The following is a 56,521-nucleotide window of genomic DNA, read 5'->3' as shown; positions in this document are numbered from 1 at the left end:
TGATCTCGATATCAGGTCCCCCCGATCCCGACTTCGCCAGGGAAAACGGCTTCGGCTGGCTGCTGCAGCAGGTCATGCGCTTCTTGAGCTTCGGCATCAGGCGGAAATCGAAACGCCTGGGGATAGGCTATTCCTTCCTCTTCATGACGGCAAACGGCGCGCAACTCGGCAAGATCACCGCGCTGATCGAGGCGGGCGCCATCCGCCCCGTCATCGACCGGGCCTTCCCGTTCGAGAAGACCAACCAGGCGCTGGACTATGGGGAAACGGGACGCGCGAAGGGTAAGGTCGTCATCGCGGTGAAGTGAGGTCTTTAGCCGAGGGGCTTTTGCAGGACGTCAAGCGCGGATTGGCTGCGGAAAAGACAAGTGCGGTCGAGCGAAGGACTTCACTGTCGTTGCCGGTAGGCAGAGGGTGTGACGCCTGTGCCCAACTTGAATGCCCGTGTCATGTGGCTCTGGCTGCTGAAACCGCAGGCCGAAGCGATCTGCGCGATCGGGTCCATGCCGCACAACATCGATTTGGCGCGCTCGACACGCCGATGGGCCACCCAGCCATGCGGGGACACACCATAGCTTGCCCGGAACATCCGCTGAAAATGAAAGGCGCTGAGCTGCCCGATCGTCGCCAGATCCTGTAGGCGGATCGTCTCACTGAGATGGGCCTCGATATACTCGAGAATACGGCGTCGCACATGTGGAGCGAGCCCGCCGCTGATCGCGCAGGGACGCATCCCGCCAAAACGCGGATCAACGAAAAGATCGTTGATCGTCTGCGTCATTGCTTCTTCAGCCAACAGATGACCGCCCGCCAAAATCGCTTTCGTCATCTGCCGCAGCGTGTGCGCCAAGGCGGGTGCCTCTGCGAAGGTCACTTCGGGAAGAGCCATGAGCCGCGCATCGCGGTCAAACGTCTCGGAAAACATCCGGCGCATTTGATCGTCGGGAACATACAGATGCACGAATTCGAAGAAGTCGGTGATTTCCCATTCGGACGAGTGCCCCTGTGGCATGATGCACAGGACCCCTGGACGGCCGCGCACGGGGCTGCCGTCCAGACGACGCGTTCCGGCGCCGCCTCTGAGATAAAGACTGAACGTATGACCGTTCGGCCGCTCATAGCTCATCCTGTCGTGTGCATTGTTCCAGATGGCCGCTGATCGCCCGAAACCCAAATCGATGGATTGTGACATCCGCGCATTGGGAGATGCGGACAAAAACCTGAAAACCGAGAGACGGCTATCTTTCACCAATACTTCCCCATGCCTGGCCACGCCTTGCGAACAATACTGGTCGACGACCCGCATGGCGAGCAGGAAGTCCGGGCAAATCGATTTCATAGCAAGAATGTGCAAGAGCCCTGCGCGCGGTTCGCCTATTGGTCGCGAAAACGAGGATCACTCCATGGCAAATGCCGCTCTCTTCATCGCGACCGTCCTCATATGGGGGACGACCTGGATCGCCATTGCGATGCAGGTCGGTCCCGTGCCGGTCCTGGTCTCGGTCTTTTACAGATTTGCAGTCGCAGCAGTGATACTCGTCGCCATCCTGGCTGTCATGCGGCGGCTCAAGCTCCCTGCCTTGCGCGATCAACCTTTCATCCTTGCGCAAGCGCTCTGCCTGTTCAGCCTCAATTTCATCTGTTTCTACAGCGCCGCCGCCTCCATCCCGTCCGGGCTGATCTCCGTGATCTTTTCGCTCGCAACGATCTACAACGCCGTCAATGCGCGCCTGTTCTTCGGCGACCGCATTACGGGCCGCACGCTTCTCGCAGCGGCGCTCGGAGCAACCGGGCTCCTCCTGCTTTTCGGCGAGGAGGTTGTCGTCGATTTCGATACGGGCACGTTGAAAGGGATCGGGCTCGCAGCGCTTGGCACGCTGTTCTTCTCGCTGGGCAATATGGCATCGCGTCGAAACAGCGCGGTCGGAATCTCACCGCTGACCGCCAATGCATGGGGCATGGCCTATGGCGCGATCATCCTCCTCTTCCTGATTGCCGTGACGCAAACGCCGATCGTGGCGCCGCCCAACATCACTTATATTGCCGCCCTGTTCTATCTCGCGGCAATCGGATCGGTGATCGGTTTCACCACCTACCTGATGCTGGTGTCCCGCATCGGTTCCTCACGCGCTGCCTATGCCACCGTCCTGTTCCCGATCGTTGCCCTGTCATTGTCGACGGTCTTTGAAGGCTACCACTGGAGCGGTCTGGGCCTGATCGGCCTGGCGCTGACGCTTCTCGGGAACGTGGTCATCTTTGCGCGACCTCTCGCCCGTCGCCAGCCCCAGTCAGATGTGAGTTTGTCGGCGCGAGGCTCTATGACGAGTCCGGAGAGATGAGCCAAGCATGTCGCTGAAGTCAGACTAGGCAACCAATTTGGGCACCGCGCCGACGGTATCGGATATCGTTCTCAAGTTCATCCGCGACTTCATCATGGACGGCACGCTCGACGAGGGCGAGCCGATCCGCCAGGACGATGTCGCGCGGATGTTCAACCGAACATCGGCAAATTCTCGATTTGTGCCGGAAGCGCGACGCGGAACGCGCGGCCAAGCTCGTTGATGAGCACATCGTGGGTGCATGCGAGTCGCTGAAGACGCATCTGCCGAAGGGCGCTGCGTGCCCACCTGATGCTGTTCCTGGAAGAATCTAGGAGTGGCCCGCGGCGGCTTGCGGAAGATCCAATTGCGCGGCGCTCCATGCGCAGGGAAATTATTTCAGTTGATTTTCTCGTATAACGTGTTTTCTTAACAAGAAATTAAGAGGAACCAATGCGAAGTTTATCAGCAATTCTCATTTTATGTATTCTTGCGGGATGCAGCAGTTTACCGGACGCCGATAATATTACTGGCTTTGGGTCGGCGGTTGAGCAAAGTAGCCAATCTTTGGAAACTATCGCAGCTGAGAACATTCGCGTTGCACTCCTTTCCGATCAGGAAAAGGAGGCGGTTAAATACATCAGGGGTGCGCCTGATTACAACGTCATATCGAGGCCGGTCTATCGCATAGCGGAGAGCGAATTCGCGTTTCGTCGAACCCAGCTCAGAGCACTTGCCAGTTATGGTGCAGCGCTCAAGCAGGCGGCCGATCCAAAGAAATTGCAAGAGATCGAAGCTGCATCGTCGAAGCTGGCTGCCGCGGTTGGTGGGTTTGTTGGAACCTTCGCGCCGGCGGCGACAGTTGCCACGCCGATCATCAACGCGGCGGGAAAGGGTGCGAGCATGGCGATTTCCAATCGCTATGCCCATCGAATAAATACGCTCATCGTCGAGACAGATCCCTACGTGCAGGCCGCGGTCAGAAATCTCAAGAGCGATTTCAAGACAATCAACACGAACTCTCGCCGGCGGCTAGACGCTTACCAGAAGAACAGTTGGGCCGCACTCTCCGAGGTACGTTCGAAACAGGTTGAGACCAAGTCTCCTGACGGCCAGGTGACTGCGGCGCTCCAATCAAGAGATCCCGATCACCTCGCTCCGCTCTACAGCCAGTTTATTGACGCCAACCAAAGAATTGTCGAAGCAACGGTTGCCGTGGAGGCTGCGGAGAAGGCCGAAGAAGCTCTCGATAAGATCGCGGCCGCGCATTCCGCTTTGAAAGAGAACACCGCAACGTCCGCTCCCTCGATCGAGGACCTGCTTTCGTTTTCAGACAATCTAACAGCGCTCGTTTCGGCGGCAAAGGGGAAGTAAATGTCCGACAAACCTGCGAAATGGCTGGTACGGAGTATCGCACAGAAAAAGGCGCTTAAGAAAAGCGGGATCTGGCGCAAGCAAGCGCGATCAAAAATCTCCGCTCTGGTCGCCGATGTGACCCCGGAAATAATGAACGCCGATGCTCTGCTGGGAGTAGACGCGGAGTGGGATGCACTCGATATCCTGTTTGACCAAAGCACCGACGAGCTTGCAAAGCGAAAAATGGTTGAAAGGATCAATATCCTGGAGCGGGAGCACACGATTCTCTCTGAAAAAAAACTTCACCAAGCCTGGGACCTGTATAAACAGTCGGCTCAGATCGGCAAAGCCGCCGAGCAACTCCGTGAAGCCGCGGCCGAGATCGAGGAGAGCGCCAAGACCATCACGAAGCTCGCATCGCTTCTAGGCGCGATCACCAAGTTTGTCGGTGCTCTCAAGCAGACCTGAGCAGCCAAGTCATTGTGGTTGGCCACAGCGGCGAACCTAATCCTAGCCTGCATATACCCACAAATATTAATGAGAATTTCGGCTGGCGCCACGCTCTGATTGCCGATGATTGCTGGGGGCACATGACATGGATAGAAGAGAGTTCCTACGGTTCGGTGCCGTCGCCGCAACCGGAATCGTGACTGGATGCGGTCGGGATGGGTTGCCGCTTCCTCCGCCAACCGGTGGGGTGAAGAGCGAGCTTATTGATGCCCATTGTCATTTGTTCAATGGCGCCGACCTTCCGATGGTACGCTTTGTTTCGCAGGTCGTACTGAAGGCCTATCCGGAGCAGTCTCGGCCGCGCATTACCGACGTTGAGAATCCGTCCCTCCTTGATCATTTTGTGGAGCTCTTCCTCCGCGTTGCCGGTAGCGGATCAGCGCCGACGGCTCGACAGGAAATCGACTATCTCGACGGGAAGACGCCCGGAACGAACTTCCCTCGTTCTGAGGACGCGGCCAAGGCGCGCGGCAGGCGGGCCACGGAGACCTATCTGAATGAACTCGTCCAGAGGGTCGGTGGTCCGGTCCTTATGGGTGCGGCGCCGGAGCAGCTGCGGCGGCAAAACATCGACCGCGCCTTCCTGACCGAACTAATGAAATCTTCACGCGTAGTCTTTCCCGCCGACACCATGCCGTCGCCCCGGCAAACCAGGCAGGTCTCCTTTGACCTGTTTTCGGGGCTTTCTAAGACCGCACGATATCTCAATTGGTTCAGCCTGTTCCGCCTTTATAGACATGTGCTTGCCGACATGCTTGACAGGGACACTCAGGCGCAAGGATTTAAGCCGGTATTGTTTACCCCGGCGATCATCGACTACGACCGCTGGCTCGGGGAAAATGTCGTTCGTTCGCCGCTTCAGGACCAGATGCAGGTGATGGACCGAGTGTCCCGCCGGAAAACCGGGCCCGCTGTTCATGGCTACTTCGGTTACGACCCGTTGCGCGAGGTCTATTTCCGGCGAGGAAAGAAGCCGGAAAACGCGCTTGGAATGGCACGCAAAGCTCTGCTCGATCACGGGTTCATCGGGATCAAGCTCTATCCCCCGATGGGCTTCCGGCCGCTGAAAAACGAGCGCCCCTATCATCAACGAAACCTTGATGACCTGAAGATATCAGAGGCGCAGCTGAGTGCCGAGTTGGATAGCGCATTGATTGCGATCTATGACCTTTGTGTCGAGCTCGACGCACCAATTCTGGCTCATGCAGCAGCGTCAAACGCATCAGGCAGCAACGAGTTTGCAAGGCGGGCCGACCCCTATTATTGGCTACCCGTTTTCGAGCGCTACAGGGAACGGAACCTTCGTGTCTGCCTAGCCCATTTCGGCGGGTTCGAAACCCTGTCGGCGGCCGCGACGTCAACGAGAATGCCCCAGGCGAGCTGGGAATGGGTATTGGGACCACAGTTCAAGGAACATCCGGACCAGCCGGTGTTTGCCGACCTTAGCTATTTCTCCGAGATAGTGAACGGAAAGTCCGATGCGAAGGATAGAATCGCGCCAGCGTTCAAGGAATTCGTCGAGACCTTCGATCCGCAGGTGAAGCACCTTGTGTTTGGAACGGACTGGATAATGCTCGGGCAAGAGCCCGGCTATAAGACCTACGTCAGTCAAGTCGATAGATTCCTGCGAGACGAGTGCAGGCTCGACGAAGAAGAACGACATCGTTTTTTCATTGGAAATGCATCTCGCTTTCTACCGCTATCGCCCGGCACGATCGGCCGTGATCGGTTACTATCGTTCTACAAGCGTCACAACCTCGACAGCAAAAGACTGCCATTGCCGCCGGCAGAAAACGCACTGGCGAGATGGTTGCGCACGTAGCGGCTTTCTCCAGCTGTTCGACCTGTCAGGCTATCTTGTGGGCTTTTTTGATCGCGACGAGGAATTCAAACGGCCGGCCGGGGCAGTGAATTCGCCACGAGCGATGGGACCATCGACGGGATAAACCACAGCCGGTTGCAGCTCCATATTCGTTCGTGACCTCCATATCGACACCCTGGCGGCGAAGGCGCGGAATTTTCACTAAAATTCTGGGACTACTAGCGGGTCGTCGGTTCGCATCCGTTCAAGGGCGTGCGAGTGGTTTCGTCAAAGGGAGGTGTTCTGCGAAATCGCCAGCGAAAAATTGCCTCGGATCTTTCCGCTAAACCGAATTCAGCCGAGCGGCTTTTGCAGGACGTCGAAGCGCGGATTGGTTTCGGAAAAAATCGGCAGGGCGGCGGCGCCGAGGATGGCCGTATCCTTGCCGGTCATGCCGATCATGACGCGTGGCGCGGTGCGCTTCTGGCTGGGATCGATCGGGGTGTACAGCGGCTCCAGCCGCTCTGCCAGCCGAAGCATCAGCGATGTCGATATGCTGCCGCCGAGCACGATGGTCTGCGGATCGAAGGCCAGTTCCAGAAAATCGACAGTCTGCCGCAGCGGCTGGACGGCCTGATCGAGCCAGGCATCGAGACCCTCACCGCCCCTGGCGATCAGTGCGTCGAGATCGTCAGGCGAAAGCTCCTCGGCATTGGCAATGCCCATGAATTCGTAGGCAACGGTCGGCGAGATGTAGCGATCCAGACAACCGCGCTTGCCGCAGCTGCAGAGCTTGCCATGCGGTTCGACGATGATATGCCCGATCTCGCCGGCATTGTTGCGGCTGCCCTTGTAGAGGTGGCCGTCGAGGAACATTCCCGCACCGATGCCGCCGCCGCCGGCGAGGAAGAGATAGACGAAGCTGCCCAAACCGCGGGCGACGCCGTGAAGACGCTCGCCGATCGCCGCTGCCGTCGCATCGTTCTCGACGAGCACCGGCACCTTCACCCGCTGTTCCAGCTCATGCCCGACAGGAAAGTCCTGCCAGCCGGGCAGGCTCTGCGGGCTGAGAGAGGTTGTGCCGCCATCGGCATAACGGCCGGGCAGGGCCATGCCGACGCCGAGCAGCCGGTTCCGGTCGAATGCGAAGGCCTGCTGAAGATCCTCGACGATTGTCTGGAGAGCCGGCATGGCCCTTTGCGGATCGGGGTGTTCGACATGGCGCTCGATGCGTGCGCAGACGGCGCCGGACAGATCCGTCAGAACGCCGCTTGCGCGCTGGCGGCCGAGTTCGAGGCCAATCGAATAGGCACCGCGTGGATTGATGGTGTAGGGGATGATCGGCTGGCCGCGCGCCAGCTTCTGCGCCTCGGACGGGACGAGAAGGTGCGATCTCTCCAGTTCCTCGACGATATTCGAGACGGTCTGGGCGGTCAGCGCCGTCATCCGGGCGATCGCCGCGCGCGACAAGGGGCCGTGCGTGCGGACAGCCTCGATCACCACACGCCGGTTGTGAGACTTGGCCTGCTCGAGATTCGTACCGGAGATCGCCTTCATGTCGCCTTCAAAGGAAATGGTGCGTCACCCTTGTCACAAGACGAACAGCGATGAAAGCTCCATTCTTCGCAACGTCTTATTTGCTCAACGGGCTCTGCGTCCTTGCAGGAAGCCGAGGAGCGCTATGCCGGATAATCCGGTGACGGCGCTCAGGATGGCGGTTCCCGAATAGCCTGTCATGAATGTGCCGGCGGCAAAGACCAGCGCGCCGATCCCGGCGCTGGCAAAGATGTTGACGGAGATCAGTGCGCTGCCGAGCCCCGGCCGGTCGGCGATGAGATCCTGCAGATAGGTGATCGGAAAGCTGATGATCGCGGCCGCTCCAATGCCTGCGAGCAAGGTGAGCCCATAGAGGTGCCACGGCTCAGAGGCAAAGCCGAGAAGGCTGAGGAATACGGCATAGATGACGGTGCCGGCGGCAAGCGCCGTCATCTGCCCGGTCTTCCGGGCAATCCGCGACCAGATGATGATGAAGACGACCTCCAGCAATGCGACGATGCCGACAAGAATGCCGACGTCGCTGAGCTTGCCATGCGCAGCACCGGTGGCGATCAACGGCAGAAGGGCGTCATTGAGATGCAGCGTGCTGGTAATCAGCGCCACCCCGCAAATATGCGCGGAGATGCGCGGCGAAACCACCTGGCGCAGCGCGCCGAGATAGCTGAGATGATGGACCGCGGCCATCTCCGTTGCCGACCGCTTGGGCAGGGCGAAGATGATGATCGCCTGGCAGAGCAGACATGAGATGGCGGCAAAGAGATAGGCCGGCAGCATGCTCGATGCGCCGGACAGCATGAGGCCTGTTATCCCCGGGATCAGCACCCAGGACAGCGAGATCATGGCGCGCACACCGGAGTTGGCCGTCACCATGTCGCTTCGGTTCATGCCGTGCATCGCCGCGCGTGCATTGGCAAACAGCAGCGAGTTCAGCGCCCCGTAAATCGGCAGCGGCAGCAAGCCGCTGATGACGAAGACGGCGGCTGTGGGAAAAGCGTAGACCATGCCGTAGCCGGCGATGCCGAACAGGCAGGCGCCGATCATCGTCGACCTGTACTCGCCCAGCCGATCGGCGAGATTGCCGAGCAGGATGCTGATGACGACGTTCACCGCCGCCGAGACGAAACTCAGGAAGGAATAGAGGCCGTCGCTCAAGCCCAATTCGCGGATACCGACGATCGAACGGTAGGGTGCAGTCATCGCCCCCGCCATCCCGAAGGTAAAAATGGCGATCATGCTGGCGCGGATCGCCGGATTGCGGAAGACATCGGGAAAAAGGCGGCTCATGCGGTCATCGATCCGAAGTAAGCCGGCTTCACAACCTGCTCCTCTCGTATTCCTCTAGAGCAATTCCAGGAAAAGTACGAAGCGGTTTTTCGTCCGGAATTGCGTAAAAACAAAAAGTTAGAGCGGTTCGGCGCTTCCATGAAAAGATGAACCGCTCTGGATTTCAATAATGTTCCGATTGCGAGAAGGTCCGCGCCAGTTCGGCTTGGCCGGCCGTGAGGCCGCAATCGACTGGCAGGCAGACGCCTGTGATCGCTGCGGCAAGAGGACCGGCAAGGAAGGCCACGGCATTGGCGACGTCTTTCGGATCGACGACGCGCTGCAGCGGATACCAGCGGCGAGCTTCCTCGAAAACGTTTGGATTGGCGCTTGCGCGTGCTTCCCAGGCCTGCGTCTTCACCGTGCCGGGTGCGACGGCATTGGAGCGGATGCCGAACTTGCCGTATTCCACGGCAACCAACCGGGTAAAATGCAGAAGGCCTGCCTTGGCGGCGCTATAGGCAGGGTGTCCGAAGACATGCAGGCCGTTGACCGAGGCGATGTTGACGACGGAGCCCTTCGAGGCCTTCAGCATCGGCTCGCATGCGCGGAAACATAAGAATGCCGCTTCGAGATTGAGCGCAACGTCCGCCCGCCAGATCTCCGGCGTCGTCTCGTGCAGGTTGGTGGCGCGGGCCGCACCGGCATTGTTGACGAGGGTCCGAACCACACCGATCTCCGCCGCACGCCTTGCCAATTCGGCAATGCTCGTCTCGTTGGTCACGTCGCATCCGACGGCCACGAAACGATTGCCCGGCCCGAGTTTTGACGCCACGGCAGCCGCAGCGGCAGCATCGATGTCGGCGAGCAGCACGACGTCGTGGTCATCGGCGAGCCGTGCGGCGATCGCCGCGCCGATATCGCCTGCAGCGCCGGTCACGATGGCTATCGACTGCGTCATTTCCTGTCGCTCCCGTTCATGAACCTCAATCTCCAAGCAATTGCCGGTCGTCGCCGTCGCGGTGAATGACCAGCTGCTGCTTGATGCGCCGAAGCGTGGTCGTCGCCTTTGGCTGAACGGCGTAGGCGACCAGGCTCGACAGAATATCGACCGTCGCGATGTAGGCGATGCGCGTGGAGGTCGGGCGATAGATATTGCTGCCTTCGGGAAGGTCGATCGGCACGACGATCTCGGCAGCCTTGGCAACCGGGCTTGCCGTCTGGGTCAGAGCGATCGTCTTCACCTTGGCCTGGCGGGCAAGCTCGAAGGCCCGCACCAGCTCCGTATTGCGTCCCGAGAAGGAGGAGCCGATCAACACGTCGCCGGGCCTTGCCGCGGCAGCCATCATCAGCTGCATGCTGTGGTCGGAACTTGCCGTGATGCGCAACCCGAGACGGAAGAGGCGATTCTGGAGTTCGTCCGCGATCATCGACGAATTGCCGCCCGAGCCGAAGGCGTAAATCATATCGGCCTTGGCGATATGCGAAACGGCGGCTTCGATCGCGGCGAGATCAAGCGACCGGTGCAGGAGAAACAACGCGTTCTGGGCCTTGGTGATGATATCCTGGGCCACATCGGCCGGGTCGGTGCTTTTCGATTCCGGTTTCAGATAACGCACGCCGATATGGGCGGTTCGGGCGAGCTGCACCTTGAAGTCGGAGAAACTTTCGCAACCCAGCCTACGGCAAAAACGGGTGACGGTCGGCGGCGATACCTCGGCCCGTTCCGCCAGCTCGATGATCGAGGCGTTCACGGCAAACTCGAAGTCGTTGACGATGATTTCCGCGATGCGGCTCTCGGAGGGGGAGAGCCGGCTCTTGTCTTCCTGCAATGTCGAAAAGATATCCAAACCCGTCCCCCCGATGGCGCGCTATCCATCCTTCTTCTTATAGGCCACGCAGTCGATCTCAACCTTGCAATCGACCATCATCGACGATTGCACACAGGCGCGTGCCGGCGGATGTTCGCCGAAATACTCCTGATAGATTTTATTGAAGGTCCAGAAGTCGCGCGGATCGTCGAGCCAGACGCCGACGCGCACGACGTCCTCGACGCCGTACCCGGCCTCATCGAGGATCGCCAGCACATTGGCGATCGTCTTGTGGGTCTGGGCAATGATGTTACCGTCGATGATTTCGCCATCTTCCATCGCAACCTGCCCGGAAACATACAGCCATCCGTCGGCTTCGACCGCACGTGCGAAAGGCAGCGCCTTGCCGCCGGCGCCGGTTTGAACAGTGCCATAGCGCTTGATGGGCATGCTGAAGTCCTTGCAAATTATTTTCTTGATAAGTTGACAAATGACCATAGAAAGCGGAATTTGACCAGTGAAAAACGCGATTTATGAAAAGAATTTCAATCCGGGGCAAACATGCGCGATCCTTTCCTAAATCCTTTCCCGTCCGACAGCGCCCGGTCTGCGATCTGGGAAATGCTCGTTCCGCGCGATATCGATGCCTTTCTGGCCGCCGACTGGTCGATGGTCGAGCATGACTTCGTCGAAGAGGGCTTCATCGGCATCGACGGTCAGAAGGCCGTCAGCCCCGACAAGTGGCGCCTCGCATTTCCGACGCTGTCGGCCTATCGCGAGGAATGGCTGAGGCAGGCCAGGGATTTCGCCGCACAGAGTTTCGCGGAAGATGCGCGCACGGCGATCTTCACCACGACGACGCTTGAGGATATCGAGATCGAAGGCGACATGGCGCTTGTCCGCAAGAAATTCGACGGCGGCATTTCCAAGCCTGACGGCACCCGCGATATCATGCAATGGCAGACGCTTTATTATTGCAGGCTTCACCAAGGACGCTGGAAAATCTCAGGTTTCACCGGCTACCTGCCGAACCCGATGGGTTGACGCGGGGACGACAACACGAAGGCCACTTTCTTGCGCATTTTCACCGCAGCACTGGCGACCGAGACCAACACCTTTTCCCCGATCTGCGTGGATCGCCGCGCATTCGAAGCCTCGCTTTATGCCCCGCCCGGCCAACATCCGGAAACGCCGACGCTCTGCACCGCGCCGATCACCGTCGGAAGGCGCGTCGCCCGAGAAAAAGGTTGGGAGCTGATCGAGGGAACCGCCACCTGGGCCGATCCCGCCGGTCTCGTCAACCGGGCGACCTACGAAGAATTGCGTGACGAAATCCTCGATCAACTCCGCGCGGCAATGCCGGTCGACGCTGTCGTCATGGGCCTGCATGGCGCCATGGTGGCCGCCGGATACGAGGACACGGAAGGCGATCTTCTCGCGCGCATGCGCGAGATGGTCGGGCCCGACGTGCTAATCTGCGCCGAACTCGATCCGCACAGCCATCTCACGGCAAAACGCGTCGCGGCACTCGATTTCGCCGTCTATTTCAAGGAATTTCCGCATACGGATTTCGTCGATCGCGCCGAGGATCTCTGGCGCATCGCCGTGGAAACACTGGAAGGCCGGGTCAAGCCTGATATGTCGGTATTCGACTGCAAGATGATCGACGTCTTCCCGACATCGCGCGAGCCGATGCGCTCCTTCGTCGACAAGATCATGCGGATCGAGAAGGATGATCCGGACATCCTGTCGATCTCGGTGATCCACGGTTTCATGGTGGGCGACGTTCCCGAAATGGGAACGAAGCTGCTTGTCGTCACCGACGACAAGCCGGAAACGGGCGCGGCTCTGGCGCGCGAACTCGGCCTGGAGCTGTTTTCCAAGCGCGGCACCTTCATGGTCCCGCAGATCGACGAGAAGGAAGCCGTGTCGCGGGCGATGGCCGCCACCGCATGGCCCGTCGTCATTGCCGACGTCTGGGACAATCCGGGCGGCGGCACGGCAGGGGATGCGACCGTCGTCCTCGGCGAACTCCTGGCCCGCGGCGTCACCAGCGCCGCGATCGGCACGATCTGGGATCCGGTCGCCGTGCAGATTTGTTTTGCGGCGGGCGAGGGGGCGGAGATTCCGCTGCGCTTCGGCGCCAAGTCGGCGCCCGGCACCGGCAACCCCATCGACGGCACCGTGAAGATCGTCAAGCTCTTGAAGAACGCCGAGATGCAGTTCGGCGAGAGCCTCGCGCCCTTCGGCGATGCCGCCCATATCGTGCTCGACGGCATCGACATCATCCTCAATTCCACCCGCGCCCAAAGCTTCGATCCGAGCCTTTTTTCGGTGATGGGCATCGATCCCACCAGGCAGAAGATCCTGGTGATCAAATCCACCAACCACTTCTTCGCGTCCTTCTCGAAGATCGCAGCGGAAATCCTTTACTGCTCCGCCGGAACGCCCTATCCCAATAATCCGGCAACGACGCCGTACCAGCGGGCACCGAAGACCATCTGGCCGATCGTCGCCGATCCACATGGGATAGAACGCGGAGCCGCCTAGATGCCTGACAACAGCTTCGCCGTCGTCGCCAAGGCAGGCGACAGGATCGCCGATCTCTCGACGCCGCGTCCCGTGATTGACGAAGACAGGCTGGCGGCAAACATCGCCCGCGTTCAATCCTATATGGATCAGCACGGGCTGAACTTCCGGCCGCATATCAAGACGCACAAGATCCCGGCCCTGGCCGTCGCGCAGACTGCCGCGGGCGCCAAGGGCATCAATTGCCAGAAGGTGACGGAAGCCGAAGTCTTCGCCGCGGCCGGCTTCGAGGACATCCTCATCACCTTCAATATCCTCGGACCGCAGAAAATCGAGCGGCTGGCCAGGCTGAACGACAGGATTTCGGCGCTCAAGGTCGTCGCCGACAGCGAAGTGACGGTCGATGGGCTGGCAGCACATTTCTCCGGCCACAAGCCGCTGAACGTACTGGTCGAATGCGATACCGGCGCTGGCCGCTGCGGCGTACAGACGCCGGGGGAGGCGGCCTCGCTCGCCAAGCGCATCGCCGCCGCCGACGGCCTGACCTTCGGCGGCATCGTGACCTATCCGAAGCCGCAATCGGCGGCCGCCGTGGAAGCCTTCATCGCTGAAACGCTGGCACAGCTGAAAGCCGAAGGCATTGCCTGCCCGATCGTCAGCAATGGCGGCACACCCAGCCTCTTCGAGGCCCATCTCGTCAAATCGGCCACCGAACACCGCGCCGGCACCTACATCTACAACGACCGCCAGATGGTGCGCATGGGCCATTGCACCGAGGACGATTGCGCCATGCATGTTCTGGTGACCGTGGTGTCACGCCCAAATGTCGACCGCGCCGTCATCGATGCCGGCTCAAAGGCGCTGACCTCGGATCTTCAGGGCTTCAGCGATTACGGCCTGATCGTCGGTTATCCCCAAGCGCGGATCAGCAGCCTCTCGGAAGAACACGGCGTCATCGACCTCGCGAATTGCACCGGCCCCCGGCCGCAGATCGGCGAGAAACTCTTCATCATCCCGAACCATACCTGCGTGGTATCAAACCTGTTCGATACGATGGTCTTCCATCGCAGCGGCATCGTCACCCGCGTCGAGGAAGTCGCGGCCCGCGGCCTCGTCTGGTAGGGGAGGAACGTCGCTCGGCGGGGCTCAGTGCGTCACTTGGGCATATCGTGAAGGTATGTTTCAAACTTTGACCAGAACTGGTGGTCAAATACAGTTTCTTTGTCGAGCTTTAGCTGCCGTGCCATGCCGATGCATTCACTGGCGTTTAGTTTGATCGTTTTTCGAGATTTGATAAGCTCTAAAAACAGACCCTCGAAAGCCATTTCATATTCTCGATTGTCCAGATAAAGCCCAATGGCCTCAACGGATTCAGCATCGAGATCTGCGCGTGACATCACGCTTCGCACAAACTGATCGATCGGCTCAAAATCATCGCTTGTTTGCCCGCGCGGCATGTATCCGTCCTAGGCGGCCGTCGGATTGATGAGGTTCATATCGATTTCGGTCAGTTCCACGCGCCGCTCTAAGGCAATGCCCGCCTCGTCGAAGAGGTGGCAGTCCGCGGCATTGATGCCGGTTGCGACAGGCGCATCCGCGCGGATGCCGACGCTGCCGGGCAGCATGGCGCAGAAATTCTCGGCCTCGCCGTTGAGCGAGGCGTAAGCGACCGTATTTGCCCCGAGGCGCTCGATGACCGTCGGCGTCACGGTAAAGACGATATCGCCGCCGCCGAGCTGGATATGCTCCGGCCGGATGCCGAGCGTCAAAGCCTTGCCGACCATGCCGTCGCGCGGCGTCACGGGCAGCACGGCTGTCTGGCCCTGATAATCCACCTCGATTCCATTGGCGCTGACGCCCTTGCAGGTCACCGGCAGGAAATTCATTTTCGGATTGCCGATGAAGCCGGCGACAAACTGGTTTGCCGGCTTGTGATAAAGCTCCAGCGGCGCCCCGGTCTGCGAGATATCGCCGGAATCGAGCACCACGATACGATCGGCCATGGTCATCGCCTCGACCTGATCGTGCGTCACATAGATCATCGTCGCCTTCAACTGCCTGTGCAGCTTGGCAAGCTCGATGCGCATGTCGGCGCGCAGTGCTGCGTCGAGGTTGGAAAGCGGCTCGTCGAACAGGAAGATCTTCGGTTCGCGCACGATGGCGCGGCCGATCGCGACGCGCTGGCGCTGGCCACCGGACAGCATGCCGGGTTTCTGCTGCAACCGCTGTTCGAGGTGAAGGATGCGGGCGGCATTTTCCACCTTGGCCTTGAGCTTTTCCTCTTCCATCCTTTCGACGCGAAGCGGGAAGGCAATGTTTTCGAAAACTGTCATGTGCGGATAGAGCGCGTAGGACTGGAACACCATGGCGATGCCGCGCTTGACCGGCGGCAGGTCATTGACCCTGATACCATCGATAACGATATCGCCCGCGCTCGTCGCATCGAGACCGGCAATCATGCGCAGCAGGGTGGATTTGCCGCAGCCTGACGGGCCGACGAAGACGACGAACTCGCCGTTCCTCACCTCGAGCTGCACGCCCTTCAGAACTTCGTAGTCGCCATAGAACTTCTGAACTTTGTTGAGAAGGAGCTGTCCCAAAAATCTGTCTCCACCGGCGGCCTTGTCGCACATTCGATCGGGAAGGGATCGCGGGCTGTGCACCCGCGATCCCAAAGAGTCCAAAGCGTTTTACTTGAACGCTTCGATTTCGCCGGCAGCCTTCTTCAGCGCGGCTTCCGGTTCGGCCTTGCCCGTCACCACCGACTGAATCATCTCGATGATCGAGTTCTGGAAGCCCTTGTAGTCGGTGAAGAGCGGTTCGGGACCACCATAGTTGATACCCTCGATGAGCGGCTTCCAGTAAGGATCCTTGGCGACGAACTCGTCGACCTTTGCCGACGGGCGCAGCGGGGTCAGGCCGGCACCGCCCTGCAGCTCGTATTCCGACTGGACGTCGGGCGAGGTGATGAACTTGGCGAATTCCGTCGCCTTCTCCTCGACCCCCGAACCCTTGAAGATCGCCAGGCTGTCGGTGATCAGCAGCGTGCCGGGCCCCTTGGCGTCGGGACCGAGCGGCAGCGTCGCAATGCCCCAGGCAATCTTCGTCTCCTTCAGCCTGGAGGCGGCGCCCGATCCTGCCTGGATCATGGCGACCTTGCCGTCGAGGAAGATGGCGCGGACTTCGTTCTGCTCATAGGCCGTCGGGCCTTCCTCGGAATAGGGGACGATATCCTTGTAGGCCTTCAGTGCGGCGAGAATCTGCGGGCTGTCGAGCGTGACCTTGCCTTCGGCATCCGTCACCGCGCCGTTGTTGGTGTAAACCCAATGCATGAACTGGTGCATCGTGTTGTCGAAGGTCTTGGCGGAGAGACCGAAGCCCGGAATGCCGGTCTTTTCCTTGATGGTCTTGGCCATCTCGATTTCTTCAGCCCAGGTCTTCGGCGGCTTTTCGGGATCGAGGCCGGCCTGCTTGAAGAGGTCCTTGTTCCAGTAAAGCGCCTTGGTGGAGAAAGCGATCGGGACGCCCCACTGGGTATCCTCGAAGGTCACCGTGTCGACGATGTGCGGATAGTAGCTCTTCTTTTCGTCATCGGTCATCGGCACCGGGACGATCAAGTCGTTCTGCGCGAATTCCTTCAGCGTGCGCGAGCCGACATAGGCCATGGCAACGGGCGTGCCGGCGGCGGCGAGCGTCGTTGCCTTGTCCTGGCACTGCGCCCAGCCGACAACTTCGGGCGTGACCTTCCAACCTGCGTTCTTTTCTTCCCACTGCTTGATGTATTTGGTGTGGACCGGGTCGATCGTGTCGCCGCAATAGATCCAGCTGATTTCCTTGTCGGCCGCCTGGGCAGTGACTGCGGTCAATGCCGTCGAACCGAGCAAGGCGAGGGCCATCAGGCCTGTCTTGATGGTAATGCTCACGTCGTGACTCCCATTCTTGTGTTAGCTGTTCACTCGTTTTTTGGTCTTATTGTTTCACCGCACCGGCGGTCAGCCCGCCGACAAGGTAGCGCTGAAGGAAGAAGATGACGACCATCGCCGGCGCGATACCGACGAAGGAAGCCGCCATCAGTTCGTTCCAGATGACCTCCTGCTTGCCGAAGTAAGCAAAGAGCCCCACCGGCAAGGGCATGTATTCGCTCTTCGAGTTGAACGTCAGCGCGAAGATGAATTGCTGGGCGTAAGCGCCGATGAAGGTGGTTATGGCGACGACGATAATCCCCGGCATCGCAATGGGCAGGATGACACGGCGCAGCGTGTAGAAATGGCTGGCGCCATCCATGTAGGCCGCTTCGTTGAGCTCCTGTGGAATGCGGATCATATAGGTGCGCAACAGCCAGATCGCCGACGGGATCAGGAAGGCGACGCCCGGCACGATCATGGCGAGATAGGTGTTGAGCACGCCCATGCTGCGCATCAGCCGGAAGAGCGGGATCAACAGCACGGCGCCGGAGAACATGTTCACCGTCAGGAACGCGCCGAGCAGGATCCCCATGCCCTTGAATTCGAACTTCGCGAAGGCGTAAGCCGCCGGAATGACGAGGCAGAGCACGATCAGCGTGACGATGATCGAGATGAAGAACGAGTTGAAGATATAGCGCCCGAAGCCCGGCACGCTGATCCACATTGTCCGGTAGGCTTCGAACGAGCCGTTCTCCGGCCAGAAGCGGTAGGGCGAGGAAAAGAGCTGGGCGAGCGGCTTCAGCGACACCAGGAAGCCCTCGACGAAGGGCGACAGCACGAAGAACAGAAACATTGCGATGCCGCAATAGATCAGGATGATTTCCCACCAGCGGTAACGGTCGATCATGGCGGCACTGCTCATGCGCGCTTCTCCGGATTGAGACGGCGGGTGACGCGGAAATAGGCGAAGCAGAAGAGCGACAGGAAGATGCAGATCAACACGGCGCGCGCTGCACCTTCACCATATTTCTTCGAACCGATCGCCGTCTGATAGGTATCGATGATCATCGTCGTCGTCTCGCCGCTCGGTCCGCCCTGCGTCAGGATCCAAATGATGTCGAACGAGTTGAAGGTGGCGATCAGCGACAGCATCGACATGGTGATGATCGCCGGAACCATCAGCGGCAGGGTGATGCGGCGGAAGCGGTACCAGCGGCCGGCGCCGTCGGTCCAGGCAGCCTCATAGAGATCCTTCGGAATGGATTGGATCGCCGCCAGGAAGTAGATCGTCACCAGCGGCACGCCGATCCACACATCGGTGATGATCGTTGCCCAGAAGGCGGTGCTGCCATAGGCGAGGAAGGCGACCGGGCCGTCGACGAGACCGAAGCGCTGCAACAGGCCTGATATCATTCCGAACTGGCCGTTATACATCCAGCCCCACATGAAGATGCCAATGGCCATCGGCACGATCCATGGCGGCATGGTCAAAAGCCGGAACAAGGAGCGGCCTGGTACGGCGGCATTCAGCATGCATGCGCCGAAGGTGCCGATCACCATTTTCAGGGCGACCGAGAAGAACGTCCAGATGAAGGTCCGGAAGATGACTTCCGCAAACCGCTCATTGAAGATCTTCTCGTAGTTGATCCAGCCCACCCAATTGGTGGTCTTCCTCAGCGATGCATCGGTGAAGGAGAGAATGAACGTATCGACCAGCGGATAGGCGACGATCGCCAGAACATAGAGGACAGCCGGGAGAAGAAGGATCCAGGCGAAGATGACCGTGCTTCTTTGAACACTCATCTTGCCGCTCTCCTCAAGCCGCTCTTGCGTGAAGGGCTTCGTCGAAACGGTCCCAGATCGGCCTGAGATCGACGACCGTTTTCTTCATCCTCGCCTCGTCCATCGCCAGAGCCAGAATGCCGGCTTCGAGCGCATTCAGCGTGGAAACAGGAAGTTCGAGCCCGGTGCGCACGCTTTCAAGCAGGTCGCTCGCCATCTGTTCATCGGCGCCGTAATGCTGGGAGAGCTCGGTGGCGGCATATTTGTTTTCGACCACCTTGTTGCCGGTCAGCTGTTCGTGAACGTCGAGATAGCCGCGCACGAAATCGCCTTCAGCCATGCCGCGCGACCCCATGATGGCGAAACGGCGGAACTGGTCGGGCACGTTGAGATTGGTGTGAAAGTTCATGCCGACGCCATTGGCATATTCGACGATCGCCACCTGGTAGTCGATGATATCGGCATCGCTGTCGAAGACCTTGTCCGAGCCCATCCATCCGCTCGGCTTGCGGTGGAAGAGTTCGAGGTCGTTGATGCCCTCGCGCGCCGGATCGTTGGCCGGAATGAAGCTCTTGCGGCCGCCGAAACTGGCGACGCGTTCCGGTCGTGCGCCGACGACGCCATTGTAAAGATCGAGGTCATGGCAGCATTTCTCCAGCATGAAGCTGCCGGAGTAACGCTCGTAGCGGCGCCAGTCGCGCATGAAGAAGGCGCCGTGATAAGGCTCGATATGTTCGGAGGCCTCGATCGACACGATCTGACCGAGCTTGCCCTCGGCCTGGATGGCGCGGAGATCCTTATAAAGAGGGGAATAACGCAGCACGAGACCGACCATCAGCCGCTCGTGGCCGAATTTTGCCATCAGATGGGCAAGCTCGATGCTTTCTGCGATGGTCGTGACGATCGGCTTTTCACAGAAGACCTTGAGACCGGCCTGAAGGCCGAGCCTGATATGGTCGAGATGGAGGTGATTGGGGGAGCCGATCATCAGCAGATCGAGCTTTTCGGAAGCGAGGAGTTCTTCCGGCGAACCATAGGCCTTGCCGACTGAAATGCCCTTTTCCGTCAATCCGGGAAGTCCGGCGGGTTCCGGATCCACATAGCCGACAATGTCGAAGCTGCTATCGATTGCCTTGAAAACATAGCCGAGATAGCCGAGCCGGAATCCTAGCCCAATGATTCCCACTTTCATGCCGATCAAGTTCCCATTTAGTAATTTATTTTCTTTAAGTTGGGACAAAAATCGAGAGGCGTCAATAGAAAACGGGCATCAAAGCGCGAGTATGAAATTAATTTTCATAGATCGATAGCCGGCGGCCCATTACCTGCAACAACTGGGTGGACGCGGTTCGCCGGATGGACGCAGCGCACATGCTCCCGAAGCCAAGGCAGTCATTCAGCGCCGGTTGCCCCAGCCGACAAGCTCACGCGAAACTCGCGAAATGTTGAAAAGAGTCGCGAGCTTACCTGTGTAGGATGGTGCGAGAACAAGGAGGCAGGAGGAGCCATCATGACGCGCATGACAGCCAAGGATTTCCCTCAGGAACTTCTCGAACTCTACGATTATTACGCCCACGGGAGAATTACCAAGCGTGAGTTTCTCGACCGGGCCGGCAAATTCGCCGTCGGCGGCGTGACAGCCGCCGCCATTCTTGCGTCGCTGAGCCCTGACTATGCGCTGGCGACCCAGGTCGAGTTCACCGATCCCGATATATCAGCCGAATACATCACCTATCCCTCGCCAAAGGGAAATGGAGATGTGCGCGCCTATCTCGTCCGCCCGAAAAACGTGACCGGCAAAGTCGCGGCCGTGGTGGTCGTTCACGAGAACAGGGGCCTGAACCCCTATATCGAGGATGTGGCGCGCCGCGTGGCAAAGGCGGGTTTCGTAGCACTTGCCCCGGATGGCCTGACGTCGGTCGGAGGCTACCCCGGCAATGACGAAAAGGGGCGGGAGCTTCAGCAGAAGGTCGACCCGGAAAAGCTGATGAACGACTTCTTCGCGGCGGTCGAATTTTTGATGCATAACGATCTCACCACCGGCAAGGTCGGCATCACCGGCTTCTGCTATGGCGGCGGCGTCGCCAACGCCGCGGCGGTGGCCTATCCGGAACTTGCCGCAGCCGTGCCCTTTTACGGCAGGCAGCCGCGCACCGAGGACGTGCCGAAGATCAAGGCGCCCTTGCTTCTCCATTATGCCGGGCTGGACAAGGGGATCAATGAAGGCTGGCCGGCCTATGAAGCTGCGCTGAAGGCATCGGGAAAAACATTCGAGGCCTACATCTATCCCGACGTCAATCACGGCTTTCACAATGATTCCACGCCCCGCTACGACGAGGCGGCAGCCAAGCTCGCCTGGCAGCGAACGGTCGACTGGTTTACGAAATATCTCGCCTGAGAAGGCCGGATTTGAACGAGCTGCGGCGGGGAGCCTTTCCCCGCTGCTATCCGTCCCGTGGCCTGTCAAGGCGACTGACGGCCTGTGATCAGGTTCCAGAAGGGATCGTCGCCGGACAGGTTTTCAAAATCGGCAAGCCCGAGAAGCTGCAGGAAAGAGGCCTCGGACACATTCCGATTTCCCCAGCGCAAGCAGTCCATGAACTTGACTTCGCGTTCCTGCACACTCATCGGCGCTTCGAGCGATCCCTTTGCGTGCAAGCGAGACTTGCTCAAGATGCGCCCATCGCGCGTCGTGACGGTGACGACGTGCGGGAGGCGCTCCACACCTTTTTCCTCTTCAGTCGAATAGGACTGCATTTCGATGCATGGCATGAATTCCCGGATTTCCGGCCGTTCGATCTCCTGCCACGTAAAGTCCGAAAGGCTAAGAGATCCCTTGAGGAAGGCTGTCGCCAGGCAATATTGCATCGAGAAGCGGGCCTGCATCTCGTCGGCGGGGTTGGCATAAGCCAGGTTGCGGGCAGCGGATATGCCGACTTTCGTCTCGATCCTGGCAATGTCGCCCTCCAGAAGCCCATGCTCCTGCTTCAGATCCAGAAGCGCGTCGATGGCGCGATGGGTCGAGGCGCAACAGGGATGGCGCTTGGTCACCACGCCTCGGCTTTCGATGACATGTTCCTCCTCGAAGGTCAGTCCCTGCCAGCCCTTGGCATCATCGCCCCCGAAGAGATCGAGGAAGCCTTGCGGCCGCTCGAGGATATCCGGCCGCCCGCTCATGCCCGCCATTGCCATGCGCGCCGCATCCACGGCATGGCGCGCGGCAATGCCGGCGTGAAGCGGTTTGGCGGTCGTGCCGAATTGCCCTTTCGGGCCGCAGGCGAAGCTCGTCGCCAGGCTCATCGCCGCGACGAGTCTCTCTTCGTCGGCGCCGAGAAGCCGTGCCACGCCAGCCGCGGCCCCGATGCTGCCGACCGTCGCCGTTGCGTGCCAGCCCCTGTTGTAGTGAGAGGGATTGACGCCAAAGCCGACCGCCGCCTGCGCTTCCAGCCCGGCTAAATAGGCCTCGAGAAACCGTCTTCCGCTCGTCACCTTGCCGCTGGTCAGAACCGCCAGCAGTGCGGGCACCAGCACCGCGGAAGCATGCGCCCTCGCCGGATGGAAATTGTCATCGAAATCCAGCGCATGCGCCGCGGTTGCGTTGATGAGCGCGGCGAGCGAGGGCGAGGCGGAGCCGCCGGTGACGAGCCGCGCTTCGCCGTCTTGGGAGATTTCCCCGTCGAAGGCGCGGATGAGTGCGGCAACGCTTTGATCGCTGCTGCCTGCAATCATGCAGCCGATGGTGTCCACCACAGCATCTCTTGCCCGGTCCATCGCGCGGTTTGAGAACGCCGTTCGCGACAGGAGCTGTTCCGCGATCTTCCGGAGAATGGTGGCCATTGACGAAAGTCTTTCCGTGAGTTTGGTTCTCCGCGGAAAATGTTCAACTTTCCGCAGCTCCGCAATCTTATGCGGATCGCGGGTAGGGCTATCGACATTGGAGATAGAATGGCGCGAGACACGAGTGCGGCGATCAGCCTGAAGCATATCGAGGCCTATGACGCCATCGCCGCGACGGGCTCGACGATCGCCGCTTCCGTCGAGCTCGGGATCTCGCAATCGAACGCCAGCCGCTTGCTGCAGCAACTGGAAGACTATCTCGGCGTCCGGCTTTTCGAACGGGAAAAGAACCGGCTTCAACCGACCCGCGAGGGGCTGCAGCTCGGCCCGGAAATCCGGGCCATTTCCGACCGGCTGCGCGCCTTGAAAACCGCGGCGATGGAGCTCGAGAGCGGTCGGTCGCGCGAGATCATGCTGCGGCTCGCCTTTCCCTCCAGCCTTTCCTCGACGCGCATTCCGAAGCTGGTGAAGAATTTTCTCGCCGCCAATGGTCCGATGCGCGTCGAAGTCGCGTCCGGCAGCTATCTGGCAATCGAACGGATGGTGGCCGACGGCGAAGCCGATCTCGGTTTCGCGCGGCTGCCACTGATGAGCCCGGGGTTGAAACAGGAGAAGATCCTGTCGTCGCGGATTGTTTGCGTCCTGCATAATGATCATCCCAAGGCCGGCAGCCGCCTATTGTCGGTCGGCGAGCTGAAGGGGCAGGATCTGATCATGCTGAACAGGGAGCGGCCGGTTCGCCATGAGCTGGAGGCGTTGTTCTACAAGGCCGGCATCCGCCAACGCCCCCTGCTCGAGGCGCATTCGGTGGCGAGTGCCTGCGCTCTGGCCGCCCAAGGGCTCGGCATTGCGCTGGTCGGTGAGATCATCGCCCGCGAATATGCGACGCTGCCGCTGCAGTTCATCCCGCTCGAACCGGAACTGCCGGTTGCATACGCGCTGATCAGCGGCGAGAAATTTCCGATGCCCAAGGCCGCCAGCCTCTTCCTTCAAAGCATTTCGGACTGGGCATGATGACGGTGCTTGGACTGTCCCGGGGGATCGCAAACGCATGAATATCAAGCAACTGGAAGTCCTGCGCACGCTTCTGGCGACGGGGTCGACGATTGCCACGGCAAAGACGATGGGTCTCAGCCAGTCCGGTGTCAGCCGCCTCCTCCAGCAGCTCGAGGCGGATCTTTCGATGTCGCTTTTTGTGCGCGACAAAGGCCGTCTCATTCCCACGCCCGAGGCCCTGCTTCTTGCCCGCGATGCCGAGAACATCTTGCTGGCGGTCGATCGGATGTCGGGTCATGCGGAGGACCTAAGAAGCGGCGCCGCCGGTCCGGAGATCGTCCGCATCGGCCTGCCGAGCAGCATGTGGGAGCATTTCGCGCCGGCCATGCTGGTCGATTATATCAGGGATTTCCCCGGTGTGCGGATCGAGACCTTCTTCGAGACGACGACTGCGATCAACAAGCTTGTCGAGCAGAGGGTGATCGATTTCGGCTTTCTGCGCATGGAGGGCGAGAGCGGACCGGGCATCGAGGTCGAGCGCGTCGCCACCGGCGAAAGCGTCTGCGTCGTTCCGAAGGATCATCCTCTTGCGAAACTGGAGGAAATCACGGTCAAGAATTTGCGCGACGTTCCTCTCATTCTGATCGGGCGCCAACGGCCGAACCGCATGGCGCTCGACCAGACCTTCCGGCGAGCCGGCATCAAGCAGATCGTCAAGATCGAGACACATACCAACAGTTCCGCCTGTTCCTATGTCGCGCATGGCCTTGGGGTCACGATCATCAGCAGCTTTTATGCCAATCTCTATCGCCACCTGCCGGTGGTTCACCGTCCTTTCGTGCCACGCGCGACCCAGGAATTCGGATTGGCGAGGGCGGTCGGGACGCCACTCTCGATTGCTGCCCACGCTCTGAGCGACGCCTTGAAGCGACAGATCCGGCTTTCGCAAAAAGACGTTTGAAATTAAGCTATTAGCCTGAAGCCTTGCGCGAACGCAGTCGCTTTGGTTGCGGTCGTATTCCGCATAGACTTATGACGGAATCGCATAATATTGCGGATATTTCTTCATTCGATCATAGTCTGCGGCAACGAAACCGATGGCGCCGGGCACAGTCCGTCGCCCATCGCGGGGAACAAAAATGCTGAAATTCGTTCTAAACCGCCTGCTGATGGCATTGCCGACGATCGTCCTCGTTTCGGTGACTGTCTTCACCCTGATCCGCTTCATACCCGGCGATCCGGCGGCACTGATGCTGGGGGATATGGCTGAGCCGGATCAGATCGCGGCAATGCGCTCGGAACTCGGCCTCGACAAATCGCTGCCTGAGCAGTTCCTGATCTGGACCGCCAATGTCGTGCAGGGTGACTTCGGCCGCTCGATCGTCAATGACGAGGCGGTGCTGCCGCTCGTCGCTTCACGTTTTCTGGTCAGCGCCGAAGTCGTCGTCGTCGCCGTGCTTCTGGCAAGCCTCATCGCCGTGCCGGCCGGCGTCATCGCCGCCTGGCGGCAAAACAGTCTGACGGACCTTGCGCTGGTCGGCACGGCCACGATCCTGCTGTCGATCCCGACATTCTGGCTCGGCCTCCTGCTTCTGCTTTTCTTCGGCTTGAAACTCAGCTGGCTGCCGGTGCTCGGCTATGTCTCGATCGGCAGCAACCTCACCGGCGGCCTGCTCTATCTCGTGCTGCCGATCATGACTCTGGTCATTCACGAGATGGGTGTGTTGATCCGCATGGCACGCGCCTCGACGCTGGAAGTGCTGCGTCTCGACTATATCACCCACGCCCGGGCCAAGGGGCTTTCCGAAAGCGCCGTCCTCTGGCGGCACGCCTTCAAGAATGCCTTCGGCCCGACCTGGACAGTCATCGGTCTGATCCTCGGCAATCTGCTCGGCGGCATTGCCGTCATCGAGACGGTCTTCACCATTCCGGGACTCGGGCGACTGATGGTCGACAGTATTTTTGCCCGCGATTACCCGGTGATCCAGGGGTGTCTGCTGTTCGTCTCGCTTTCCTATGTGCTGGTCAATTTGGTCGTCGACCTGCTCTATCCCTTGTTCGATCCGCGGGTAGTCGCCGAATGAAAAACGTCACGTTCAACGGCTTCATCGGCAGCATTCTGATTGCCGCATTGCTCATCTCCGCTGCGATAGGCCTTTTCTGGACCCCCTATGATCCGATGAAGCTCGGCTTCACCGCGCGGCTGGCGGCGCCAAGCAGCGCCCACTGGCTCGGAACCGACGAATTCGGCCGCGACGTACTCAGCCGCCTGATCGTCGGCGCCCGGGCGAGCGTCTGGATCGGCACCTTGACGGTCACATTCGCGACGGTCTGCGGCACGCTGATCGGTCTCGTCAGCGGTTACGCCCGCGGTTGGATCGATGCAGTCATCATGGCCGTCAACAATGCGCTTCTCGCCTTTCCGGGCATTTTGCTGGCGCTCGGTTTGCTCGCCGTCTTCGGCGCCAACCAATATGGCATCATCTTCGCGCTGGGCATTGCCTATTCGCCCTCGATGGCCCGGGTTGTCCGGGGTGCCGTTCTGTCGCTGCGCGAGCGGGAGTTCATCGAGGCTTCCAAGGTGATGGGCAATGGCGAGCTCTACACCATGTTCCGCCATATCCTCCCCAATTGCATCGCCCCGATCACCGTGCTTGCGACCTCGATGTTCGGCTGGGCGATCCTTTCGGAAAGCGCGCTCAGCTTTCTCGGCCTCGGCGTGCCGCCACCGGCGCCCACCTGGGGCAACATGCTGGCCGCCGGCCGGCCATTCATCGAGCAGGCGGTCTGGCTGGGTCTCTTCCCGGGCCTGGCGATCGCCCTGACGCTCCTCGGCATCAATCTTCTGGGCGACGCTCTTCGAGACAAGCTTGATCCGCGGATGAGGGGACTGAAATGACCAAGGAAACGCTTTTGAATGTCCGCAACCTGTCGCTTCAGGTCGCCGGCACCGGTGTGCAGGTCGTCAAGAACGTGAGCTTCGACATAGCGCCAGGCGAGATCTTCGGCATCGTCGGGGAAAGCGGATCGGGCAAGACGCTGGCAACACGCGCCCTGATCTCGCTGCTGCCGGCGCCGATCAAGGTGATCGGCGGCTCCGTTGCCTATAAGGGACGCGACGTGCTTGCGATGAGCGCTGCGCAATTGCGCCAATTGCGCGGTGCGGAAATCGGTGTCGTCTTCCAGGAACCGATGACCTCGCTCAATCCCTCGATGACCGTCGGCCGCCAACTCGAAGAAGGGTTGCAGCTGCATACGAAATTTTCGCAGGAAGAGCGGCGCAGCCGGATCCTTGACATGCTGAACCGGGTCGGGATCCGCGATCCCGCCGGGGCGCTCACTTCCTATCCGCATGAATTCTCGGGCGGCATGCGCCAGCGCATCATGCTGGCATCGGTCATGCTGCTGAAACCGGCGCTGTTGATCGCCGACGAGCCGACGACGGCGCTCGATGCCGTGATCCAGCGCGAGGTCATGGAATTGATGGTGGAACTGACGCAGGCGGAAGGCACCGCCGTGCTGCTGATCAGTCACGACCTGCCGATGGTTGCCCGCTACACCAACCGCATCGTTGTCATGGAAAAGGGCGTGATCGTCGAAGAAGGACGCACCGCCGATCTGCTCGACGCACCACAGCGTGCCTATACGAAGAAACTGCTTTGCTCCCTGCCGTTCCGCGGAGAGACCCGGACGATCGACAAGACCAAGGCGCCGATGGTCTCGGCACGGGATATCGTCGTCGATTATCCGGGTCGGCGGTCGCTGATGAAGAAGGCAACGCCAAAGCGGGCGCTGCATGGCGTCAGCATCGATATCCACGAGGGCGAAGTCGTGGCACTGGTCGGCGGTTCGGGTTCCGGCAAGACCACGCTCGGCCGCACCATTGCCGGACTGGTCCGGGAGAGCGAAGGCGATATCCGGTTCAGGGGACGCAGCCGCGACGACAACTGGATGGACTATCGGCTGAATTGCCAGATGGTGTTCCAGGATCCTTATTCCTCGCTCGATCCGCGCATGACCATCGTCGCGCTTGTGGAAGAAGCGCTGCGGCTCGTTCCCGATCTCGACGCTGCGGCAAAGCGCAAGCGCGCCCTGGAGACGCTGGAGGAAGTCGGGCTTGGGGCCGACTACGCCGGGCGCTACCCGCATGAGCTTTCGGGCGGCCAGCGTCAGCGCGTGGCGATTGCCCGGGCCATTGCGCGCCGGCCGAAATTCCTGATCGCCGACGAACCGGTATCGGCCCTCGACGTGACGGTCAGGGCGCAGGTGCTCGAACTCCTGTCCGATCTGCAAAAACGCTACGGCTTTTCCTGCCTGTTCATCAGCCACGATCTCGGCGTGGTCGAACAGGTGGCCGATCGTGTCGTCGTCATGCAGGACGGCCGGATCATCGAGCAGGGCGACCGCGATACGGTTTTCGACAGCCCGAAGGAGGCCTACACACAACGGCTTCTCTCGGCCATCCCCGCTCTGGACCACAATGCTCAGGGCGGCGTGATCCTCAAATGGCGCCTGGAGAACTGACATGACGACGATGATTGAATCCGCAAAGCTTGCGGAGCGATTGAATACGATCTGCGATGCCCAGCCTTTCGTGACACGCTTCATGGTGCGTGCGCTCGGCAGCGGAGAAACGATCGGCAGAGGCGCGGACGAGGAAACGCCCTCCGCCAGCACCCGAAAGACCTCGATCATGATGGCAGCCTTGAAGGCCGCGCATGAAGGCCGCCTGGATCTGGACGAACGGATTACCTACGAAAAGCGTTTCGCCGAGGAAGTGGCAAGCGGGATGTTCCGCTATCTCAGCCCCGGAATCGTCATATCGCTGCGCGATGCCATCACCGGCATGATGGTGCTGAGCGACAATGTCTGCACCAAGATGGTCTTCGAAAGGCTGACGCTCGAAGAGGTCGACAATTATTGCAAGTCGATCGGCATGACAGGCACCAACCATCGCTTCCTCATCCCTCCCTTGGCGCTGTCGCCCGATCATTCCTTGAAGGCCGTCACCACGACGACGGCGCGGGATCAGGTCTATCTGCTGCAGACCATCCTGGATGCGCAGGATTCGCGGGACGCTGCGGACCGGCTCGGCTGCTCGCAGGCGCTGTGCGCTTACGCGCTTCAAACCCTGAAGAACCAGATCCTGCGCTATGCCATTCCTTCCCGGCTGCCGTTCGGGGTGCTCGTCGCCCACAAGGGCGGCACGGGAAAGCGCGGCCGCATGAATGCCGGCATCGTCTATCGCGACGGGACCCCCTTCTACATCATCGCCGCCTATACCGACGACGTGCCGCAGGAAATGCCGGACGGCACACCTGGCTATACGGTCGCGCTCGAAACCATCGGCAGGCTTTCACGCGCCTGCTGGGATGAACTCCGATCCTAACAATCCATAAAAGAGGGTAGAACAATGCATAAGCTTCTTCTCGCAGGCACCATGTTGATGGCGATGGCCGGCGTGGTCGATGCCCGCGATATCGTCGTGGCGCAAAGTTCCGATTTGCGCAGCGCCAATCCAGGCGTCAATCGCGACGGCAATACCGATGGCGTCATCCTGCATATTGTCGAAGGGCTCGTCGGCTATGCCAACAACGGCGAGGTCAAGCCGCTGCTGGCAAAGAGCTTCGAAGTCTCGGCGGATGGGCTGAGCTACAGCTTCAAACTGCGTGACGACGTCAAATTCCACAACGGCAAGAAATTGACCGCCGATGACGTCGTGTGGAACTGGAACCGCTATCTCAAGCCCGAAACGAAATGGACCTGCCTTCCTGACTTCGACGGCAGCGGCAGCGTGCATGTTACCGGGGTCAAGGCAGTCGATACTTCGACCGTCACCATCACGCTGGAAAAGCCATCCGCGGTCTTTCTTGGCCTGATGTCGCGCCCCGAATGTGGTTACACCGGGATCATCTCCCCGGAATCGGTCGGTGCGGACGGAAGCTTCATCAAGCCGATCGGCACCGGTCCCTTCAAATGGGATGAATGGAAGAAGGGCGAATATATCCATCTCGCCAAGTTCGACGATTATGTCTCGCCCCAGAACGACGGCAAACCCGACGGCATGGTCGGCTCGAAACGCCCTCTCGTCGATGGCATCAAGTTCATGGTCATTCCCGACGCTTCGACCGTAAAGGCCGGCCTTCAGTCCGGCGTGCTCGATACCGCGGAGATTTCACCGGATCTCATTCCCGAATTCAAGACGAGCGACACGATGCAACTGATCGTGGCGCGCAACAACGGCAAAAACCTCTTCTACATCCAGACGCGCGACAAGGTTCTGAGCAATCCCGGCGTGCGCCGCGCGATGGCGATGGCACTCGATCTCGACCAGCTCGTCGAGGCAGCCTCCAATGGCACCGGCACCGCCAACGGTTCGATGGTTTCGCAAGACTCGCTCTATTTCGACGATGTCCAGAAGGAGCGCCTGCCCTACGACATCGAGGCGGCAAAGAAGGAGCTTGCGGCCGCCGGCTACAAGGGCGAGCCGATTACCATCATCGCCAACAAGCGCAGCAACGTGCCAAGCTTCCCGGCCGCGGTGATGGCGCAGGCCATGATGCAGCAGGCAGGTCTCAACGTGCAGATCGAGGTGCTCGACTATGCGACGCAGGTCGATCGTCGCCGCTCCGGCAACTACCAGATCATCTCGCAATCGGTCGCGCCGCGGCTCGATCCGGCGCTGATGTACGGCTTCTATGTCGGCAACAAGGACAAGAACGCTTCCTTGATGTGGGATGACCCGAAGGCGGTCGAGTTGATGAAGGCGGCCTATGGGGAGCCCGACCAGACGAAGCGTCAGGCGATCTTCGACGAGTTTCACACGCTGATGCTCAAGGAAATGCCGGGCATCTTCCTCTATGACATGGTCGATGTCTGGGGCGCGACCAAGAAGCTGAAGGGCCAGCCCGTCTGGCAATCGAATGCCCGTCTTTGGGAAGTTTCGCTCGACAATTGAGCCTGAACGGCCGCGCCCGGTGGGTCGGGCGCCGCGATCCCGTTTCGACAGTGAACAGGAGAGCCGGCAGGCAGCCCTGCCGGGTCCGGTGAAACACATCCCTGTGGCGGCAGGACAGACAGCGAGGAAATGCCATGAATCTTGACGCGATCAGCTCCATTGCCGCGACGATCGAAAAGATGAAACCGGATTATATCACCCTCAGCGACGGTATCTGGGATTTCGCGGAGCTGAAGTTCGAGGAGCGGCGCTCGTCGCAATTGCTGGCCAGGGCACTCGAGGAAAACGGCTTTGCCGTGCGCCGCGGCGTCGCAGGCATGGAAACGGCCTTCATCGGCGAATCCGGCAGCGGCAAGCCGGTGATTGCTTTCCTCGGCGAATTCGATGCCCTGGCCGGAATGAGCCAGACCGCCGACGTGGCTGAGCCTCTTCCCCAGGCGGCGGGAGCAACCGGTCACGGCTGCGGGCATAATCTGCTTGGTGTCGGGTCGTTGATGGCGGCGGTTGCGCTTGCCCGTCACCTCAAGGAGAACAATCTGCCCGGGACGGTGCGCTATTACGGCTGCCCGGGAGAGGAGGGCGGTTCCGGCAAGACCTTCATGGTTCGCGCCGGCGCATTCGATGATGTCGATGCCGCCCTGACCTGGCATCCGGCTCCGTTCAACGGTGTTCGTTCGACGAACAATCTTGCCGTTCTCGAATATTACTATCGCTTCAGGGGTGTCGCGGCGCATGCCGCCAACAGCGCCCATCTCGGCCGTTCGGCGCTCGATGCAGTCGAACTCATGAATGTCGGCGTCAATTTCCTGCGGGAACACATGCCGCAGGATTGCCGCGTTCACTACGCGATCACCGACACCGGCGGCAGGGCGGCCAATGTCGTGCAGGCCAGCGCCGAGGTTCTCTATCTGATCAGGGCGCCCGACATGCCGCAGGCGCTTGAGCTTGCCGGGCGCGTCGAGAAAGTTGCACGAGGTGCGGCGACGATGACCGAAACCGAGGTCGAGATCGTGTTCGACACCGCCTCGACGAACCTTCTTCCCAACATCACGCTGGAAACGGCAATGCACGAGAACATGGTCGCGCTCGGGCCGATAGCCTTCGACGAGGCCGACATCGCCTTCGCCAGGAAAATCCAGGATACCTTCACTGAGGAAGCAATCAGGAGCAGCATCCGCCTCTATCAGATCAAGGGTGATGTGTTCTCCAATGCCAAGGTCGATGGCTCGACGCCCTTGCACACCGGTCTGCGCGATTTCGAAGGACAATCGCATTTCCGGGCCGGATCGACCGATGTCGGCGACGTCAGCTGGGTGACGCCGACCGCGCAATGCTGGGCGCCAGCCTGGGCGATCGGCACCAATCCCCATACCTGGCAGGTCGTCGCACAGGGAAAAAGCCCGGCCGCGCACAAGGCCATGGCACATGCGGCCAAGACGCTTGCGACAACGGGGCTCGCATTGATGTCGTCACCCGACCTCCTGGGAGCCGCGACGGACGAGTGGCGAGAAAAGACCAGCGGCAAAGCCTATACATGTCCGATCCCCGACAATGTGATGCCCGCAACGGTTCATGGCCGGTAGTTCCCGTCTCCGTCTGCTGTGACAACGGCCTGCATCGCACCCGCTTGCAGGATCCCATGAAAAAGCACTAAGGGTATGGAAGTCGAAAGCGCGGAACTGAGGCATTCACCGCTTTCGAACCTCCAACACGTCGGAAAAGGCAAAGATGACAAGCTCCGAATGGCGGGTGGGAGTGCTGTTTTCCAGAAGCGGAATTAGCGAAATTACGGAAACCGAGCACTTTCTTGGCACCGCACTTGCGATCGAGGAAGTCAATGCGGCGGGGGGCGTGCTTGGCAAGCCCATCGTTCCGATCGCCTATGATCCGGGCGGGGACCAAACCGCCTATCGCAATCTGGCCCGGCGCCTGCTCGCCGATGACGACGTCAATATCATTTTCGGTGCCTCGATGTCGGCCAGCCGAAAGGCGGTGCTGCAGATCGTCGAACGGCACAACGGACTGCTGTTTTATCCGTCGATGTACGAAGGTTTCGAATATTCGGAGAATGTAGTCTATACCGGCGCCACCCTCAATCAGAACACCTTCGCGCTTGCGGAATACCTTCTGCGCCACCATGGACGCCGGATCTACTTCGTCGGCGCGGATTATATTTATCCGCGCGAATCCAATCGGGTCATGCGGGATGTGGTAGAGGCAAAGGGCGGTGAAGTCATCAGCGAGCGATATCTTCCTCTTCATGCCGACGAACAAACCTTGCGTTCGGTGATTTCCGATATCGTCCGTCTCAAGCCCGATGCCATCTTCTCGACGATCATCGGCCGGCCGGCACAGCGTTTCTACCGCATGTATGCCGAGGCCGGAATCGATCGGACGCGGGTTCCGATTGCCAGCCTGACCATGGCCGAGAGTGAGATTCGCGAGATCGGAGCCGACGCCTGCACCGGCCATATTCTTTCGGCGACCTATTTCCAGACGGTCGAGAACGAGGCGAACGAGCGCTTCGTGGGGGCATTCAAGGCCCGTTTCGGCCAGGACTTCACCACGAGCGTCTGGTCGCAACCGGCCTATGCGCAGGTTCACCTTTTCGCCCGCGCACTTGCCCGGGCCGGCTCGCTCGAGACCCATCGCATTTCCGAAGAAATCCTTCTGGAAGATTATCTTGCTCCAGAGGGCCGGATCAACTTCGACGCCGATACCCGTCACCTCTGGTTGCATCCCCGCATCGGTGTGGCGCGCGCCGATGGGCTTTTCGACATTGCCTGGCAGGCGCCTGGCCCGATCCGGCCGGACCCGTATCTGACGGCGTCGAGGTTCGAAGACGTCTGGCTGGAGGCCTGAGATGGCGGGACCGAGCAGGATCGTTCAGGATCTGCGGCGCGCACGCGTTCTGGTTGTCCATCCGCGTGACGAGGACGGCAACGTGCTGATCGCTCACCTCAAGCGCCTTGGCTGCGAGGTCCGGGCCACCTGGCCGCTTCCGCCAGCCTTGCCTCCCGACGTGGACACCGTCTTCCTGCATGTCGAGGATGTGCATGTCGAGCACGCGCTTGAGATCATCGACCTCCAGCAGACGGCGATCATCGCCATCGTGACCTATGAGAGCCCGACAGCCCTCCAGGCGATCATCGATCTCAACGCCCACGGCGTTATCAGCAAACCGTTGCGGCCGCTCGGCATCCTGACGCAATTTGCGCTTGCACGCTATCGGCAGAGCTACGAAAAGCGGCTCGCCGGCAAGGTGCAGAAACTCGAGGAAACCTTGAAAAGTCGCCGGCTGGTCGAAAAAGCCGTTTCAGCGCTGCGGGCCATGAATGGTCTCGACGAGGCCGCGGCCTATAAGCTCTTGCGCGATCAGGCGACGTCAAAGCGCGTTCCGATGGCGACGATCGCCGAATCCATCATTGCCGCGCAAGACACCATGAAAAGCCTCGGACTTTCCATCGGCGCAAAAACTCAACCGTAAGTTGCCAGCACTTGCGTCGCTGAAAATGCCTGCTGACGCGGCTTGACGGTCACATTCTTTCGTGCAAGCCTAACGACAACGAGCAGGTTTGCTCAGCGGCAGGGCTGCCGCATTCACATCATGGCTATGTAGCCTCTGGTTCACGGATTGAATTCCGTGCCAGAGGTTTTTTGCGTTTGGAGACAAGATTGAGTGTCAAGACCTCAACCGCACGGGCGGTAACCGTCGCAACCGTCCAGTTCGAACCGATCATCGGTGATCGCGCCGGTAATCTCGCGGCTATCGAGCGGCTGGCGAAGGCGGCGAAGACCCAAGGCGCGGAGATCGTCGTTCTGCCGGAACTGGCCGATAGCGGCTACACCTTCCGTGACGGCGAGGAGGTTGCCGCATTGGCCGGCCCGGTACCCGGCGGCCCGAGTGCCGAGACGCTCCGCCGCCTTGCCGAGGAGTTTGGCCTTTACATCGTCAGCGGCATTGCCGAGCAGGATGGCGACCGGTTTTACAACAGTGCTCTTCTTTGCGGCCCCGAGGGATATATCGGCAAATACCGCAAGCTCCATCTGTGGAACAACGAAAACCGTCTTTTCAGAAAAGGCGATCTCGGACTGCCGATATTCGACCTGCCTTTTGGCCGTATCGGCATTGCCATCTGCTACGATGGCTGGTTTCCGGAAACGTTTCGTCAGTTGGCCCTGGCCGGCGCCGAGCTGGTCTGCGTGCCCACCAACTGGGTCCCGATGGCCGGTGCCGAAGGCGTTCCCGAGCCGATGGCCAATATCCTCCATAAGGCGGCCGCCCACACCAATGGCCTTTACATCGCCTGCGCCGACCGGATCGGCATCGAGCGCGGCCAGTCCTTCATCGGCCGCAGCCTGATCGTCGGCCCGCAGGGTTGGCCGATCTCTGGTCCGGCCAGTGCCGATCGCGAGGAAATCCTCCTTGCGCAAATCGATCTGTCGAGCGTGACGGAAACCCGCACGCTCAACAGCTTCAATCATCTGCTCGGCGACCGCCGAGCCGATGTCTACGGGTAATGTCAATCCACTCAAGAAAGGGGAACAAAATGCAAATGAAAACCATAATCCTTACACTGGCATCTGCGGCATTCGCCACCGCAGCTTTCGCCGAGGATCCGATCAAGATCGGCGTGCCGGTCGGGCTTTCAGGCGCAAACAGCGTGGTTGCGCCGTCCGTCGTCCAAGCTGCGGAGCTCGCCGTCGAAGAAATCAATGCCAAAGGCGGCGTGCTCGGGCGGCCATTGGAGCTTGAGATCGCCGACGATGCATCAGGGGCGGCCGGCGCGCAAAAGGCCTTCGATTCCCTGGTTTTCCAGAAGGAGGTGAACGTCATCATCTCCATGGAGACGAGTGCTGCGCGCAATGCCGGCCTGCCGATCGTTTCCAAGGGTGAGGTGCCATACATCTACACGTCCTTCTACGAAGGCAAATCCTGCAACGCCAATCTTTTCGTCGATGCCTGGGTTCCAGAACAGCAGGTGCCGCCTGTCGTCGACAATTTCATCAGCAAACAGGGCGCAAAGAAGTTCTTCCTGATCGGTTCGGACTATGCCTTCGGACGCGGCATGCTGACCTTCGCCAAGGGCTATATCGAAAAAGCCGGTGCTCAGATCGTCGGCGAGGAATATCTGCCGATCGACGGCAGCGATTGGACGGCCATCATCTCCAAGGTCCGCTCCTCCGGCGCCGATGCGATCATCACCTCGACGGCCGGCGGCGCACCGAACGTGACCTTGACCAAGCAGTTGCGTTCGTCTGGCGTCACCCTGCCTTACGGCAATCTCGCGGTCGACGAAGGCACCGCCAAGAGCATGGGCGCGGATGCCAAGGACATCTTCCTTTCGGCCTCCTACGTCACCGGCATCGACAGCCCGGAAAACAAGGCTTTTCTCTCGGCCATGGACAAGAAGTTCGGCAAGGAACTGCGCACGCCGAACGATCTCTCCGTGCCGCAATATGAAGCGATCTACCTTTACAAGGCAGCCGTCGAAAAGGCTGGCAACACGGATACGGCGGACGTGCTCAAAGCCCTTCCTGACGTCTCCTTCACCGGTCCGCGCGGCAAGATCTCCATGAACAAGCAGCACCACGCGCCGCTGACGATGTATCTTGGCCAGGTCAAGGACGACGGCAGCGTTGCAGTCGTCGATAGCTTCAAGGACGTCGATCCCGGCGATCAGTGCCCGAATCTCTGAAACCAGCGTGGCGGGGCAGGGCGCCCCGCCTCCAGCATCGGAGTTCTAGAAATGACGCTCTTTCTCGATATCGTCAGCACTGCGGCCATTCTCTTCATCGTTGCCGCCGGGCTGCTTGCGATCTTCGGCGTGCTGAAGATCATCAATTTCGCGCATGGCGCATGGCTGACCATCGGGGCTTACTGCGCTGTTGTCGTCAGCGGGTTCGGTCTCAATCCATGGCTTGCCATCCCCTTTGCGTTTCTGGTCGGCGCGATCCTCGGCGGTGTTGCCGAACGGTTCATCGTACGGCCTCTCTATCGCCGCCCGCTCGACGCCATTCTTGCAACCTGGGGCCTTGGCATCGTCATCGGCCAGCTGATCACGCTGTGGTTTGGCCGCGACGTGCAGTTCACGCCGGCGCTGCTGCCGGGCACCTTCGATCTCTTTGGCACCGGCTACTCGGCCTACCGTCTTTTCGCCATTGTCGCCGCCATCTGTCTGGGTCTCGGCTTCACCTTGCTGCTCGATGGGACAAGGCTTGGTCTCTCCGCCCGGGCAGTCATCATGAACGAAACCCTGGCGCGCGGGCTCGGTATCGATACCGAAAAGGTGCGGCTCGCGACCTTCATGATCGGCACCGGCCTTGCGGCCCTTGCCGGCGTGCTGCTCGCGCCGCTGACCAGCGTCGATCCCAATATGGGCGTCGCCTGGCTGACGGGCGCCTTCATGCTGGTGATGGTCGCAGGCTCTTCTTTCACTGCGCTTGCTGCCGCCTGCCTCATCTTCGGGGCCGCCCAAGTGCTCGTCAGCACCTATTTCAGCCCAATCCTCGGCGGCATCACCGTGGCCGTCCTCTGCGCGATCACACTGCGCATACGTCCGAAGGGATTTGCCCGTGCCTAATAGACAAAAACTCCGGCTTGTCCTTCTTCTGACGCTGGCGCTCGCGGCTCTCCTGCTGATCGTCATCGGACCGATGTTTCTCGGCCGCTTCAGCCTCAACGTGCTGACGCGTTCGATGATCTACGCCATGCTGGCGATTACCGTCGACTTGCTCTGGGGCTATACGGGCGTTCTCACCTTCGGGCAGGCGGCATTCTTTGGCGTGGGCGCCTATGCCACCGCCATGGTTCTCACCCATATCGGCGCAAGCCCGGCGCTTTTCGTCGTCGCCCTTGTCGCCGCCGTGTTCGTTCCGCTCGTGCTTGGCTTCGCCGTCGGCTGGCTGTCGTTCTATCACGGATCGACACCGCTCTATGCCACCGTGATCTCGCTCGTGGTGCCGATCGTCGTCACCCAACTCATCTTTTCCGGCGGCACCTGGACCGGTTCGTCGAGCGGCCTTGTCGGTTACGAAACCCTCCCGCTCGGGCTTCCCGGCTATTTTCGCCTGTCGGGCGCGTGCCTGCTGGTCTTGGCCGTTCTTGCCATCGTCTTCGTCCGGTCGGACGCCGGCCGTCTGCTGGTTGCAATTCGCGACAACGAAGCCCGCATCGCCTATCTCGGCATGAACCCCGCTCGGCTGAAGATCGTCCTGACGGCCGTTCTGGCTGGCGTATGCGGCCTGGCCGGCTTCCTTTATGCCAACGCATCCGGTGTCGTCGCACCCGAGAATACCGGCTTCGTATTCGGAACCGAACTCGTCGTCTGGACGGCGCTCGGTGGCCGGGGAACGATCATCGGACCCTTGTTCGGCGCAATCGGCATCGACTATCTGAGCGCCAGCCTTTCGGGCGATCTGCCCTTCCTGTGGCAATTGATCATCGGTGCGCTCTTCGTCGCCATGATCATCCTTTTGCCGGGCGGCCTCGCTTCCCTGGTGACGCGATTCCTGCAGTCGGCCAACTCCAGCAGCACTCTGAAGTCCTTGCCGACGCGCATCGTCGCCGAGGACGGTCCGTTGGCAGGCAAAAGCCTTCTGTCGATCCGCGGTCTCGGCAAGTCCTATGGCAGCCTCTCCGTCCTCAAGGGCATCGACCTTGAAATCGGCGCCGGAGAACTCGTCAGCCTGGTCGGCCCCAATGGCGCCGGCAAGACCACGCTGATGCGTTGCCTGTCGGACGGTACCCAGCAGATCGAAGGTCAAGTGGATATCATCGGCACGAATATCGCCGGTCATGCACCGGAACGGATCGTCGCTCTCGGCGTCGGCCGCAAATTCCAGGTTGCCAGCATCTTCGACAGCATGACCATCGGCGAATGCCTCAAGATGGCGCGTTTCAGCCGCGAGACACCCAGTCCGATGCGATCGCTCGCCGAGATCATGCTGCCGGCCGCTGCAGCTGAGATCCTGACGCTCACCGGCATGGCCGACATGTTGGACAAGCCGGTCTTGCTGCTGTCGCATGGTCAAAGGCAGGCTCTCGAACTGGCGATGGTCGTCGCTCTGGAACCACGCATCATTCTTCTCGACGAACCGACGGCGGGTCTTACCAAGACCGAGCGCATGACCATCGGAGCCATCCTCAAGAAACTGACGGACGAGATGGGTTTCGCCGCCATCCTGGTCGAACACGATCTGGATTTCGTGCGCGACATATCGAGTCGCATCGTGGTTCTCCACCAGGGCAAGCTCGTTCTCGACGGCACGGTGAATGACGTGGTCAATTCCGAAACGGTTCGCACCATCTACGCAGGAGGCGCCCATGGCTGACGCGTTCAAACTCAAACTCAGCGGCGTATCGAGCGGATATGGCGCGGTGGATGTCGTCAATGGCGTGTCGCTTGCCATCCGGTCCGGCGAAATCTTCGCCCTCATGGGCAAGAACGGCATGGGCAAAACGACGCTGCTGAAGACAATCCTTGGCTTCCTGCGCGTCGGCAAGGGCAAGATCGAGGTCGATGGCGCTGCCATCACCGACAGGAAGCCCGCCGAGTTGATCGCTTCCGGCATCGGCTACGCCCCTCAGGAATTGCCGTTGTTTCAGGACCTCTCCATCCGCGACAATCTGCGCCTCGCGCTCAAAGGCGATCGGGATCTGGCATCTGCCCTGGAGCGGGTCTACGCCTATTTCCCGTTCCTGAGGGATCGGCTGGCACAGAAAGCCGGCACGCTGTCGGGCGGGGAGCAGAAAATGCTGATCCTCGCGCGGGCGCTGATGCTGCGTCCGAAACTGCTGCTGATCGACGAAATCTCCGAAGGTCTGCAGCCCTCCGTTGTTCAGAACATCGCCAAGGCATTGAGGGACGACCGCGAAAAGCGCGGCACGACCATCCTGCTGGTCGAACAGAATCTGGATTTTGCCCTTTCGGTGGCGGACCGCTGGGCCATTCTCAAACTCGGGGCGATCGAAGACGAAAGCCTCAATGGTCCGGAGAGCCGCGCCCGTGTCCTGCAACATCTGAAGATCTAGGGGCCGGCGCAAGTGCGAGACCCATGGAGCGCTTTTATACCCTATCCGGATGCAGATGTCGGGCACGCGTCCATCGGCCCGCTTTCCGGCCTTCGACTGGCGGTCAAAGACCTTTTCGACGTTGCCGGCTATCCCACAGCGGCCGGCAACGCCACGGTACTCGCTGCCTCCGGCATCAAGACATCGACGGCGCCTCTGGTCCGGACGCTGCTCGATGCCGGCGCCTGCTTCGTCGGCAAAACCAATACGGATGAGCTCGCCTATTCCCTGATCGGCGGCAACATCCATTTCGGCATGCCGATCAATCCGCGCGATCCCAATCTCATCCCCGGCGGGTCGTCGTCGGGCTCGGCCGTCGCGGTTGCCGCGGGCCTTGCGGATATCGGGCTTGGAACAGACACGTCCGGCTCCATCCGGCTGCCGGCCGCCGTCAACGGCCTCATCGGCTGGCGCCCGACACATGGAAGCCTCGACAACCAGGCACTGCGTCCGCTGGCGCCAAGCTTTGACGTGCCGGGTTTCATGACGAGAAGCCTGGAACCAATGGCTGCGGTGATGAGCGCCGTCGGCACGCCCGCGGCAGATGACCGACCATCATCTATCCTCATTTCCGCGGATATCTTCGCAACCATCGACGACGCGGTTGCCGACGAGATGATCGCCGGCCTTCGATCGGCGGCCATACCTGTCCGCAGGATAGATGCGATCTCCTCGTTCAGCCTCGCCGACCTTGCTTCGGCGTTCATCACCATCCTGCAAAGGGAAGCCTGGGACAGCAACAAAACACTCTTCGAGCGGAGCCCTGAAGCCATTGCTCCCGATATTGCTGCGCGCCTTCTGTCAGGATCTCGTCTGGATGACGAGGAGGTGCGTGAGGCACGTGCGATCGCCAAGCTCTTTTCCGCGGAGATCGACCGATTGCTGTGCGAAAATGTGATTGTCGCTCTTCCGACCTTGGCCATGAGCCCGCCAGCGCGCGATGCCGGCGCAGAAAGCTTCGCTAGATTCCGTTCCGCCTGCATCGAGCTTCTGTGTCTTTCGGGCCTTAGCGGCTGTCCGCAACTGGCTTTTCCAATTGCCAGTTACGTGGGGAAAGTTTCGCTTTCCTTGTTAGGCGCAAGGAGCGCCGACAGGACGCTTATGAATGTGGCCGGGCAACTAAGGGCTGAGTGAAAGAGCAAATGCGGCCGGGAGGCCTTCCCGCCGTCCATCCGTCCCCGTGACTTGCGACCGGCCGATGAAATTGCCGCAGCAATAGCACCGGAATCGCGGCATGGCGCTTGGCTATTGCGTGCCGCCGCCTTCGCGCCGCCTGACCATCTGGCCACCGATGATTAGCAGAGCCGAATTGACCGCACCTATGCGGGCAATCGCCCAACTGCCCGCCGCCACAAACTGCGGAAACACTGCGTCCCGCAGTTGACGCGAAACGCTTTTTGACGATACGGCAGGGCGAAATCGCAAATGGCGGATGGTCGTCGGTGGGGCGGAAGAGCTGCGGAGCATGGGTTTGAAACGGGCGGTGGATTTTTTCCTGGCTTTGCTTGCATCGGTGGTCCTGCTCGTTCCGATCCTGATCGTCGCTCTTTGTGTTCGCTTAACCTCGCCAGGACCGGTTCTCTACTGGTCAAAACGGATCGGTCGTTTCAACCAGATCTTCCTGATGCCGAAATTCCGGAGCATGCGTGTCGACACGCCGACGGTTGCCACGCATCTGCTCGACAATCCGGATCGGTTTCTGACACCCATCGGCTCGTTTCTGCGCAAATCCAGCCTCGACGAACTGCCGCAGCTTTGGTGCATTCTCGAGGGGAAGATGAGCTTCGTCGGTCCGCGGCCGGCGCTCTACAACCAATATGATCTGATGGAGTTGCGCACGGCGCACGGTGTCGACAAGCTCCTGCCTGGATTGACGGGATGGGCGCAGATCAACGGGCGCGACGAATTGCCGATCCCGGAGAAGGTGAAATTCGATGTCGAATATCTCGAGCGGCGCTCATTCGGCTTCGATATGCGCATCCTGTTCTTGACCGCCGAGAAGGTCATTCGCCGCAAGGGTATCAGGCATTAAGTTACCTACTTCCGATAGACTAGCGGTGCAGAAGGCCTTGATTTCCGATTATTTCAGTTGCGCTCGTTGGAGAAAGTGACAAGAAGGTGGTTGTCTGATTGATCTGCGAGACGCTGGTAAGCAATGCCTGAAAATACCCCCGCTGGGACGCCGCGCTCAGGATGGTTGTTACTGCCGATGCAAGCGCTCGTCGCTCCTCTCCTGGCGATGCCGCGTGTTGCCAAACGCGCACTGGCTTTGCTGGTGGATTCCTGCTTTTGCATTCTGACGATCTGGCTCGCCTATTGCTTCCGCCTGAACGAATGGACGGTGCTGACCGGCGTGCAGTGGTTGCCGGTCTTTGTTTCGTTGTGCATGGCACTTCCGATCTTCATCGTCATGGGCATGTATCGGGCGATCTTCCGTTATGCCGGCCTGGCGGCTTTCATCGCGGTTCTGAAGGCCATTGCCATCTACGGCGTCGCCTTCATGACGATATTTACGGCGCTCAGCGTCCCGGGCGTTCCGAGAACCGTCGGCATTCTCCAGCCCTTCCTGCTGCTGATCGGGATCGGCCTGTCGAGGTTGGGTATCCGTTACTGGCTCGGGGATGCCTACCAGCGCATCCTTAACAAGAATACGGTCGCCAAGGTGCTGATCTACGGGGCAGGGAGTGCCGGGCGGCAGCTGGCGGGTGCCCTGACGAACAGTGCCGAACTCAATGTTGTCGGCTATCTCGACGATGATCCGCGCCTCAAGGGCGGCATCATGGGCGGCCTGCCGATCTACGATCCCTCGGATCTTCCGGTGCTCGCCGAAACGCTTGGCGTGCACAATGTGCTTCTTGCTCTTCCATCGGCATCGCGGCAGCGCCGCAACGAAATCCTGGAGCATATTCGCACAGCCAGGGTGAACGTTCGCACATTGCCGGATCTTACGGCCCTGGCTCAGGGGCGGATCGCCGTCTCCGACATCCGTGAACTGGAGATCGAAGATCTGCTCGGAAGAGAAGCGGTTGCGCCGCGGCAGGCCTTGCTCGACAAGGCGATGCGCAACAAGGTGGTGATGGTCACGGGTGCCGGCGGCTCGATCGGCGGCGAATTATGCCGTCAGATTTTGCGTAATAGCCCTTCCAGCCTGATCCTCGTCGATCAGAATGAGTTTGCGCTTTATAATATCCACGCCGAGCTGCAGAAGCTGGCCGAACTGTACAAGCATGAAAATCTGCAGATTGTCCCGATTCTCTGTTCCGTCCGTGATCAGGATCGCATCGAGCATATCATGCAGAGCTGGCGACCTCAGACGCTTTATCATGCCGCCGCCTACAAGCATGTGCCTCTTGTCGAACATAATGCCGTGGAAGGCATCAAGAACAACGTCATGGGGACGCTGGTCACGGCACGCGCGGCGAACAAGAACGGCGTCTCGAATTTCGTGCTGATCAGCACGGACAAGGCCGTGCGTCCGACAAATGTGATGGGCGCCAGCAAGCGGCTGGCGGAGATGGTTCTGCAGGCGCTCGCAGCAGAGTCGACGACTGACAGACTGCAAACGAATTTCTCCATGGTGCGTTTCGGAAACGTCCTTGGCTCCTCCGGTTCGGTCGTGCCGCTTTTCCGGCAGCAGATCAAGGAAGGTGGTCCCGTGACGCTGACACACCCTGATATAACCCGCTATTTCATGACCATTTCGGAAGCCTCGCAACTCGTTATCCAGGCTGGCGCGATGGCCGAGGGCGGAGATGTTTTCCTGCTCGACATGGGTGAGCCCGTTCGCATCGCAGATCTCGCCCGCAAGATGGTGGAGCTTTCCGGGCTGACGGTTCGCGACGAGGACAATGCCGAAGGGGACATCGAGCTTTCCGTCACCGGCCTCAGGCCCGGCGAGAAACTCTATGAAGAACTGTTGATCGGGGATAATCCAGAAACGACCGAACATCCCCGGATCATGAAGGCGCGCGAGGATTTCCTCTTCTGGCCGGAGCTTTCGAAAAAGCTCACCTCACTCAATGTCGTCTTGGATCGGAACGATATGACCGCAGCGCGGTCGATGTTGGCGGAGCTCGTCTCTGGCTATTCATCAACGGGCGAGGTCTCGGATCTCGCGTTCACCGGTGCCGAAACCACTACGGCCGCCTGAGACATCCGGCAGCTCGTCCGGCTGCCAGACGCTCAGCCGCGAACGCCGGTGTTGTTCCCACGGTCGGAAAGCCGTTGTGGACAGCCGAGTGGGCTAGCTGAAGAGCCAATGCATGTGCTTCATCGACCTGTCCGTTATTATCGCCAGTATGCGCGAGTCGAACTTTCCGCCGATGATCGACCGAGGAGGTAACCCAGGCCGAATGCCAGCATGCCGGTGGCGAGCAACAATGCGCTTGCTGCTTGCGGGTGATCCCTCGCGCCGGAGGCGACGGCATAGACCTCGCGCTTCACCTCGTTGGCGGCCGACTTCGCGACCTTGGTCAATCCCTCCGGCTGCTCGGTGGGCGTGCCGGTGAATCCGGCGTTCAAGTTCTGTTTGTCGGCCATGTCGAGGACCTTTCCTGAGAGTGGCGCGAAGCAGAAAGTTCAATCCTGCTCGCGTGTGCCGGGGGAGGCTTCGCGTTGATCCGCGTCTTCGAGATCCGTCTTGACGAGGAATGCATCCGTATGTTCGCGTGAGGCCTCTCGCAATGCTGCAAGGCTTGGAGGATTGTCAGCCTCGCCCTGCTGTGCATCGAGTTCATGTTCAGCCAGGCTCCAGTGATGCTGATGCTTGCCGTCCGGCCTTCCTTCCTTCTCCCACAGAGAATGGGCCCTTTTTCGGATCTCCTCCTCGCGGGTGGCTGCCGGCGACGCGACGCTCTGCTTGTTGATATCGGTTGCGGCTCGCCGAGCCATCTTCCGTCCGCTTGTTTTCGTGGCGGACGGAACTTCCGGCCGGTCACCGTCGGTCGCGCTTTCGCGTATCTTGCGTCGTGCTGGGTTTTTCATGAGCGCCTCCTTGGAGTTCTCAACCAACTCGACCGACCTAAGTTCCAAACAAAGTTTGCTTCTGATTTCGTCAGGTTCATGCCGTCACTCGACCGTAGTGCGTCTTGGCATGGGGACAAAACTAATATACTAGTATGCCAGATAGGTTCAGCGTCCCGGTATCGTTATGCGGCAGGCATCAGAAACCGAAGTTTTGGTCGTCCCGGCCCCGCAAGAGGTTGCCGGCAGGTTGCGCCGTATCACCGCGGCCGGCGCAATCTACGAGCGCCTGCATGCCGACATCGTGTCATTGCGAATGCCGCCCGGCATGCTGCTGCAGGAAAAGCGGATCGCCGATGATTTCGGCGTCAGCCGCACGCCGGTCCGTGAGGCGCTGCTCCGGCTTTCCGAAGGCGGACTGGTCGATATCTATCCGCAGTCGAGCACCGTCGTGTCGCGGGTGCCGGTTTCGGCGATCCCCGAGGCGGTCGTCGTACGCAAGGCGCTCGAAGGCGCGACTGTCGAGACCGCGGCCCTTACCGCCACCGCCGCAGACATTGCCCGTCTCGACGCCATCATCGCGCGGCAGCAGACCCATGCTGCGGCCGGCAATGCCTCGAATTTCCATGAGGACGATGAGGCCTTTCACGAGGCAATCGCACAGATCTCCGGTTATCCCGGCATCTGGGCGACCCTGAAAACGGTCAAGGTGCAGCTCGACCGAGCACGACGGCTGACGCTGCCGGTTCTCGGGCGCATGGACAATGTGGTGCACGAACATATGATCATCCGCGATGCGCTCGCCGCCCATGATGCGGTGGCGGCACGCAGCGCGATGACCCATCACCTGAGCGCCGTCATTCCCGATGTCGACGAACTGCGCGCACGTTACCCCGATTATTTCTGCTGACGGCAGGCCAACATGAAACGAAAAGGCGAGGGAAGGAAGAAGGATGCGACAGGGTTGGAGATGGTTCGGACCGGAAGCGCCGGTGACGCTGGATGACGTCCGACAGACGGGTGCGACGAATATTGTCTCTTCGCTGCATCAGGTGCCGATCGGCAGGGCCTGGACGGAAACGGAAGTGCGCGAGCGCCAGTCTCTGATCGAGACGACGCCTGGCGACCGTTCGCCGCTCGTCTGGTCTGTCGTCGAAAGCATCCCGATCCCCGACGCCGTCAAACGCAAGGGTGGGGAGGCCAAGGCCGAAATCGAGGCGTGGATCGCCAGCCTCGAAGCGGTTGCCGCCTGCGGCATTCCGATCGTCTGCTATAATTTCATGCCGGTGGTGGACTGGACCCGCACCGAACTCGATTTCGTGACGCCGACGGGCGCCACCGCCATGCGCTTCGACCACGAGCGCTTCGCGGCCTTCGATCTCTTCATTCTGGAACGGCCGGATGCGGCGCAGCACTATTCCGCGGAGGACCGCGAACGGGCGCGTATCGTCTTCGAGGCGATGACGGACGACGAGATCGCCGACATCACCCGTATCATCACCTCGGCTCTGCCTGGCTCGACCACCGAACCTCTGACCATTCCGGCCTTCCGCGAAAAGCTGGTCGCCTATAGCGGTATCGATGCCGCCAGGCTGCGCCGGCACCTGATCGAATTCCTGGAGGCGGTGACGCCGGCTGCCGAAGCGCGCGGTGTCAAGCTGACGCTGCATCCCGATGATCCGCCGCGTTCGCTGTTCGGCCTGCCGCGCATCGCCTCGACGGCCGATGATTATGCCGCTCTTTTCGATGCGGTGCCATCGGCGGCGAACGGCATGTGTTATTGCACCGGCAGTCTCGGCGTGCGCGCCGAAAACGATCTGCCGGCGATCGCCCGGCGTTTTGCTTCGCGCATTCATTTTGCCCATCTGCGCGCCACGACGCGCGAAGGCGACGGCCGGACGTTCCATGAAAGCGCGCATTTGGAAGGCGACGTCGATATGGTCGCGGTCCTCCGGGAACTGGTGGCGGAAGACCGCCGCCGCAGCGCGCAGGACACCATTGTCTTCCGCTCGGACCATGGCCACCGCATGCTCGACGATCTCGACAAGGTCGTCACACCAGGCTACCCCGCCATCGGCCGCATGCGCGGTCTTGCCGAGCTGCGCGGCATCCTGCATGCGCTGGGCGCCCCGCCGAACTGAGGGCGTCCCCTGTTCGCGCAGCGCCCTTCGGCGGAAATTATCGCGCTCTGAAGCCCGAAGGACGCTTCAGAGCGCGCAACCCTTCAAGAAAAGATCGGCGCACATCTTTGCCCGCGCCTGGATCGCCTCGATCTTGGGCGGCGGTTCCTGGCGCAGGATCGCCGCACGCTGCGGCTCCATAGCCATCATGCCGCGCAGCATGCCGCAGGCCAAATGCGGATCGTCGAGCGCAATGAGGCCGCGCTCGACCTGGCGGCGCAGCCAGTCCTCCATCAGCTCATTGGTGCGCAGGATCGCCTGTTCGTAGAAGGACGTGGCGATCTCCGGAAAGCGGTCCGATTCGCCTATCACGAGGCGCATGATGGTGACCGTCTCGTCCGAGAGCGACAGCATGCCATAGGCCATCAGCATGCGCTCCAGCCCGTCCCTCAGGTCTGCAGTGGCGAGCGTTGCGGGATCGAGCGCAAGCAGGAAACCGACGATACGCTCGGAGATCATGCTGGCGAAGAGATCGGCCTTGGTCGGGAACAATCGGTAGAGGGTCTTCGTGGAAACACCGGCCTCCTGGGCGATCGTGACGATGCTCGCCGCCGCGTAGCCATTCTCGTGAAACTGGGTGTTTGCTGCCTTGATGATCAGACCCTTGGTGTCGTCGTCACAGCGAATCTGCGGCCGGCCTCTCGGCCTCTTCTCGATTTGTTGATTTTGGACCATCGCTATTTTCCAAATTCCAGTTGACATCGATTTTATAGAGCATATTTTGGAAAACATCAAGTTTCCTAATTAGGATTTCACCCGACTTCAGAGGCCGCAGCCCAAGAGACGGCGACCGTCATCCGGAGAAAGACAATGACCATCAAGACGCTGCATGCCCTCAACAACAACGCTGCTCCCGAAACCGTCGCCGAAGCCGCCCCGGCCAGCCTGGACGCGGGCCAGCGGCCGCGCATCGCCGAAGCCGCCGCTCCGATTGCCGAGGAAAAGCCCGCCCGCAAGCGCGGCGGCCGCTCGCTGCTACTTGGCGCCACCGCACTGGTGCTGATCGCCGCCGGCGCCTATTACGGCCATGATTACTGGACGGTCGGCCGCTTCCATATCTCGACCGACGATGCCTATGTGAAGGCCGACAACAGCACGATTGCCCCGAAGGTTTCCGGCTATCTCGCCGAGGTCCTCGTCATGGACAACGAGACCGTCAAGGCAGGCCAGCCGCTTGCCCGCATCGACGATCGCGACTTCAAGGCGGCCCTCGATCAGGCCAAGGCCGATGTCGCTGCCGCGGAAGCTACCGTCAGCGCCAAGCAGGCGTCGCTCGAGATTCAGCAGTCGACGATCGCTGCGGCCCGCGCGACCGTCGACGTCGATCGCGCCAACGAGACCTTCGCCGAGCAGAACAACAAGCGTTATTCGAACCTTGCCACCAGCGGTTATGCCCCGGTCCAGACCGCCCAGCAGGCCGCCTCGCAGATCGCCGCCGCTCAGGCCACCATCGTGCGCGACAGCGCCTCGCTCGATGCCGCCGTCAAGCAGGTCGATCTTCTCAATGCCGAGCTTGCCCAGGCGAGGGCCTCTCTTGCGCGCAGCCAGGCCGTCCAGCGCCAGGCCGAGCTCAACCTTTCCTATGCGACGATAACAGCCCCGGTCGACGGAACCGTCGGCAACCGGACGCTGCGCGTCGGACAATATGTCCAGGCCGGCACTCAGCTGATGTCGGTCGTGCCGACGACGGCTGCCTATGTCATCGCCAACTACAAGGAAACGCAGTTGACCGACGTCCGGGCCGGCCAGCCGGTTGAGATCGAGGTCGATATGTTCCCCGGCCGCACCTATCACGGCCATGTCGACAGCCTCGCTCCGGCAAGCGGCCAGGAATTCGCGCTGCTGCCGCCCGATAACGCCACCGGCAACTTCACCAAGGTCGTTCAGCGCATTCCGGTGAAGATCCTGCTCGACGGCGATGCCGCCGCAAACGGCGATCTGCGCCCCGGCATGTCCGTTCAGCCTGATATCGATACCAAGAACGATCGCAGCTAGGCCAGCGGCGAGGAGTTTGTGTCATGTCCACCATCACAGCAACAGCTATCGCTGTTCCGCAACAAAGGACCGGGGCTAGCACCCGGGACTGGATCGCCGTTCTCGCCGGCATGATCGGCGCCTTCATGGCGATCCTCAACATCCAGATCACCAATGCCTCGCTTCTCGACATCGAGGGCGGCATCGGAACAGGCGTCGACAATGGCGCCTGGATTTCCACCTCCTATCTGATCGGCGAGATCGTCGTCATTCCGCTGACGGCCTATTTCAGCAACGTCTTCTCGTTCCGCCGCTATATCCTGGTGAATTCGATCCTCTTCCCGCTGTTCTCGATCGCCTGCGCCTTCGCCCATGATCTCGGCACGATGATCCTGCTGCGCGGTCTGCAGGGTTTTGCCGGCGGCGTGCTGATCCCGATGGCCTTCACCATGGTGCTGACCAAGCTGCCGAAGAACCAGCAGCCGCTCGGCCTGGCGATCTTCGCGCTTTCGGTCACTTTCGCGCCGGCAATCGGCCCGACCATCGGCGGTTATCTCACCGAAAATTACGGCTGGCAGACGATCTTCTTTATCAACGCCATCCCGAGCGCCATCATGGCAGTCGCCCTTGCCCTGACGCTCGACAAGCAGCCGATGCAGCTCGGCCTGCTGAGGGAAGGCGATTGGGCGGGCATCGTCACGATGGCGATCGGTTTGTCGGCATTGCAGACGGTGCTTGAAGAAGGCAACAAGGAGGACTGGTTCTCCTCGCCCTTCATCGTCAAGCTCAGCATCCTCGCTTTCGTCTTTCTCGTCGCCTTCATCTGGATCGAGCTCACCGTGAAGAAGCCGCTGGTCAAGCTCAGCCTGCTGAAGCAGCGCAATTTCGGCATCGGCGTTGCGGTCAACGTGCTGGTCGGCGTCGCCCTTTTCGGCACCGTCTATATCCTGCCGCAATATCTCGGCCAGGTGCAGCGCTACAATGCCGAGCAGATCGGCAACGTGCTGGCCTGGACCGGTCTGCCGCAGCTGCTGTTGATCCCGCTCGTGCCGATGATGATGAAGCGCTTCGATGCCCGTTACATCGGCTTCCTCGGCATTTCGATCTTTGCGATCAGCTGCTTCATGAACATCATGCTTTCGGCCGATACCGCGGGCGATCAGTTCTGGATCCCCAACATTGTCCGCGCCATTGGCCAGGCTCTGGTGCTGACCCCGATCACCGCCATCACCACTGCCGGCATTGCACCTTCAGATGCCGCCGCCGCTTCCGGCCTGACCAACATGCTGCGCAATCTCGGCGGCGCTGTCGGCACGGCGACACTCGGCACGGTGCTGACCAAACGCGAGCAGTTCCATTCCAACATCATCGGCCAGTCGGTGACGCTCGGCCGCGACGAAGTCCGCAATCGCCTCGACCAGATGACCGGCTACTTCCTGTCGCACGGCGTCTCCGACCATGCCGTTGCAGCCCAGAAGGCCGTCGTGGCGCTGGGTCAGGTCGTCAAACGCCAGGCTCTGATCATGGGTTTCAGCGATACCTTCGCCGTTATCGGCGTGGTTCTTGCCATTGCAGCCGTCGCGCTGCTGCTCACCCAAAAACCGCGTGCCGGCGGTGGCGCCGGCGCTCACTGAAACGACAGCGCTCGCCCGACTTCCCGGCGAGCGCTCTTACTATTGCGGAATTTCGACCGTAAAGGCGAAGCGGGCCACAGCGCCCGGCGCCAGTATCGTGGTGGACAACCTCGCCGAAAGCTCGTTCGATGCTCCAGCTTCCGCGGCCGTTCCATGCCAGGGCTCGATGCAGAGGAAAGGCGCACCCGGCTTGGTCCAGAGCGCGAGATTGGGCAGGTTTTCGAAATGGAACTGCATGGCCGGCCCGCCTTCGGCGCCATAACTCAAGCTGTCGCCCGCCCCACTCGGAAAGATCATCGCATCCTGTTCGAACATCGCGTGATCCAGCACCAGCCGGCCGGCATCAAACGGCGAGGGCAGAGGCGCAGGGTTGATCAGGCCACCCGCCAGCCGCACAAGCGCCGGCTCGCCTTCATTGGCGAGCGTCACGATATGGTTGCGCCCGGCAGCACCGGGCAGCGGCCAGGCGAAAGCCGAATGGAACCCGAGGCCGAACGGCATTGGCTTCTGATCGCGATTGGTGACCTCCGCCGTCACCGTCAGCGCACGGCCCTCCACCGCATGCACCACAGCCAGCTGAAAATCGAACGGATAAACCGCCCGCGTCGCCTCCGAGGCGATGAGTTCGTAGCGGCACATCGTTGCGGTGGATGCCGCAAGCGCAAATTCGCTGCGGCGGGCAAAGCCATGCTGGGCCATCGGATAGACCGTGCCGTCGATCGCTATCTTGTCGTCCGGCGCCTTGCCGACGATGGGAAACAGGATCGGCGACCGCCCGGTCCAGAAGGCCGCATCGCCGGTCCATAACCACGAGCGTCCGTCGCTTGTCGTCAGCGCCTGCATCTCGGCGCCGAGCGAGGAGACTTCGACGGCGAGATCCTGATTCCCGATCCGGATTGAGCTTGGCATCGCGGCTCCCTTTCGCATTGGTGCGGCACCAAGCCATACCTTTCCGCACCGGGTATTTCCACCCCATAGAGAGAGGCGGGACGGCAGCCACGATGACAATAGCAGTGCCGTCGCGGTGCTTATTTCCGCACCGCGCCTAATCTCGCGATCACTTCATTCGGAATGCCGTAGCGCTGAATAGCGTCACGGTTGTTCCGCAACCCGCATATCTCACGCTGGATGAAGAATGCCCAGACGGCGTCGGATGCTTCATTGAGAAGCCTCTCGCGTTCCTCAGCAGTCTGGTGATCGGGAGCCCAGGCCTTCAGGGCGGCAAGTGCCGCCTCCACCTTCAGCCCGTGACGTCCGAGCGAATCCGCGCGTTCCGACATCAGCTCGTATTCGAGGACGTTGAAGCCGCTTTTATCCTGCTGGGATTGTCGGAAGGACTGCGGCGGACGAACGCTCATTGGCACAGGTCTCCGTTGGCGTGAGTTCCGATGATATCCAATCCTGTTCCAAATTAAAGAAGGTGAGCAAGATGCCGTCCGAAATCCGCTCTCGCTTTTCGGCGTCGTACTCTTGATCGAGAGGACAGGAAACAGGGCTATCCTGCGGTTTCCTTGCATGGCATAAGCGCGCCAAAATCTCCTTCTCCAGGCGCCGCGCAAATCATGATCCGTATCGAAAATATCAGCAAGCAGCTCAGCCACCGTATCCTCTTCATCGAGGCGTCCGCGGCCCTCAATCGAGGCGAGAAGATCGGCCTGGTTGGTCCGAACGGCGCCGGCAAGACGACCGTCTTCCGGATGATCAACGGCGAGGAGCAGCCCGATGAGGGGCAGGTCTCCGTCGAGAGGGGCGTCACCATCGGCTACTTTAACCAGGATGTCGGCGAGATGGCCGGGCACAGCGCCGTTGCCGAGGTGATGAATGGCGCAGGTCCCGTCAGCATCGTTGCCGGCGAATTGCGCGAGCTCGAAGCGGCCATGGCCGATCCCGAGCAGGCCGACAATATGGAGGAGATCATCGAGCGCTACGGCGAGGTGCAGGCGCGCTATGAGGAATTGGACGGTTATGCGCTGGAGGGACGGGCGCGCGAAGTGCTTGCGGGCCTGAGCTTCAGCCAGGAGATGATGGACGGTGATGTCGGCGCGCTGTCGGGTGGCTGGAAGATGCGCGTGGCGCTCGCCCGCATCCTGCTCATGCGCCCTGACGTCATGCTGCTCGACGAGCCGAGCAACCATCTGGATCTGGAAAGCCTGATCTGGCTGGAGGAGTTCCTGAAAGGTTACGAGGGCGCGCTGCTGATGACCTCGCATGACCGCGAATTCATGAACCGCATCGTCACCAAGATCATCGAGATCGACGGCGGCACGTTGACGGCCTATTCCGGCGACTACGAATTCTATGAGCAGCAGCGGGCGCAGAACGAGAAGCAGCAACAGGCCCAGTTCGAGCGCCAGCAGGCAATGCTCGCCAAGGAAATCAAGTTCATCGAGCGCTTCAAGGCCCGCGCCTCGCATGCCTCGCAGGTGCAGAGCCGCGTCAAGAAGCTGGAGAAGATCGACCGGGTGGAGCCGCCCAAGCGCCGCCAGGCCGTCTCCTTCGAGTTCCAGCCGGCGCCGCGATCCGGCGAGGACGTGGTCAGCCTGAAGAACGTGCATAAGAAATACGGCAGTCGAAGCATCTATGAGGGGCTGGATTTCATGGTGCGGCGGCGGGAACGTTGGTGCATCATGGGCATCAACGGCGCCGGCAAATCGACGCTGCTGAAGCTGGTGACGGGCACCGCCGAGCCTGACCAAGGCAGTGTGGCTCTCGGCGCCAGCGTCAAGATGGGCTATTTCGCCCAGCACGCCATGGATATTCTCGACGGCGAGCATACCGTCTTCCAATCGCTGGAAGACCGCTTTCCCCAGGCAGGGCAGGGGCCTCTGCGGGCGCTGGCCGGATGTTTCGGCTTCTCCGGCGACGATGTCGAGAAGCGGTGCCGCGTACTGTCGGGTGGTGAGAAGGCGCGCCTCGTCATGGCGATGATGCTGTTCGACCCGCCGAACCTGCTCGTGCTCGACGAACCGACGAACCATCTCGACCTCGACACCAAGGAAATGCTGATCAAGGCGCTGTCGCAATATGAAGGCACGATGCTGTTCGTCTCGCACGACCGGCATTTCCTGGCCGCGCTCTCCAACCGGGTGCTGGAGCTGACGCCCGACGGCGTCCACCAATATGGCGGCGGCTATACCGAATATGTGGCGCGCACCGGCCAGGAGGCGCCCGGCCTGCGAAGCTGACGGCATTTTTGCCCCGGCATGTCGAAACCGTCGGCGTCGAAACGACCAGTGAAGAGCCGGCCAGCGATATCGTTGGCCGCTCGGAGCAACGGAGGAGAAATGCCCATGCAGTTGGATCGGATCGAAGTCGTCACGCTGTTCGTCGATGATATCGGCGAGGCCAAAGCATTCTACCAAAAGGTCTTCGCACCTGACGTCGTCTATCAGGACGACGTATCCTCTGTCCTGAAATTCTCGGGAACGATGATCAACCTGCTCGATGCGGCACAGGCGCCTCAGCTGGTCGAGCCATCCGCCGTGTCATCCCCCGGTTCGGGCGCACGCGTCCTGCTGACGATCAAGGTCGACGACGTCGATGCGGTTTGCGCAGAACTGCGCAAACTCGAAGTAGCGTTGCTCAATGGTCCGATCGATCGTCCATGGGGCCGCCGGACGGCAGCCTTTGCGGATCCGTCGGGCCATGTCTGGGAGGTCGCGCAGGAATTGCGCTAAGCTGGTGTCGCCGCGTTCCGAAGTCGCCTTCAGATTTTGCGACTGTGATGCGTCTCTGCAAGTTTCGTTCACGCGAAGAACAGATTCGGCGGCTATCGCCACGATGATGACCAAATTCCGTGGTGTTCGGAGCCCTCTTCATGCAATCGGGGACGGGCGCATCGGCATGGACTGGATCAATCGCTATATCGATCAGCCGCTACTGCACGGCGCGGCGGGCTTGCTGCGGAGTTGGCATCTGCGCACGCGGCAACCGCCGGAGCTGCTGGAACCGACATGGAATCTCGTTGTGCTCTCCTTTCTGCTGATCGCGAGCGGGCAGGTCGTGTCCGGCAAGCCTTTCGCGCTCAGCATTGCCGCGCTGGTCATGCTGGCGCTGCCCTCCGTGCGAAAGCTGCTTTCGGCGGCAAAGGCAGGGGGAGGCGGTTACGGCGCACGGGAATACAAGTCGCTGAGAGCGCGCGCCATCGCCAAACGCGAGGCGGAGTGGTCGGTGCGCATCATCGTGTTGTTCGCATCCGCCTGCCTTCCGTTCATCGCCCGCATCGACGATCCTGTGGGAGCCTATTTCATGCTCGGAGCAAGCATCTGGTTCGTATTGACCGGCCCGCTCAAGGCCTATCTCGATGCGGCCGAACCTCCCGAACCGAATGAAGGCGATCGGACATATAACGGCGTCTTTCATCTCGGCTGAATGGGGTCGGCGCGACGGTGCATCTACCCGCGGCAAGGCCGACGGGAACCAAATGGGGCGGCCTCCGTTATCTCCGCAGCAACGTAAAAGGAGATTGCGATGCTTTATTACGCTCTGGTGTTTCTCGTTGTGGCTTTGATTGCCGGCGTCCTCGGATTTGGCGGCATCGCAGGGGCCTCAGCTTCCATTGCCCAGGTTCTGTTCTTCATTTTCCTGGTGCTGTTCGTCGTATCGATCGTCATGCGCCTGATGCGAAAAGTATAGTGCGGACAGATAAAGTATAAGAACCCGGCGAGACATATCGCCGGGTTTTTATTTTACTGGGCCAGGGCAGTTAAAAATTCTGCGCCTAAGGCAGAATGAAAGATGGCCGTTTTGCGATAAATGGCACCTAATCGAGGATTGGGATATGAGGCGCTGCCGTCCTTGGCAACACACCGGTTAGTCTGGGATCATCTGCCACTTCGACCATGAAAGCATATGGCTTGAAACCGGACCGCTGATAGAACGGCAATGCATTCGGATGATCGAAGTGGCAGGTGTGGACCCAAAGCCGTTCGATGGGATGCGCCCAGGCAATCGATAACGCCTTGTCCATGAGATAGCGCCCCGCACCGGTTCCGATCGAACTTTTGGCAACTCCAAAGAAAACCAGTTCACACCGGCCATGTTGCCGGAAATCAAGCTCCAGCATGCCGGACGGTCGTCCGTCCGCCAGGAGGACGTATATTTCCACCAGCGGGTCGTTGATAATGGCCGTCAGCCTGTCATCGGGCATGACCAAGCGCGAAACCCACATCCAATCCTCTCCGACCAGCCGGAAAAGCTGGCGATATGCCATCAGATCGGGAGCTGTCATCCGCTCCAAAGAGATCCCAGGGATAAGCTTGGCTTCCCTGGAGGCCGGCTTCTCCGTCATCTCCAGACAGGTGACGGCATTTGCCAGTTTACCCTTGGGGACCAGAGAATATCCCTCTGGCAAATGTGGATTGGAATTATTCGATTTTTCAACAGTTTCCATAGCCATCACACCGTTGCGATCCGCTGCCTCTCCCGTCGATTTCTTGCATCGCATGAACCGCTGACTTGCGCGAGGAATTTATCGTTAGGGATGGTGTGACAACTCGCGCGTGAGAAAATCATGCAGGCATTGCGTTGCGACTTGCGTCGGTGCGGGACTGCGCAATACTCCGAGCGATAAGTATTTTGAAAGGCCGATTGATTTTGCCATCCATATTTTCACCTGTTTCACTGTCCGAAGACGCGGACTCACCAAGCGGATGGTGGGTCGTCGGTGGAGCGCATGCGCTGACAGCTGTAACCTTCGGATCAGCCTACGCCTTCTCCGCTGTGTTTCCCGGTCTTTCCGAGGAATTCGCGGCATCGCGTGGCGAGATCGCGCTTGTCTTCTCCATCTCGGCTTTGGTGTTCTATTCGCTGGGCGCAATCGCCGGCCCGCTTGCCGATCGCTGGTCGTCCCGCGCCGTCATAGCGACCGGTTTGGTGGCAATGATCATCGGTTACGTCGGAGCCAGCCAGGCACAGTCGCTGGCCTCGCTCTACATTTGGTACGGTGCCGGGGTGGGGGTTGGGATCGGCCTCTCTTATGTTCCGGCGGTTGGAGTTGTGCAGTCTTGGTTTATCCTCAAGCGGAGCCGCGCGTCAGGCATTGCTACGGCCGGCATCGGCCTCGGCACACTCTTG

At 60.4% G+C, this 56,521-nt stretch carries 56 protein-coding genes and 2 pseudogenes (2 of these 58 cut by a window edge); 38 read left to right on the top strand and 20 right to left on the bottom strand.

All coding sequences use genetic code 11. The annotated features are described in order from the left end of the window. A protein-coding gene (locus tag NE851_RS05205) for an NADP-dependent oxidoreductase (protein WP_254955495.1) crosses the window boundary here: on the top strand, window positions 1-308 show its final stretch. Its footprint begins 694 nt before the window's first position; only the last 308 of its 1,002 coding nucleotides appear in the window; its start codon lies off the left edge, out of view; it ends in the stop codon at window positions 306-308. 80 nt (window positions 309-388) lie between these two features. Here NE851_RS05205 and NE851_RS05200 read toward each other — a convergent pair whose 3' ends face one another. Continuing rightward, window positions 389-1,249: a helix-turn-helix domain-containing protein gene (locus NE851_RS05200; RefSeq protein WP_483434034.1), complete on the bottom strand. Its 861-nt coding sequence runs from the start codon at window positions 1,247-1,249 to the stop codon at window positions 389-391. 154 nt (window positions 1,250-1,403) lie between these two features. Between NE851_RS05200 and NE851_RS05195 the strand changes: the two genes are divergently transcribed. From NE851_RS05195 to NE851_RS05175, 6 genes and pseudogenes are all read left to right on the top strand, one after another. Continuing rightward, window positions 1,404-2,339 carry a DMT family transporter gene (locus tag NE851_RS05195; protein ID WP_097594716.1) on the top strand — a complete coding sequence of 312 codons (936 nt, stop codon included), beginning with the start codon at window positions 1,404-1,406 and terminating at the stop codon, window positions 2,337-2,339. Window positions 2,340-2,376: 37 nt separating this feature from the next. Beyond that, window positions 2,377-2,496, top strand: a pseudogene (locus NE851_RS05190) (GntR family transcriptional regulator); the annotation flags it as partial. After that, window positions 2,477-2,653, top strand: a complete 177-nt coding sequence (locus NE851_RS35270) for an FCD domain-containing protein (RefSeq protein WP_143541118.1) — start codon at window positions 2,477-2,479, stop codon at window positions 2,651-2,653. The pseudogene NE851_RS05190 and the gene NE851_RS35270, both read left to right, overlap by 20 nt. A 118-nt stretch (window positions 2,654-2,771) precedes the next feature. Further along, complete coding sequence (locus tag NE851_RS05185; RefSeq protein WP_143541117.1) at window positions 2,772-3,692, top strand: hypothetical protein; 921 nt, start codon at window positions 2,772-2,774, stop codon at window positions 3,690-3,692. Then, a complete protein-coding gene (locus tag NE851_RS05180; protein ID WP_097594718.1) occupies window positions 3,693-4,142 on the top strand; it encodes a hypothetical protein in 450 nt (149 codons plus the stop codon). 127 nt (window positions 4,143-4,269) lie between these two features. Beyond that, window positions 4,270-6,006, top strand: a complete 1,737-nt coding sequence (locus NE851_RS05175) for an amidohydrolase family protein (protein WP_097594719.1) — start codon at window positions 4,270-4,272, stop codon at window positions 6,004-6,006. Window positions 6,007-6,339: 333 nt separating this feature from the next. On the opposite strand, the gene NE851_RS05170 is transcribed toward NE851_RS05175, so the two are convergent. The 5 genes from NE851_RS05170 to NE851_RS05150 all read right to left on the bottom strand — a co-directional run bounded on the left by NE851_RS05170 (window position 6,340) and on the right by NE851_RS05150 (window position 11,066). After that, window positions 6,340-7,542 carry an ROK family transcriptional regulator gene (locus NE851_RS05170; RefSeq protein WP_097594720.1) on the bottom strand — a complete coding sequence of 401 codons (1,203 nt, stop codon included), beginning with the start codon at window positions 7,540-7,542 and terminating at the stop codon, window positions 6,340-6,342. A gap of 84 nt (window positions 7,543-7,626) precedes the next feature. Beyond that, on the bottom strand, window positions 7,627-8,826 hold the full coding sequence (locus NE851_RS05165) for an MFS transporter (protein ID WP_097594721.1): 1,200 nt from the start codon (window positions 8,824-8,826) through the stop codon (window positions 7,627-7,629). A 163-nt stretch (window positions 8,827-8,989) separates the two neighbouring features. Then, on the bottom strand, window positions 8,990-9,766 hold the full coding sequence (locus NE851_RS05160) for an SDR family oxidoreductase (RefSeq protein WP_047613294.1): 777 nt from the start codon (window positions 9,764-9,766) through the stop codon (window positions 8,990-8,992). A 25-nt stretch (window positions 9,767-9,791) separates the two neighbouring features. Beyond that, entirely contained in the window at window positions 9,792-10,655 is an 864-nt protein-coding gene (locus NE851_RS05155) for a MurR/RpiR family transcriptional regulator (protein WP_047613292.1), read from the bottom strand. A gap of 21 nt (window positions 10,656-10,676) precedes the next feature. Then, window positions 10,677-11,066, bottom strand: a complete 390-nt coding sequence (locus NE851_RS05150; RefSeq protein ID WP_012555064.1) for a RidA family protein — start codon at window positions 11,064-11,066, stop codon at window positions 10,677-10,679. 111 nt (window positions 11,067-11,177) lie between these two features. Between NE851_RS05150 and NE851_RS05145 the strand changes: the two genes are divergently transcribed. From NE851_RS05145 to NE851_RS05135, 3 genes are read left to right on the top strand one after another with little or no spacing between them, the layout of a single operon-like run. Beyond that, entirely contained in the window at window positions 11,178-11,660 is a 483-nt protein-coding gene (locus tag NE851_RS05145; protein WP_047613290.1) for a hypothetical protein, read from the top strand. Between the two features lie 30 nt (window positions 11,661-11,690). Further along, the gene (locus NE851_RS05140; protein WP_097594722.1) at window positions 11,691-13,166 is read left to right on the top strand and encodes a M81 family metallopeptidase; all 1,476 of its coding nucleotides are present in this window, start codon (window positions 11,691-11,693) and stop codon (window positions 13,164-13,166) included. Beyond that, window positions 13,167-14,267 (top strand): D-TA family PLP-dependent enzyme, encoded by a 1,101-nt coding sequence (locus NE851_RS05135; RefSeq protein WP_097594723.1) that lies wholly within the window; start codon window positions 13,167-13,169, stop codon window positions 14,265-14,267. A 32-nt stretch (window positions 14,268-14,299) separates the two neighbouring features. Here the strand turns inward: NE851_RS05135 and NE851_RS05130 are convergent, their stop codons facing one another. The 6 genes from NE851_RS05130 to NE851_RS05105 form a co-directional block, all read right to left on the bottom strand. Beyond that, a complete protein-coding gene (locus tag NE851_RS05130; RefSeq protein ID WP_097544665.1) occupies window positions 14,300-14,602 on the bottom strand; it encodes a hypothetical protein in 303 nt (100 codons plus the stop codon). 9 nt (window positions 14,603-14,611) lie between these two features. Continuing rightward, on the bottom strand, window positions 14,612-15,745 hold the full coding sequence (locus NE851_RS05125; RefSeq protein WP_097594725.1) for an ABC transporter ATP-binding protein: 1,134 nt from the start codon (window positions 15,743-15,745) through the stop codon (window positions 14,612-14,614). Between the two features lie 90 nt (window positions 15,746-15,835). Beyond that, on the bottom strand, window positions 15,836-17,041 hold the full coding sequence (locus NE851_RS05120; protein ID WP_047613511.1) for an ABC transporter substrate-binding protein: 1,206 nt from the start codon (window positions 17,039-17,041) through the stop codon (window positions 15,836-15,838). Between the two features lie 73 nt (window positions 17,042-17,114). Beyond that, the gene (locus NE851_RS05115; RefSeq protein ID WP_047613283.1) at window positions 17,115-17,972 is read right to left on the bottom strand and encodes a carbohydrate ABC transporter permease; all 858 of its coding nucleotides are present in this window, start codon (window positions 17,970-17,972) and stop codon (window positions 17,115-17,117) included. After that, complete coding sequence (locus NE851_RS05110) at window positions 17,969-18,853, bottom strand: carbohydrate ABC transporter permease (protein ID WP_047613282.1); 885 nt, start codon at window positions 18,851-18,853, stop codon at window positions 17,969-17,971. Before NE851_RS05110 ends, NE851_RS05115 begins: the two co-directional genes overlap by 4 nt. A 13-nt stretch (window positions 18,854-18,866) precedes the next feature. Then, entirely contained in the window at window positions 18,867-20,024 is a 1,158-nt protein-coding gene (locus NE851_RS05105) for a Gfo/Idh/MocA family protein (RefSeq protein ID WP_047613509.1), read from the bottom strand. 318 nt (window positions 20,025-20,342) lie between these two features. Between NE851_RS05105 and yghX the strand changes: the two genes are divergently transcribed. After that, window positions 20,343-21,230: a YghX family hydrolase gene (gene yghX, locus NE851_RS05100; RefSeq protein WP_097594726.1), complete on the top strand. Its 888-nt coding sequence runs from the start codon at window positions 20,343-20,345 to the stop codon at window positions 21,228-21,230. A 65-nt stretch (window positions 21,231-21,295) separates the two neighbouring features. Here the strand turns inward: yghX and NE851_RS05095 are convergent, their stop codons facing one another. Next, on the bottom strand, window positions 21,296-22,669 hold the full coding sequence (locus NE851_RS05095) for an MmgE/PrpD family protein (protein WP_254955494.1): 1,374 nt from the start codon (window positions 22,667-22,669) through the stop codon (window positions 21,296-21,298). A 39-nt stretch (window positions 22,670-22,708) separates the two neighbouring features. Here NE851_RS05095 and NE851_RS05090 point away from each other — a divergent pair, with 39 nt between their 5' ends. The 16 genes from NE851_RS05090 to NE851_RS05015 all read left to right on the top strand — a co-directional run bounded on the left by NE851_RS05090 (window position 22,709) and on the right by NE851_RS05015 (window position 40,830). Continuing rightward, on the top strand, window positions 22,709-23,683 hold the full coding sequence (locus NE851_RS05090) for a LysR family transcriptional regulator (RefSeq protein WP_176707406.1): 975 nt from the start codon (window positions 22,709-22,711) through the stop codon (window positions 23,681-23,683). Between the two features lie 37 nt (window positions 23,684-23,720). Further along, the gene (locus NE851_RS05085) at window positions 23,721-24,626 is read left to right on the top strand and encodes a LysR family transcriptional regulator (RefSeq protein WP_028756484.1); all 906 of its coding nucleotides are present in this window, start codon (window positions 23,721-23,723) and stop codon (window positions 24,624-24,626) included. Between the two features lie 178 nt (window positions 24,627-24,804). After that, window positions 24,805-25,749 (top strand): ABC transporter permease, encoded by a 945-nt coding sequence (locus NE851_RS05080; RefSeq protein ID WP_047615028.1) that lies wholly within the window; start codon window positions 24,805-24,807, stop codon window positions 25,747-25,749. Further along, a complete protein-coding gene (locus NE851_RS05075; protein WP_017992060.1) occupies window positions 25,746-26,564 on the top strand; it encodes an ABC transporter permease in 819 nt (272 codons plus the stop codon). The genes NE851_RS05080 and NE851_RS05075 overlap by 4 nt, the downstream gene beginning before the upstream one ends. Continuing rightward, complete coding sequence (locus tag NE851_RS05070; RefSeq protein WP_097622822.1) at window positions 26,561-28,189, top strand: ABC transporter ATP-binding protein; 1,629 nt, start codon at window positions 26,561-26,563, stop codon at window positions 28,187-28,189. Before NE851_RS05075 ends, NE851_RS05070 begins: the two co-directional genes overlap by 4 nt. Before the next feature lies 1 nt (window position 28,190). Then, window positions 28,191-29,054, top strand: coding sequence for a serine hydrolase (locus NE851_RS05065; protein WP_097594730.1), 864 nt, complete (start codon window positions 28,191-28,193; stop codon window positions 29,052-29,054). Between the two features lie 24 nt (window positions 29,055-29,078). Beyond that, window positions 29,079-30,623 (top strand): ABC transporter substrate-binding protein, encoded by a 1,545-nt coding sequence (locus NE851_RS05060; protein ID WP_097544671.1) that lies wholly within the window; start codon window positions 29,079-29,081, stop codon window positions 30,621-30,623. 134 nt (window positions 30,624-30,757) lie between these two features. Then, the gene (locus NE851_RS05055; RefSeq protein ID WP_097594731.1) at window positions 30,758-32,206 is read left to right on the top strand and encodes a M20 family metallopeptidase; all 1,449 of its coding nucleotides are present in this window, start codon (window positions 30,758-30,760) and stop codon (window positions 32,204-32,206) included. Between the two features lie 145 nt (window positions 32,207-32,351). Beyond that, complete coding sequence (locus tag NE851_RS05050; protein WP_097594732.1) at window positions 32,352-33,485, top strand: transporter substrate-binding domain-containing protein; 1,134 nt, start codon at window positions 32,352-32,354, stop codon at window positions 33,483-33,485. Between the two features lies 1 nt (window position 33,486). Further along, entirely contained in the window at window positions 33,487-34,110 is a 624-nt protein-coding gene (locus tag NE851_RS05045) for an ANTAR domain-containing response regulator (protein WP_028756477.1), read from the top strand. Between the two features lie 188 nt (window positions 34,111-34,298). Beyond that, window positions 34,299-35,144: a nitrilase family protein gene (locus tag NE851_RS05040; protein WP_028756476.1), complete on the top strand. Its 846-nt coding sequence runs from the start codon at window positions 34,299-34,301 to the stop codon at window positions 35,142-35,144. Between the two features lie 29 nt (window positions 35,145-35,173). Then, window positions 35,174-36,322, top strand: a complete 1,149-nt coding sequence (locus tag NE851_RS05035; RefSeq protein ID WP_047613269.1) for a substrate-binding protein — start codon at window positions 35,174-35,176, stop codon at window positions 36,320-36,322. A 51-nt stretch (window positions 36,323-36,373) separates the two neighbouring features. After that, the gene (locus NE851_RS05030) at window positions 36,374-37,207 is read left to right on the top strand and encodes a branched-chain amino acid ABC transporter permease (RefSeq protein ID WP_028756474.1); all 834 of its coding nucleotides are present in this window, start codon (window positions 36,374-36,376) and stop codon (window positions 37,205-37,207) included. Continuing rightward, a complete protein-coding gene (locus tag NE851_RS05025) occupies window positions 37,200-38,957 on the top strand; it encodes a branched-chain amino acid ABC transporter ATP-binding protein/permease (protein WP_245434808.1) in 1,758 nt (585 codons plus the stop codon). Before NE851_RS05030 ends, NE851_RS05025 begins: the two co-directional genes overlap by 8 nt. Continuing rightward, window positions 38,950-39,657, top strand: a complete 708-nt coding sequence (locus tag NE851_RS05020) for an ABC transporter ATP-binding protein (RefSeq protein ID WP_047613265.1) — start codon at window positions 38,950-38,952, stop codon at window positions 39,655-39,657. Before NE851_RS05025 ends, NE851_RS05020 begins: the two co-directional genes overlap by 8 nt. Window positions 39,658-39,669: 12 nt before the next feature. Further along, on the top strand, window positions 39,670-40,830 hold the full coding sequence (locus NE851_RS05015) for an amidase family protein (protein ID WP_047613264.1): 1,161 nt from the start codon (window positions 39,670-39,672) through the stop codon (window positions 40,828-40,830). Between the two features lie 141 nt (window positions 40,831-40,971). Here the strand turns inward: NE851_RS05015 and NE851_RS05010 are convergent. Continuing rightward, a pseudogene (locus tag NE851_RS05010) lies at window positions 40,972-41,052 on the bottom strand (DMT family transporter); the annotation flags it as partial. 109 nt (window positions 41,053-41,161) lie between these two features. Between NE851_RS05010 and NE851_RS05005 the strand changes: the two are divergent. Beyond that, on the top strand, window positions 41,162-41,728 hold the full coding sequence (locus NE851_RS05005; RefSeq protein WP_028756496.1) for a sugar transferase: 567 nt from the start codon (window positions 41,162-41,164) through the stop codon (window positions 41,726-41,728). 123 nt (window positions 41,729-41,851) lie between these two features. Continuing rightward, entirely contained in the window at window positions 41,852-43,846 is a 1,995-nt protein-coding gene (locus NE851_RS05000; RefSeq protein ID WP_047613263.1) for a polysaccharide biosynthesis protein, read from the top strand. A gap of 137 nt (window positions 43,847-43,983) precedes the next feature. Here the strand turns inward: NE851_RS05000 and NE851_RS04995 are convergent, their stop codons facing one another. Both NE851_RS04995 and NE851_RS04990 read right to left on the bottom strand, forming a co-directional pair. Continuing rightward, window positions 43,984-44,235, bottom strand: a complete 252-nt coding sequence (locus tag NE851_RS04995) for a hypothetical protein (protein WP_028756498.1) — start codon at window positions 44,233-44,235, stop codon at window positions 43,984-43,986. A 39-nt stretch (window positions 44,236-44,274) separates the two neighbouring features. After that, complete coding sequence (locus NE851_RS04990) at window positions 44,275-44,679, bottom strand: DUF2934 domain-containing protein (protein WP_028756499.1); 405 nt, start codon at window positions 44,677-44,679, stop codon at window positions 44,275-44,277. A gap of 166 nt (window positions 44,680-44,845) precedes the next feature. Here NE851_RS04990 and NE851_RS04985 point away from each other — a divergent pair, with 166 nt between their 5' ends. Both NE851_RS04985 and uxuA read left to right on the top strand, forming a co-directional pair. Next, entirely contained in the window at window positions 44,846-45,568 is a 723-nt protein-coding gene (locus tag NE851_RS04985; RefSeq protein WP_028756500.1) for a GntR family transcriptional regulator, read from the top strand. Window positions 45,569-45,611: 43 nt separating this feature from the next. Continuing rightward, window positions 45,612-46,799 carry a mannonate dehydratase gene (gene uxuA, locus NE851_RS04980; RefSeq protein ID WP_063476192.1) on the top strand — a complete coding sequence of 396 codons (1,188 nt, stop codon included), beginning with the start codon at window positions 45,612-45,614 and terminating at the stop codon, window positions 46,797-46,799. A 66-nt stretch (window positions 46,800-46,865) separates the two neighbouring features. Here uxuA and NE851_RS04975 read toward each other — a convergent pair whose 3' ends face one another. Continuing rightward, window positions 46,866-47,513 (bottom strand): TetR/AcrR family transcriptional regulator, encoded by a 648-nt coding sequence (locus NE851_RS04975; protein WP_254955493.1) that lies wholly within the window; start codon window positions 47,511-47,513, stop codon window positions 46,866-46,868. 135 nt (window positions 47,514-47,648) lie between these two features. On the opposite strand from NE851_RS04975, the gene NE851_RS04970 reads away from it, so the two are divergent. Then, entirely contained in the window at window positions 47,649-48,833 is a 1,185-nt protein-coding gene (locus tag NE851_RS04970; RefSeq protein ID WP_254955492.1) for an HlyD family secretion protein, read from the top strand. Window positions 48,834-48,856: 23 nt separating this feature from the next. Beyond that, on the top strand, window positions 48,857-50,446 hold the full coding sequence (locus NE851_RS04965; RefSeq protein WP_097622818.1) for a DHA2 family efflux MFS transporter permease subunit: 1,590 nt from the start codon (window positions 48,857-48,859) through the stop codon (window positions 50,444-50,446). Between the two features lie 39 nt (window positions 50,447-50,485). Here NE851_RS04965 and NE851_RS04960 read toward each other — a convergent pair whose 3' ends face one another. Next, window positions 50,486-51,355, bottom strand: coding sequence for an aldose 1-epimerase family protein (locus NE851_RS04960; RefSeq protein ID WP_097622846.1), 870 nt, complete (start codon window positions 51,353-51,355; stop codon window positions 50,486-50,488). 119 nt (window positions 51,356-51,474) lie between these two features. After that, a complete protein-coding gene (locus NE851_RS04955) occupies window positions 51,475-51,804 on the bottom strand; it encodes a DUF6665 family protein (RefSeq protein ID WP_047613256.1) in 330 nt (109 codons plus the stop codon). A gap of 204 nt (window positions 51,805-52,008) precedes the next feature. On the opposite strand from NE851_RS04955, the gene NE851_RS04950 reads away from it, so the two are divergent. The 4 genes from NE851_RS04950 to NE851_RS04935 all read left to right on the top strand — a co-directional run bounded on the left by NE851_RS04950 (window position 52,009) and on the right by NE851_RS04935 (window position 55,081). Next, window positions 52,009-53,631 carry an ABC-F family ATP-binding cassette domain-containing protein gene (locus NE851_RS04950; RefSeq protein WP_097622817.1) on the top strand — a complete coding sequence of 541 codons (1,623 nt, stop codon included), beginning with the start codon at window positions 52,009-52,011 and terminating at the stop codon, window positions 53,629-53,631. Between the two features lie 99 nt (window positions 53,632-53,730). After that, window positions 53,731-54,123 carry a VOC family protein gene (locus NE851_RS04945; RefSeq protein WP_097622816.1) on the top strand — a complete coding sequence of 131 codons (393 nt, stop codon included), beginning with the start codon at window positions 53,731-53,733 and terminating at the stop codon, window positions 54,121-54,123. 103 nt (window positions 54,124-54,226) lie between these two features. After that, complete coding sequence (locus NE851_RS04940) at window positions 54,227-54,817, top strand: hypothetical protein (protein WP_097622815.1); 591 nt, start codon at window positions 54,227-54,229, stop codon at window positions 54,815-54,817. Between the two features lie 99 nt (window positions 54,818-54,916). Further along, entirely contained in the window at window positions 54,917-55,081 is a 165-nt protein-coding gene (locus NE851_RS04935) for a DUF1328 domain-containing protein (RefSeq protein ID WP_028756510.1), read from the top strand. Between the two features lie 127 nt (window positions 55,082-55,208). Here NE851_RS04935 and NE851_RS04930 read toward each other — a convergent pair whose 3' ends face one another. Further along, complete coding sequence (locus NE851_RS04930) at window positions 55,209-55,838, bottom strand: GNAT family N-acetyltransferase (protein WP_097544705.1); 630 nt, start codon at window positions 55,836-55,838, stop codon at window positions 55,209-55,211. Window positions 55,839-56,035: 197 nt separating this feature from the next. Here NE851_RS04930 and NE851_RS04925 point away from each other — a divergent pair, with 197 nt between their 5' ends. Then, on the top strand, window positions 56,036-56,521 hold the beginning of the coding sequence (locus NE851_RS04925; protein WP_097622814.1) for an MFS transporter. 729 nt of this gene lie beyond the right edge of the window; only the first 486 of its 1,215 coding nucleotides appear in the window; its start codon is at window positions 56,036-56,038; its stop codon lies beyond the right edge, outside the window.

Source organism: Rhizobium anhuiense bv. trifolii (assembly GCF_024346605.1).
In the GTDB taxonomy this organism is placed as follows: domain Bacteria; phylum Pseudomonadota; class Alphaproteobacteria; order Rhizobiales; family Rhizobiaceae; genus Rhizobium; species Rhizobium anhuiense.
The sequence above is the reverse complement of the archived record's forward strand: the minus strand, read 5'-3'. Positions and strand labels throughout refer to the sequence as shown.

Excerpts from the sequence above, each read along its gene's own strand:
- yghX (WP_097594726.1), top strand. The coding sequence starts at position 20,343 with ATGACGCGCATGACAGCCAAGGATTTCCCTCAGGAACTTCTCGAACTC.
- NE851_RS05080 (WP_047615028.1), top strand. The coding sequence starts at position 24,805 with ATGCTGAAATTCGTTCTAAACCGCCTGCTGATGGCATTGCCGACGATC.
- NE851_RS04950 (WP_097622817.1), top strand. The coding sequence starts at position 52,009 with ATGATCCGTATCGAAAATATCAGCAAGCAGCTCAGCCACCGTATCCTC.
- NE851_RS05145 (WP_047613290.1), top strand. The coding sequence starts at position 11,178 with ATGCGCGATCCTTTCCTAAATCCTTTCCCGTCCGACAGCGCCCGGTCT.
- NE851_RS04945 (WP_097622816.1), top strand. The coding sequence starts at position 53,731 with ATGCCCATGCAGTTGGATCGGATCGAAGTCGTCACGCTGTTCGTCGAT.
- NE851_RS04970 (WP_254955492.1), top strand. The coding sequence starts at position 47,649 with ATGACCATCAAGACGCTGCATGCCCTCAACAACAACGCTGCTCCCGAA.
- NE851_RS05090 (WP_176707406.1), top strand. The coding sequence starts at position 22,709 with ATGTTCAACTTTCCGCAGCTCCGCAATCTTATGCGGATCGCGGGTAGG.
- NE851_RS05000 (WP_047613263.1), top strand. The coding sequence starts at position 41,852 with ATGCCTGAAAATACCCCCGCTGGGACGCCGCGCTCAGGATGGTTGTTA.
- NE851_RS05095 (WP_254955494.1), bottom strand. The coding sequence starts at position 22,669 with ATGGCCACCATTCTCCGGAAGATCGCGGAACAGCTCCTGTCGCGAACG.
- NE851_RS04975 (WP_254955493.1), bottom strand. The coding sequence starts at position 47,513 with ATGGTCCAAAATCAACAAATCGAGAAGAGGCCGAGAGGCCGGCCGCAG.
- NE851_RS05160 (WP_047613294.1), bottom strand. The coding sequence starts at position 9,766 with ATGACGCAGTCGATAGCCATCGTGACCGGCGCTGCAGGCGATATCGGC.
- NE851_RS05135 (WP_097594723.1), top strand. The coding sequence starts at position 13,167 with ATGCCTGACAACAGCTTCGCCGTCGTCGCCAAGGCAGGCGACAGGATC.
- NE851_RS05085 (WP_028756484.1), top strand. The coding sequence starts at position 23,721 with ATGAATATCAAGCAACTGGAAGTCCTGCGCACGCTTCTGGCGACGGGG.
- NE851_RS04990 (WP_028756499.1), bottom strand. The coding sequence starts at position 44,679 with ATGAAAAACCCAGCACGACGCAAGATACGCGAAAGCGCGACCGACGGT.
- NE851_RS05065 (WP_097594730.1), top strand. The coding sequence starts at position 28,191 with ATGACGACGATGATTGAATCCGCAAAGCTTGCGGAGCGATTGAATACG.
- NE851_RS05050 (WP_097594732.1), top strand. The coding sequence starts at position 32,352 with ATGACAAGCTCCGAATGGCGGGTGGGAGTGCTGTTTTCCAGAAGCGGA.
- NE851_RS05105 (WP_047613509.1), bottom strand. The coding sequence starts at position 20,024 with ATGAAAGTGGGAATCATTGGGCTAGGATTCCGGCTCGGCTATCTCGGC.
- NE851_RS05130 (WP_097544665.1), bottom strand. The coding sequence starts at position 14,602 with ATGCCGCGCGGGCAAACAAGCGATGATTTTGAGCCGATCGATCAGTTT.
- NE851_RS05075 (WP_017992060.1), top strand. The coding sequence starts at position 25,746 with ATGAAAAACGTCACGTTCAACGGCTTCATCGGCAGCATTCTGATTGCC.
- NE851_RS05170 (WP_097594720.1), bottom strand. The coding sequence starts at position 7,542 with ATGAAGGCGATCTCCGGTACGAATCTCGAGCAGGCCAAGTCTCACAAC.
- uxuA (WP_063476192.1), top strand. The coding sequence starts at position 45,612 with ATGCGACAGGGTTGGAGATGGTTCGGACCGGAAGCGCCGGTGACGCTG.
- NE851_RS05180 (WP_097594718.1), top strand. The coding sequence starts at position 3,693 with ATGTCCGACAAACCTGCGAAATGGCTGGTACGGAGTATCGCACAGAAA.
- NE851_RS05005 (WP_028756496.1), top strand. The coding sequence starts at position 41,162 with ATGGGTTTGAAACGGGCGGTGGATTTTTTCCTGGCTTTGCTTGCATCG.
- NE851_RS04955 (WP_047613256.1), bottom strand. The coding sequence starts at position 51,804 with ATGAGCGTTCGTCCGCCGCAGTCCTTCCGACAATCCCAGCAGGATAAA.
- NE851_RS04965 (WP_097622818.1), top strand. The coding sequence starts at position 48,857 with ATGTCCACCATCACAGCAACAGCTATCGCTGTTCCGCAACAAAGGACC.
- NE851_RS05035 (WP_047613269.1), top strand. The coding sequence starts at position 35,174 with ATGCAAATGAAAACCATAATCCTTACACTGGCATCTGCGGCATTCGCC.
- NE851_RS05060 (WP_097544671.1), top strand. The coding sequence starts at position 29,079 with ATGCATAAGCTTCTTCTCGCAGGCACCATGTTGATGGCGATGGCCGGC.
- NE851_RS04960 (WP_097622846.1), bottom strand. The coding sequence starts at position 51,355 with ATGCCAAGCTCAATCCGGATCGGGAATCAGGATCTCGCCGTCGAAGTC.
- NE851_RS05150 (WP_012555064.1), bottom strand. The coding sequence starts at position 11,066 with ATGCCCATCAAGCGCTATGGCACTGTTCAAACCGGCGCCGGCGGCAAG.
- NE851_RS05165 (WP_097594721.1), bottom strand. The coding sequence starts at position 8,826 with ATGAGCCGCCTTTTTCCCGATGTCTTCCGCAATCCGGCGATCCGCGCC.
- NE851_RS05110 (WP_047613282.1), bottom strand. The coding sequence starts at position 18,853 with ATGAGTGTTCAAAGAAGCACGGTCATCTTCGCCTGGATCCTTCTTCTC.
- NE851_RS05055 (WP_097594731.1), top strand. The coding sequence starts at position 30,758 with ATGAATCTTGACGCGATCAGCTCCATTGCCGCGACGATCGAAAAGATG.
- NE851_RS05120 (WP_047613511.1), bottom strand. The coding sequence starts at position 17,041 with ATGGCCCTCGCCTTGCTCGGTTCGACGGCATTGACCGCAGTCACTGCC.
- NE851_RS05195 (WP_097594716.1), top strand. The coding sequence starts at position 1,404 with ATGGCAAATGCCGCTCTCTTCATCGCGACCGTCCTCATATGGGGGACG.
- NE851_RS04940 (WP_097622815.1), top strand. The coding sequence starts at position 54,227 with ATGATGACCAAATTCCGTGGTGTTCGGAGCCCTCTTCATGCAATCGGG.
- NE851_RS05045 (WP_028756477.1), top strand. The coding sequence starts at position 33,487 with ATGGCGGGACCGAGCAGGATCGTTCAGGATCTGCGGCGCGCACGCGTT.
- NE851_RS05115 (WP_047613283.1), bottom strand. The coding sequence starts at position 17,972 with ATGAGCAGTGCCGCCATGATCGACCGTTACCGCTGGTGGGAAATCATC.
- NE851_RS05185 (WP_143541117.1), top strand. The coding sequence starts at position 2,772 with ATGCGAAGTTTATCAGCAATTCTCATTTTATGTATTCTTGCGGGATGC.
- NE851_RS05020 (WP_047613265.1), top strand. The coding sequence starts at position 38,950 with ATGGCTGACGCGTTCAAACTCAAACTCAGCGGCGTATCGAGCGGATAT.
- NE851_RS04935 (WP_028756510.1), top strand. The coding sequence starts at position 54,917 with ATGCTTTATTACGCTCTGGTGTTTCTCGTTGTGGCTTTGATTGCCGGC.
- NE851_RS04930 (WP_097544705.1), bottom strand. The coding sequence starts at position 55,838 with ATGGAAACTGTTGAAAAATCGAATAATTCCAATCCACATTTGCCAGAG.
- NE851_RS05175 (WP_097594719.1), top strand. The coding sequence starts at position 4,270 with ATGGATAGAAGAGAGTTCCTACGGTTCGGTGCCGTCGCCGCAACCGGA.
- NE851_RS05030 (WP_028756474.1), top strand. The coding sequence starts at position 36,374 with ATGACGCTCTTTCTCGATATCGTCAGCACTGCGGCCATTCTCTTCATC.
- NE851_RS04985 (WP_028756500.1), top strand. The coding sequence starts at position 44,846 with ATGCGGCAGGCATCAGAAACCGAAGTTTTGGTCGTCCCGGCCCCGCAA.
- NE851_RS35270 (WP_143541118.1), top strand. The coding sequence starts at position 2,477 with ATGTCGCGCGGATGTTCAACCGAACATCGGCAAATTCTCGATTTGTGC.
- NE851_RS05070 (WP_097622822.1), top strand. The coding sequence starts at position 26,561 with ATGACCAAGGAAACGCTTTTGAATGTCCGCAACCTGTCGCTTCAGGTC.
- NE851_RS04995 (WP_028756498.1), bottom strand. The coding sequence starts at position 44,235 with ATGGCCGACAAACAGAACTTGAACGCCGGATTCACCGGCACGCCCACC.